This is a genomic window from Paraglaciecola sp., from assembly GCF_039942875.1.
Lineage (GTDB): Bacteria > Pseudomonadota > Gammaproteobacteria > Enterobacterales > Alteromonadaceae > Paraglaciecola.
In genome coordinates this window covers 1-56434 of sequence record NZ_JBDVBQ010000034.1, presented here as the reverse complement: position 1 = coordinate 56434, position 56434 = coordinate 1, and the positions used below count along the sequence as shown (strand labels likewise).

Genomic DNA, 56434 nt, shown 5'->3' with positions numbered 1-56434 from the left:
CTTAGTAAAGTAGATGATGAAGATGTTGCTGAATTTAGACAAACGATTCTTGATAATGCCATTTTTGATGCTGAATCTCTTATTGGAATTGAATTCGGAATAAAAGGTGCTAACCAAGATGGCACTTTGACGTTAGATTTCAGCACCTTTTATCAAAAACGTGATGATGTGCAATATAAAAACTCTATAGTTAACGGCCAGTCCTTTGTTGATTTTTATGAGAATTCTACCGATGGTAAAAACTATGGTATTGAAGCAAGCCTTCACTATATGTTGTCTGAGAGTCTAAATACCTTTGCGAATATTGGTTACTTAAAAACTGAAATCAGTAATATTACTCGTCAAGATGGGTCTAATATTGATGGACGTGATCAAGCTCATGCCCCTACTTATCACATTAATGCCGGTGTAAATTGGCAGCTTTCAGATAGTGTAAATTGGTTGATTGAATTTGATGCCAAAGACGATTTTTATTACTCGTTTAGCCATGATAATAAATCAGACAGTATATTCCTTGTACATACCAGCTTGGATTATCAGGCGGCTAAATGGCAGGTAAGTTTATATGCCCGCAATTTGTTTGACGTAGAGTACGCTAATCGCGGGTTTTATTTTCCTAACGATCCCCGTGACGAATACTTGCCCCATGTTTGGGAGCAGTTTGGTGAGCCACGTCGTGTAGGCGTAAACTTTAAGTATCAATATTAAATAGTCTTTAATAGCCGAGCTCAATGTTAGCTCGGCTTTTCTATCTGGAGTTAAGATGAAATTAGTCGCTGAGTTATCTATGTACCCTTTAAACGAACAGTATATCGCACCCATTCAAGAGTTTATTGATCGTTTAAATCGTTATGAAGACTTAAAAGTGAGTACCAGTGCAACTAGTACAATAGTCAGTGGTGAGTATTTGCCTACAATGCAATTGTTAGCTGAAGAAATGCAACGAAGTCACAAAGAGGTCGGGCAAGCTATCTTCGTTTGTAAGTTTCTAAACGGTGATAAAATGAGCGCAGAGGTGTGATTGAAAGTTTTTTAGTTCAGTTTCAGAGTACCTCTTGGCTGGAATGGATTGCAGTCATACTTGCGCTGGCCTATGTGTACTTTGCTGCTAAACAAAATATTTGGTGTTGGCCCAGTGCCTTAATAAGTACGGCTATTTATACTTGGCTTTTCTGGAGTGTATCTTTACCGTTTCATACAGTTTTGAATGCCTACTATTTGATAATGGCGGTGTATGGTTGGCGTAAATGGAATAGTAGTTATAGTGAAGCGCTTGCTGTTAAAGTTTGGCCATGGCCCTATCACCTTAGTAGTATTGTTTTACTATCCTTTACTGCATGGGCTTTAAGTTATTTTGCTAGCTCTGTATTAGATGCAGACTATTTATATTTGGACGCTTTTGTTACTGTTTTTAGTGTATTTACTACTTTTCTAGTCACCCATAAAGTCAGAGAAAACTGGTTATATTGGATCGTCATTAACGTGTTTGGTGCTTATCTGTATTTTGCCAAAGGCTTGTCTTTGACAGGGGTTTTATACCTGTTTTATGCTGGGTTTGCTATTTATGGATTCATTCAATGGCGTATTCAGCCTTCAGTAGTTGAAGATAACAAAGTCGCCACATGAAAGATTTACGAGGCAGGATGGAGCAAGAGTTGAGGGGGATATCTTTTATTCATCCTGACTTTAACCTCACTCCTTTAAATGCAGGTGCATTGAACAACAGTTATAGACTAGAAACTGCAGGCCAATGTTATTTTATTAAAACCTTTGAGTCCGATGAGGTCGCTGTTCTAGATAGGCGAGTCTTGTTTGATATTCAGAAGCAGCTTTACGGTCGTAATTTATCGGTAAGGCCAATTTACATATCGAAATGTAATTACTTTCAAATTGATAGCTGGTCAAGAAACCAAACACTAGAGGACTCAAAGTTACCACTGAATGTGATTATTTCACAGCTTGCTTCTGCTTTAGTCAGAATACACAAAACCACGATCGAAGCTCCAACCTTAGATTTGCCAAAGCAGTGGCAGCATTACATTGATTTTTTGGGCTCTAATATCTCTGAAAATGATTTATACCCATTAGATACTTATACAAAAACCTGGTATCAGGAATGTGCTAAAGGGCTAGTGTTTTGTCACAATGATTTGGCTTTGTCTCACGTTACCTGCCATGAACCGATAACAATTTTTGATTGGGAGTATTGCGCAAATTCATCTCCTTATTTTGATTTAGCATCATGTATAGCTATCAATAATCTAAATCATAACGCTGAGGAAGCTCTGTGTGTGTGTTATGCCAAACTTATGGAGCAACCAGTATCTGATGTTGTATCGCGGGTACAAGTAATGAAACCTCTAGTAGAGTTTACCAATCGGCTATGGTACTTGGCTGCAAAATTAACCGTTTAGTTTAAAATAGTGCATTAATTGTGCGGTTGATTACCAGATCATAAAGCTTGGGGTAAAATCACTTTACCTTTTACTTTGGGTCAGTATAATTCAGCCCGTCAGCAGGAGTGTAGTTCCAATTGGTAGAACAGCGGTCTCCAAAACCGATGGTTGGGGGTTCGAATCCCTCCACTCCTGCCAACTTAAACTTGTCAATATAGTGACAATCAAACCTCTATTCATGATATTGTTTTACGATGACAAGCTCTAGCCAACCATCCATAAGCCCATACCAAAATGCGATTTTAACAGAAATGGAAATCTCAAATTGGGCACTGTCTGTTTCTAATAAAACTGAAGCTCCGACTTCGAATGAACCCAAAGAGCTAGAGCCATTAACCTCTGAGCATAAGTCATCGATTTCAAAAGTAGATGCATTAGCAAAGTTAAAGCAGTTAAAAAGTAGTTCATCTCAATTAAAAGAAACAACTGCAGTTTTAACTACTTTTAGCCAAGATGAAACTTCTAGTCCTTTATTTATCGATATATTGCATGCGCTAGAAATAACAATTGATAAAGTTCAGCATATTGAATCGGGGCAACAAAGTGAATTTAGAGGTTATCCTATTGCTTTGCTTAAAGGTGAAGAGGTAAGTTTCAAAAACAAGCAATTATTAATGCCAAGTTTAAATTTATTATATAATGCAAACTTGAAGAAACACCTTTGGAATATACTCCAAGTTACTAAAGACAACTCTTAATCACTTATCACAATTCTATGGATCTAACTTTTAACTCTGTCACTCCTCATTTTAATCAAGAGTGTTTTGACTTACACCAGCAAGGTCAGTTTAGCCCTTGGTCTAAACGAATATTTGATGACTGTTTAACCCCTCCTTATTTTGCTAATTGCTTACTTATTAATGAACAATTGATTGGATATTATATTGGGATGTCTGTTTTAGATGAAGTTACCTTAATGGATATCGTTATTGACAAAGGCTTCCAGGGAAAGGGGTATGGAAAAAAGCTATTAGAGCATTTCATACATACATGTGAAGGTAAAAACGCTGTTCAATTATGGTTAGAAGTCAGAGAGTCTAATGAAGTTGCCAAACACCTTTATGAACAAAAAGGTTTTGTTCTTATAGAGCAAAGGAATAACTATTATCCAACGGCTAATGGTAAAGAGGATGCTCTTATTCTGGGGTTATATGTAGGTTAAAAAGGGGAGAGCCTCCCCCTTTTTTGTATTACTTACGAGCCGCTGTTACATTTAAGCTTTCTGCTTGCCCTTCACCTTCAATTGCCATTTTTACAAATTTTGAAGAGTTATAATTACAACCTACACACATAGCAATAAACTGATTCATGCTAGGTGCTCCAATATTTTTTTCCCAATTTTCGTACGTTTTACGAGTTTTAACTTTTGCAAGCTCTGCCATCTTTACTGTTGTAAGGCCAGCGTCTTGACGCATTGCTCTTAAATCTGCACCATTTATATACATAACTTATTTCTCCAATTTTTATGAAACTACAACAGAGTTATTTTTGAAGTCACTATCCTCTGCTTTCTTTGTCGCTTAGAAGTTTATAAAAAGAAATGTGGATTTGGTTCCACAAGGTGAAATAATTGCACTTTTTGGGGTAAGTAAATGATTCGTATAAAGAAATAGTTTTCTTGGAGTTAAAGAGTAGAAATCTCGCCTCGTTTTAAGAGGCGAAATAGAGCTTAATACAATATATATGCTTTATGCCATTAGTGGTGATGTTCTTTTAGCTGTAAGTAATTAAAGAATCAACAATTGGAGGAGTACGTTTAGAGCTTGTCATAGCTAACACTTCAACTGGTGGGGTACGCTTAGAGCTTGTCATAGCTAATATTTCAACAGGAGGAGTACGTTTAGAACTTGTCATAACTAACATTTGAGCAGGAGGAGTACGCTTAGAGCTTGTCATGGCTAACACTTCAGCAGGAGGAGTACGCTTAGAGCTTGTCATAGCTAGCATTTGAGCTGGGGGAGTACGTTTAGAACTTGTCATAGCTAACATTTGAGCGGGAGGAGTACGTTTAGAGCTTGTCATCGCCAGCATTTGAGCTGGGGGAGTACGTTTAGAGCTTGTCATAGCTAGCATTTGAGCTGGGGGAGTACGTTTAGAGCTTGTCATAGCTAGCATTTGAGCTGGGGGAGTGCGCTTAGAGCTTGTCATAGCTAACTTTTGTAATTCTTGCTCGGTACTATTTTTACTTTTTGTAGAGTACTTGTCGATAATATGAGCTTGAGTAGTAAATGTTAATCCAGTTAAAAGCAAAAATAGTAATTTGAAATTTTTCATAGTTAATCCTTGATCATCAGTATTTGAAGGGTGGGCTATTTCCCACTCAAGGATTATGTCTATTTTTTACATAGATGTAGAGAGGTAAACTATATCTTCATAATTTTCGGGAGTAAAAGTTTGTAACTCTCATTAAAAACAACCCAAATAATCAAAGTAGCGATGGTTTGCGTGAAATAAGGGTAGACTGTATATACGATTATCACCTCTGAATAATTAAAAACATGTCTAACCCAGTATTCCAATAACATGGCAACCTGAGTGAAAATGAATAAGGCACTTAACTTATAGATTGCCCAGTCTAAGTTAATTGATTCACCCCGCTGGGGGAAGTATTGCTCTACAAAGCTAACTCTAGAAAATATTAAGTAGCGAACGCCTAAACTGGATATCATTAACAAGACATACCAAGTGGTATTTGGTGATTCATAAGATGTAAGAAACCAAAAAATATTTGTGACTATCATCAGTGTGATAACTGCTAAGATTAGCCGTGCAATCTTGTCGTGGCGGCAGAAATATAAGACGGTTAGGGAGAGTATATAGACCATAACTTTAAAAGTTAAAGTGTCTTTTAAAACAAACCATAGGGTTTCATCAATGATTGCCTGAATAAATAAAATAAGTACCACTGAAACTACGTTGATATTATCTCTACATGATATTGCGGTAAATACTAATACTGCTAAAAACACTCGATCAAAAATATAGGCATTGCCAAAGGATAATATTCCAAGCGCGGCAAAAAGCCCTCCGAAGAGTGCTGTGATTATTTGGGGGAGGTAGGCGCGTATTAACATTGGCCTAGAGTAAGGGAAGTTTAGCTTAAGTTAAAGCCGAAATAATCCATAACGGTAGAGAAAAAAGATTCACGAGTTTGTTCTGAAGCTGTTTGACGACAAGTAGACCACCATTTACTGATAACACTTACGCCAATACTTTCCATAGTCTCAGGCTTTTCGTTCTCAATTGCAGACACTGTTTCTCGGCTAATGCCAATGCGACTTGCTAATTCCTCTTGAGTGAACCCTGCTTCTTTTCGCAAAGATTTAAGTTGAGCGCCGCTAAACATTTTTCTACGGGACATGTCGTTAAATTTCCTAAAAAGTGGCTTGGCAAAAAACTTACCAATGCGACTATAAAGTAAACTTTAGTATGAGTAAATTAAAAAGTTATAACAAATTAGCCACTTTATTTCGAAAGTTGGCTGAAATTATTTTTAGAAGTTATGAAAGTTACCCTTGAATCAGGACTTTTTACCTTAAGTCATATACAATGCGCGGCCAAAATCATTAGTCATTCGTTTAGCAAAGAGTATTTTCATGTCCTTTCAACAAGAAGTTGATAAACGCCGCACATTCGCGATTATCTCTCACCCAGATGCTGGTAAAACCACTATTACAGAAAAAGTTCTTTTGTTCGGTAATGCGTTACAAAAAGCAGGAACCGTAAAAGGTAAAAAATCAGGCCAGCATGCCAAGTCTGACTGGATGGAAATGGAAAAAGAGCGTGGAATTTCTGTTACCACCTCGGTAATGCAGTTTCCATATCAAGACCATCTCGTTAATTTACTTGATACACCTGGCCATGAGGATTTCTCAGAAGATACTTACCGTACCTTAACGGCAGTTGATTCATGCTTGATGGTAATTGATGCAGCGAAAGGGGTTGAAGCTCGTACTATAAAATTAATGGACGTGACTCGTTTGCGAGATACGCCAATCATTACGTTTATGAACAAACTTGATAGGGATACTCGCGACCCTATTGATTTATTAGACGAAGTAGAAAATGTACTTAATATCAAATGTTCACCTATTACTTGGCCTATCGGAATGGGGAAAGAGTTTAAAGGTGTTTATCATTTATTAAGAGATGAAACTATTCTGTATCAAACCGGAATGGGCCATACTATTCAAGATGTGCGTATTGTCAAAGGGTTAGACAACCCTGAGCTAGATGAAGCCATTGGCAGTTATGCCGAAGAACTGCGAGAAATGTTAGAGCTTGTTCAAGGTGCTTCACATGAATTTAATCATGAAGAGTTTTTAGCGGGAGAGTTAACACCTGTATTTTTTGGAACCGCAATGGGGAACTTCGGTGTAGATCACATGTTAGATGGCTTGATTGAATGGGCGCCTTTGCCACAAGGTCGCGAAACTAACGAACGTAAAGTCGAATCTAACGAAAAGAAATTTAGCGGTTTTGTATTTAAAATACAAGCCAACATGGATCCTAAGCATAGAGATAGAATAGCATTTTGTCGTATTGTGTCAGGCAAATATGAGAAAGGCATGAAAATGCACCATAGCCGCATTGGTAAAGATGTACGTATCTCAGATGCTTTGACATTTTTAGCCGGTGATAGGGAGTTACTCGAAGAAGCCTATGCGGGTGATATCATTGGTTTACATAACCATGGCTCTATTCAAATTGGTGACACCTTTACTGCGGGTGAAAAATTCCGTTTTGCAGGTATACCTAATTTCGCGCCAGAACTATTTAAACGAATCAGATTAAGAGATCCTCTTAAACAAAAGCAACTGCAAAAAGGGCTTATTCAGTTATCTGAAGAAGGTGCCGTACAAGTATTTAGGCCTCTACAAAACAATGATCTTATTGTTGGTGCAGTTGGGGTGTTGCAGTTTGATGTGGTAGTGGCACGTTTAAAAGGTGAATATAACGTTGATGCCATGTATGAACATGTAAATGTATATACCGCGCAATGGGTTACCGCACCAGATGCCAGAACTTTAGATGAGTTTAGACGTAAAGCTGAAGCTAATTTAGCCTTAGATGGTGGTGATAACTTGACTTATATCGCCCCCACCAGAGTCAACTTATCATTGGCCCAAGAAAGGTACCCCGACATTAAATTCCACACGACTAGAGAGCACTAGGCTTCAAATTTTTGAGACAAAGCGAAATATGAATTTACATACTTTTTTATTAGAAAAATTTAAAACTGCACTCAGCGTTATTGGTGCTCCAGAAGGTACAGCTGCACCATTGAGCAGAAGTACCCGTGTGGGTTTTGGTCATTATCAGTTCAATGGTGCAATGGGTCTTTCTAAGGTTTTAAAACAAAACCCAAGAGATATTGCTCAAAAAATTGTAGATGCCGTTGATTTAGAAGCAGAAGTTGAAAAACTGGAGATTGCAGGACCTGGCTTTATTAATATTCATCTAAAGCCACAGTGGTTAGCTAAGCAGTTACAAGCAGCAAATGCAGATTTGCGCTTGGGTATTGAAACAGAGCAACCTCAAAGTATCGTAGTAGATTATTCTGCCCCCAACCTTGCCAAAGAAATGCATGTTGGCCATTTACGCAGCACTATTATTGGTGATGCCGTCGCTAAAACGTTAGAGTTTTTAGGTCACAAGGTGATTCGCCAAAACCATATGGGAGATTGGGGAACGCAATTCGGCATGTTATTGGCCCACCTAAATGACAAGCTTGCTGCCAACGAAGTAGCAGAAACCGCGTTATCCGATTTAGAAGATTTTTATCGTGCGGCTAAGGTACGCTTTGATAATGAAGATGACTTCGCTGATCGAGCAAGAGACTATGTTGTTAAGCTACAAGGTGGCGATGAGCAATGTATGCAGCTGTGGCAAAACTTTATTGATGTATCTATTGCTCACAGTGAAGAAGTGTACGACAAGCTTAATGTCTCTTTGACCCGCGGTGATGTTATGGGTGAAAGTGCTTACAACGATGATCTTGCTGCAACGGTAGCAGAATTAAAGTCCACAGGTATCGTCGTTGAAGATCAAGGTGCACAAGTGGCATTTTTAGAAGAAATGGCAGACAAAGAAGGCAATCCTGCTGTTTATATTGTACAAAAATCTGGTGGGGGCTACTTGTATGCTACGACCGATTTAGCTGCTATTCGCTACCGTAATGGCAAACTAAATGCTGACCGCACACTCATATTTACCGACGCACGTCAGGCACTACATTTTAAGCAAACAGAGATAGTAGCTCGTAAAGCTGGGTTTATTAAACCCGAACAAAGTTACGAGCATTGCCCTTTCGGTATGATGTTAGGTAATGATGGTAAACCCTTCAAAACCCGCACAGGCGGCACTGTAAAGTTAGCTGAGTTATTAACCGAAGCCATTGAGCGTGCAGAAGTATTGATCAACAAGCGCGAGTCAGACTTATCTACTGATGAACGTATAATCATTGCAGATAAAGTCGGTATTGGCGCGGTTAAGTATGCAGATTTAAGTAAAAACCGTACGACTGATTATATTTTTAACTGGGATTCCATGCTTAGTTTTGAAGGCAATACGGCCCCTTACTTACAATATGCCTATACACGTGTTCAAAGTATCTTTAGAAAAGCCCATGCTGATGATATTAATCTACAAGCTGATATTGTTTTAAGTGAAAGTCAGGAACAGTTACTAGCTGTAAAATTAATGCAATACGTCGAAGCTATTAAACAGGTTTCAGTCGAAGCAACCCCGCATGTGCTATGCACTTATATTTATGAATTAGCTAGTTTGTTTATGAGTTTTTATGAGGCTTGTCCCATCCTTAAAGATGGAATAGACGAGACCACTAAAAATAGTCGTTTAATGTTAGCACAGTTAACGGCTAAAACGTTGCAGTCAGGGTTGGACCTACTAGGTATAGAAACCATGGAAAAAATGTAACCTTATTCTTTAGGTTGTTGACATAGACACTAAAAAAGCCGCTTTATGAAGCGGCTTTTTTTGTACATGTTATCAAATCACTAGCATTGAAATACTGCTACCTTAGAAGTGACACACCGTATTATTCATACTCTATTTTAACTTTGGCACATGACAAAGCTTGTGATGGAGCAAGTTTATATCTTTATTCGTAGCCAGTTTATTCTTACCTTTTCGCATTGGTGATTGGATAGAAAGCTCGTTATCAGGTGTACCTACTGTTGGCCAAGATACACAGTTAGAGATATCGAGCATTGAACTGTGTTGTAAGGAAATTAAACAAGTAATTTGTTGAGACTTTATGTGCCACTGGTACGCTCAAAAAGACAAAGTTAAAGCATTATCTGATGAACATTGATGTTGTTGTACTAATTCTAGTTTTGAACTCTGTTATTAGTGGCTAAAATCCGTTAAAATCGCGGCCCTTTTATACTGAGACTATCTCGATAATTTATGTTTGAAATAAACCCAGTTAACAACGCTATCGCCGATATTAGAGAACGCGCTTTGTCGCTTCGGGGGTACCTTTGACTATGATCAAAAGAAAGAACGCCTCGAAGAAGTTAACCGCGAATTAGAAAGCCCTGATGTTTGGAATGAGCCCGAACGCGCTCAGGCGTTAGGAAAAGAAAAAGTTACATTAGAGCTAGTCGTCGAAACCATTGATGTACTAGACCAAGGAACCGAAGATGTAGAAGGTTTAGTTGAGCTAGCTGTAGAAGCTGAAGATCAAGACACCTTTGATGAAGCAGAGTCTGAATTAGCAGAGTTAATCAAAAAGCTAGAAGTACTAGAATTCAGACGTATGTTCTCTGGTCCTAATGATGCAAACGACGGGTATATTGACATTCAATCTGGCTCAGGTGGTACCGAAGCCCAAGATTGGGCCAACATGCTACTACGTATGTATCTGCGTTGGGGTGAAGCTCATGGCTTTAAAACTGAATTAATTGAAGTGTCAGATGGGGATGTAGCGGGTATTAAAAGTGCCACAATACGCTTTAGTGGTGATTATGCCTTTGGCTGGTTACGCACAGAAACTGGCGTACATCGACTTGTTAGAAAGTCTCCCTTTGATTCAGGCAGCAGGCGTCATACTTCTTTTGCCTCTGTGTTTTCATATCCAGAAGTAGATGACGATATTGAAATTGAAATTGATCCATCTGATTTACGCATTGATACTTACCGAGCATCAGGTGCTGGTGGGCAACACGTAAACAGAACTGACTCTGCGGTACGTATCACTCACGAACCCACCAATATAGTGGTGCAGTGTCAAAACGATCGTTCTCAACACAAAAATAAAGCCCAAGCAATGAAACAGCTTAAGGCTAAGCTTTATGAGCATGAGATGCTGAAACAGAATGAAGAAAAACAAACTATGGAAGATGGCAAGTCTGACATAGGGTGGGGCAGTCAAATTCGCTCTTATGTATTAGATGACTCACGAATTAAAGATTTACGTACTGGGGTAGAAACCCGTAACACACAAGCCGTACTAGACGGTGATTTAGATAAATTTATACAAGCCAGTTTAAAATCTGGATTGTAAGACATTAGAAATTACAGAGATATCAGGAAAGTCGATGACCGAACAAACCCAAGATGAAAACAAATTGATTGCAGAGCGCCGTGCAAAACTTTCTCAAATACGAGAAAACTGCAAATCTAATGGTTTCCCTAACGACTTTCGTCGTGAATTTTACAGCGATGAACTACAAAAAGAGTTCGGCGAACACGAAAAAGCAGCCTTAGAAGAGCTAGGAAAAGTAGTCAGTATTGCAGGGCGTATTTTAGCTAAGCGCGGTCCTTTCTTGTTGTTGCAAGACATGACTGGTCGTATTCAATCTTACGCTTCTAAAGATACTCAAAAAGATATTAAAGCCCGTTTTGGTAGTTTGGACATTGGCGACATTATTGGTGTTAAAGGTGAATTACATAAATCGGGTAAAGGTGACTTATACGTCAACATGACTGATTACCAGTTATTAACTAAATCTTTACGCCCACTGCCAGAAAAGTTTCACGGCTTGGCAGATCAAGAAACCAAGTACCGTCAACGTTATGTGGATTTAATCACCAACGAACAAACTCGCGAAACCTTTATGATCCGCAGTAAAGTGGTAAGCGGTATTCGTAACTTTTTAACTGAGCGTAACTTCATGGAAGTTGAAACGCCTATGTTGCAAGTTATACCAGGTGGCGCAACAGCTAAACCTTTCACCACACATCACAACGCGTTAGACATAGATATGTACTTACGTATTGCACCAGAGCTATACCTAAAACGTTTAGTGGTTGGTGGTTTTGAGCGCGTGTTCGAAATAAACCGTAACTTCAGAAACGAAGGTTTGTCGACTCGCCATAACCCTGAGTTCACCATGTTAGAGTTTTATCAGTCTTATGCCGATTACCATGACTTGATGAACCTTACCGAAGAAATGCTACGTAAAGTGGCACAAGATGTATTAGGCACAACCATAATCAAAAACACCACTAAAGATGCCGAAGGCAATATAGTGAGTGAAGTTGACTATGACTTTGGTCAGCCGTTCACACGTTTAACGATGAACGAAGCGGTACTTAAGTATTGGCCAGAAGCAAACGCAGAAGCCATAAACGACCCTGAAAATCATTTACCTGAGCTAAAAGCAATGGCGAAGCAGTTGCACATTAAAGAGCCTGAAGTAGACGGAATTTGGGGAGCAGGTAAATATTTGTGCGAGATTTTCGAAGCTACAGCTGAAGAAAAACTCGACCAACCTACCTTTATTACTGCGTATCCATGGGAAGTCTCCCCATTAGCTCGTCGTAACGATGACAATGCGTTTATCACTGACCGCTTTGAGTTCTTTGTTGGTGGCCGTGAATTAGCCAATGGTTTCTCAGAGCTTAATGATGCAGAAGACCAAGCTGCGCGCTTCCGTAAACAAGTTGAAGAAAAAGATGCAGGTGACGATGAAGCCATGCACTTCGATGAAGATTACATACGTGCTCTAGAGTATGGTTTACCGCCTACAGCAGGTGAAGGGATTGGTATAGACCGTTTAGTAATGTTGTTTACCGACAGCCCAACCATTAAAGATGTGATTTTGTTCCCGCACATGAAGCCTGAAGTTCCAGCTGAGTAGCTGTTTATATGGTTTCGTATTAACGAGATGAGGACGCTTAGGCGTCCTTTTTTTATGCTGACCGCACGGAAAGAATATTCGCTGGGTATGCGCTTCGCCTACAGGGCAAGTTTCGCGTTAGGGTATTCCGATATATACATTCAGAGATTAAGGTTTCACTAGACTCTAAATTGTGAGGATATGTTGAATTAATTGACTTTAAATATAGAGATTATATTGAAGATGTCATGATTGAATTATTTGATATCTAGTACCTATTTACAGTTCATGAAGAATTACTTTGGCAACTATTATCTATCACAATACAAAGTGTGTTTTTGCCAGGTAGCGTATAAAAAATTCATAAGGCTAGGCTTGTTACACGATGTTGAGCCGCTTTAAAAATCGTATACTCAGGTCTTAGGTATAACGAGTTTATATGGAGATTTATATTCATCTAATCACTGTGCTGCTATCAATTCTTCGTATCGCTATCATCTTTTTATTCAAAAGGGGGAGCTGACTTGGTTACATTTGTTTTCTATTTTAATCATTATGTGAATTCGTGCCTAAGTGTTGGCTTTTCGTAAAGGTAATAGTAAACGCCATTCTCGATTTAGGAGTGGTGCATATATAGGGACGGTTTTTTCTGTATACATTGCTTACTCAACGCTTAGTTGGTTTCTAAGCCGAGTCCCGTTTTTAGAAAATTTCAATTGGAATGAGTCTGCTGAGCATTTATAGATTGGACCCTGTTACTTTTTCATGTCTTCCTACGTCATCGTTTTTGTTCTTCCAACTAGCTCCTCATGTAAAAATTACATTTTGTGTGAAACCTTGTCTCGATTGGGTTTGTTTAGTTTTTTAGACTTTTTCTTGAATGGGTGTGCTTTTGATTGATTTATACTCAAAAGCAAGGGGGTTAGTGTGTATTTTGATTGATAAATGTTCGAATGCGTTTTGGGCATAGGCTTTGCTCTTGGTTATGTGAATAAAACGCTGCTAACGCGGCTTTATTTCACTTTAATTTTCTAAGAGGTAATTTAAATGAAACACAAAACTAAAATTCTATCTAGTCTTACAGCCATTGCTTTTGCGGCGTCTTTTAACTCTTTTGCTCAAAGCAATTCAAATGAGGATCTTAACGACAGTGGATTTTATTTAGGTGGTAATTATGGTTATCTAAGAGTTGAAGGAGACGATGACTTTGATGACGATAAGGATGTCTTTGAAGGAATAGTTGGGTATCGCTTCAATCAATATATTGCTTTAGAAGGTAGCTACATTAATTTTGGTGACTATGGCACTGATATAGCCCGCGCAGACGTTGATGGTTACACCGCCGCCATAAAAGGTACTCTGCCAATTAACGATACATTTGCGTTGTTTGTTAAGGCTGGTCAATTATGGTCTGAAACCGACTACAACGCGCTAGAATACTCTAGAACAGTTAACGACGAGAGTGTGTTCGTAGGAGGTGGTGTTGCAGTTAATATTACTTCTAACTTTGTTTTAAATGCAACGTATAGTGTTTATGACACCAGTTTAGAGTTTGATGATGTAGATGATGAAAACTTTGATACGGATTTTAAGCAGGCTAGTGTCGGTTTTGAATATCGTTTCTAATTAAAACGAATATTAATTCATCAGCTCGGCCGCTGATGACTTAGCTCCTTGGCATCGTTTTATTACATCAATTCCTTAAGTTTTTTTCCCCCGTTTTTTTGTTGAGCTAATAGCAGCTCGGCAGTGGCTATAGCGTCATTCAAAGCGTTATGGGCAAAGTGATTAGGTAAGTTATGTTTATGTCGCAGAGCTGACAGTCTTAACTCTTGTGGATCGTAAGCTATGTCTCTTTGATCAAGTTTACGTTTGGCTAACGCTAGGGTGTCTATCACCATGAAGGGCGGAGCTACACCGTACAATTCTATACAAGCTTGCTTCAAAAATTGTTTTTCAATTTGTGCAAAATGTACCAACATAACCCTACCAGCTAGTGCCTTTAGCAAAGTCTCGACCACCATTTGTAATGATTTACCTGCGGATTTTTGTTGATCTGTAATTTGATGGATAATCACATTCTCAGCAGCAAGATTTTGCTTGGTATTAATGATTTGATGGTAACTACTGCCTAGCTTTATTTTCTGTTTGTCTATGCTCACAAACCCAACACTGAGTAGTTTATCACTCAGGGCGTTTAAGCCTGTGGTTTCAAAATCAACAGATAATATAGGTAGCTCTGAAAAGGGAGTATTTTCATTAGGAAAGGGCACAGATAAAAAGTCATGAAGGGCGCCAGTAGGTACTTTCTTTAAAAGACGTTTTCTACGGGCTTCGTACCCAAATAAACTATTAAGAAACATACGTGCCTCTATATAACCGCGGACTGTCGATAGTCTTGCATCGATTTGATAACTTTAAATGCATCTTTTAAATGTTCTCTTTCAAGCTTTGAAATGGTTTTAGGATCGATGTAGTTGTTAACAGGAAGTTTCTTACATAAAAGTTTACCTTGATGCTCAAGACGTACAGAGGTTAAAAACTCGTAGGCATCGATTAGATTTTCAGCAGCTGATTTAGTTAAAGATTTGGTACCAGAACATTGCTGTAAACGTTCTATGGTATTTACAGCTGCTATCCCTTCACTTAAAGCGTAAATACGGGCTAGGTCAACAATTGGCGCAATGCCGCTGTGCTTTAAATCGAGAGTTGAATTATGCTTGCCATCTTGAATCAGTACAAAGCCTCTGAAAAAACCAAGAGGGGGCTTGGACCTTAAGGCATTTGCCGACAAGTGAGCAATAAATAGTGTACTAACTTTAGTTTTTTGTAGCATCTTTTGGCGAACCGTTTCGAGCAAAGTGACATCTCCATGAATGGTACTTAAGTCAAAAAATACACTGCTATTTAATAAGGCTTTAGGGCTTGGAGTGCCTACCCATTTGTCAAAATATTGTTGCCATACCTTTTGAGGTTGCCGCCATGTATCATTCGTCGCCATGATGTCACCGGGGCAATACACAAAGCCGCATTCCGCTAATCCATCACTTACAAAACTGGCCAGCGCCTTAAACCAAGCATCATCTTTTGGTTGCAAGGTGTCTGATATTATTAGCGCGTTGTCTTGGTCTGAGTGGGCGAGCTGTTCTTGCCTTGCTTGTGAGCCTGCTGCTAACCAAGCATAGGGTACTGGTGCAGGCCCTAATTTTTGTTCAGCCATTTCAATTAGGCGTATGGTAAATGCCATAGTAATTGCGCTAATGTTTTTACCTATGTGGTCAGCATTAGAGCCAAGCTTGGTAAGTTTAATTTGTAATTTATTTAATAGTTTACTGGTGGTCACTAGCTCTGCGATAGACTGTGCTTTGTGAATAATACTGGTGATGTTGACGGCGTTATGTTCTTCGTTGTTGACTAAATCAGTGACGCTTACCATACCAATCAGCTTACCAAGCTTGGTGACGGGTAGGTGGTGGATATGTTTGCTGGTCATAGCAATTAATGCGTCGTAGGCATTGCGTTGTATATCTATGGTAGCAATGTCTTTTGTCATGATATCGCTAACGGGGTTGGTAGTGGGTAAACCAACTGCCACGCAGCGCCTTCTAATATCTTTGTCGGTAATGATGCCCAATTTAATGTCAGTAACTTGTCCATAGCTGTCCTTTTCATCCACTACCACTAAGCAAGAAAAGCCTAAGTCAGTCATCTTTATGGCCGCGTCTTGAATAGATACATTGGGGGATACAGTGGCAATAGAGTGATGGTAAAAATCTGCAACTGACGTGTTGCTAATGGAAGATGCTAAAATAGCGTCTTCATTGAGCTTGGTTTTCTTGTTATGGAGGCGTTGTTCTGAGGTATGCTCTAAAAACGCTATCGTTTCGGGTATGTCTACCAATAGTGCTTTAAGTGGAGCGTAATCTAGGCTGTAAATTAGGCTGTCTTCATCGGTAATAAGGGATATGTCTTTAGCTAAGCTTTGGTTTTTTTGACAATAAACCGCACAAATATCCCCTTCAGCATATTTTTCTATGAGTTCATTGTTTATGCCTTCACACCGCAGCGCTCCTTTACGCAATATGTACAATTGAGGGTGTGCAATATCATCGGGCGTTAAATGCTCATTCTCACGCACATAGCTGACGCTAATCTCTTTTACTAGCTTATCTAAAAGGTTTTCAGCCAATAAATCAAAGGGAGGTATATTCCCTATAAAAGCGCTAACTTCTGCTAATTCATTATTCATATTTATACATCTATGAAGTTTTGTACCGCTAATCTGGCGGGCCTGAACCATTAAGTCAACGGATAAATAGGGGTATAAGACCAAGGTGGTATATCTGATAAAAACAAAGCTTGCTAGTGTTGAAGATAGTTAAAGTTGTATATGAATTGTTATTATTTTAACAAGTCGATTACTTAATGCCTTGGCGACATTTCTATATTTAAACTTTTACTCAAAAAATATCGTTATTACAAAAATAGCAAGTGTAATAAATAAAACGGCATCAGTGCTAGGAGAATAAAGTGGAAAAGAAGACAACATATTGGCAGGAAAACCTGCGCTTGATAACAATATGTCTAGTCATTTGGTTTATCGTATCATTTGGCTTTGGCTTGTTATTAGTAGAACCACTCAACGAATTTCGTCTCGGTGGTTATAAACTTGGATTCTGGTTTGCACAACAGGGTTCTATTTACGTTTTTGTTGGTTTGATATTTTGGTATGGCTACAAAATGAACAAGCTGGACAAAAAATACCAAGCTGAGGATGAATCATAATGGATGAATTAAAACTATATACTTACATTGCAGTATTTGGTTCTTTTAGTATTTATTTTGCTATTGCTTGGTGGGCTCGTGCTGCTTCTACAAGTGATTTTTACGTAGCGGGTGGTGGTGTTACTCCCATGCAAAACGGCATGGCTATTGGTGCCGACTGGATGAGCGCTGCTTCTTTTATCTCTATGGCCGGTTTAATTGCCTTTCTAGGATACGGTGGTTCGGTATTCTTAATGGGATGGACTGGGGGGTATGTACTACTGGCTATGCTGCTTGCTCCTTATATGCGTAAGCATGGTAAGTTTACAGTGCCTGAATTTATATCCGATCGCTATTACTCAAAAACAGCCCGTATTGTTGCTGTGGTCTGTTTAATTTTAGCGTCATTAACCTATATTATTGGTCAAATGAAAGGGGTGGGGGTTGCATTCTCACGTTTCCTAGAGGTTGACTACGGTTTAGGTCTAGGTATAGGTATGGCCGTAGTATGGTTTTATGCTGTATTAGGCGGTATGAAAGGGATAACCTACACCCAAATAGCTCAATACTGTGTATTGATTTTTGCTTATACTATTCCTGCTATCTTTATCTCTTTTCAACTTACAGGTAATCCCATCCCGCAACTTGGTTTAGGCTCTACGTTAGCTGATGGTAGCGGCGTTTATTTATTAGACAAACTAGACTTAGTTGTAACGGAATTAGGCTTTAAGGAATACACCACAAGCAACATGAATGGTTCCTTGGATATGTTCGCTTACACTATGTCGTTAATGATAGGTACAGCGGGTTTACCACATGTAATCATGCGTTTCTTTACGGTTCCTACAGCACAGGCTGCGCGTTCTTCTGCGGGTTACGCTTTGGTATTTATCGCTTTACTTTATACAGTTGCTCCTGCTGTAGGGGCCATGGCTCGTCTTAATTTGATGAACACAATAGAGCCAACTGCTGGTCAGCACTTAGAATATGAAAAGCGTCCTCAGTGGTTTAAAGACTGGGAAAACACCGGCTTATTAGAGTTTGAAGATAAAAACGGTGATGGCAAAATTCAATACTCTGCAGATGCAACCACTAATGAAATGGTTAAAGTTGATAACGACATTATGGTACTAGCTAACCCTGCGATAGCTAACCTACCAAACTGGGTGATTGCTCTAGTAGCTGCCGGTGGTTTAGCTGCGGCACTGTCAACGGCTGCTGGTTTGTTATTAGCTATATCATCTTCCATATCCCATGATTTAATGAAGGGGGTTCTGACACCAGATTTATCAGAGAAAAACGAGTTAATGGCAGGGCGGATAGTGATGACACTTGCTATTTTAGTCTCGGGTTACTTAGGGCTGCATCCGCCCGGATTTGCGGCAGGGACAGTAGCGCTCGCCTTTGGTTTGGCTGCATCATCAATATTCCCCGCGTTAATGATGGGTATCTTCTCTAGGAAAATGAGTGGGACTGCTGCGGTAGCAGGAATGTGTTCGGGTATAGGTATAACTATGCTGTATGTATTCCAACATAAAGGCGTTATGTTTGTCCCTGGTACCTCGTTTTTAGGTGATATGGCACCAAATTGGTTCTTTGGTATTTCGCCAAATGCATTTGGGGTAGTGGGCGCAATCGTTAACTTTGCGGTTGCTTTTATCGTGTTGAAGTTTACTGGGCCAGCTCCTGCAGAAATTCAAGATTTAGTCGAAAACATGCGTAGCCCAGGTGGCGCCGGTGCAATCAGTGACCATTAGATAAGTTAACTTGTTACTACGATTTAATACGTTTTTCTGAAACTAAAAGGCTAAAGATACTTTCTTTAGCCTTTATTTTTATGAACCTTTATATTGAAATTCAGTTAGCATGACCCATGTATCGAAGTGAAAAAATTTTTTATTGGATATACAATTTTAAATAGTTTTAAGGGTAAATAAAAACGATGAACAAACATACAAAAATTGCCTTTATGGTGGCACCTATCCTTGCTGTAATTGGCTATATCGCCGCCGATTATTATGTAGAGGATCAAGCTCAAGAAGACAAAGTGGTGCAGCTAAGCCCTGTTGGTGATTGTGATGTAATCAATCAAACCTGTGTTTTAAAATCAGGCGATTTTGAAGTGAATGTTTTTGATAAAGATAACCTAACCACTGTTAACTCAACCTTTCCTTTGGACAGTGCCACACTGTTTTTAGTAGATGAAAACAATCAACCTACAGCGTATCCATTAGGCATGATTCAAAGCCCTTATTATTGGCATACAGAAACTAATTTGCGTGGCTTAGTCGCTAGTGCAGGGCAAAGTTATAAATTGAGGTTGGTATTAAATATTAAAGGTGGCAGTTATATTGCGGAACTTTATACCCACACTAAATAGTAAGGTGTGAATATAAAAATCAGAGTTAAGGTTAACTCTGATTTTCAAGTGTTAAGCATTCAGAAATTAAGCTGAACGTTCAGTAATTTCTAATAAGTGGTAACCAAATTGGGTTTTAATTGGGCCATGAACCACATTCAATTCGTCGTTAAATACAACCTTATCAAATTCAGGCACCATTTGGCCTTGGCTGAAACTACCTAACGCGCCCCCTTGAGCACCAGAAGGGCATGAAGATTGGCTAGCAAGATCTTCGAATTTTGCACCATCGGCTATTTCTTGTTTCAACGCTAAGCATTTCTCTTCTGTCTCTACCAAAATATGACGGGCACTAGCTGTAGGCATAGGAATTTTCCTTTCATTAGATTAAAAATTTATGTTGGTGTGTACTGTTAATTATTGCGCTGGGCATTCTAGGTTAAATGGATGATTCTCTCAATAGCCGCTGGGGGCTAGTACGAAGTTTAGACTATTTATTTGGTGTACCTAAGTACTGCGCGACAGGTATTAGTTTCGCATACTTAAGCATGCACTTCGCATATTAAGTACTTTAGATAAATTTGTTGGATTTCATGCTTTACTTTGGGCAATTAAGGTTTGTTTATAAGCTATCGGTTTAGTTAATAATCAATTCTAGATTGAAGAACACTGAATTCATACAACTATGTAAATAGGTTGCACTTAGGTGTAAGTATTTCAATTTTTTATATGTTTTTTGCAAAAATTGAATATAAGAAATAGTAAAGTGTATTTAAAACAATAGCTTAAGTTTTTTCGTGCCTGGGTATGAGGATTGCAAACTTACCTGTGAAATTTAACTCTTGAGTGAATGGTTTTCTCAAGTAAAAATGACAGGAGTAAACATGAGTTCTTTAAAAGTAGCAAAATTTACAGCCCCAAGTGTTAGTAATGGTTCTTCTCAACAAGCGATAGCTGCACTAGACGATAGGATGGTGGCTTTAATCGACCTACAACTTACCCTTAAACACATTCATTGGAATGTAGTTGGTCCTAACTTTATTAGTGTACATGAAATGCTAGATCCCCAGGTTGAAAGTGTTAGAGAAATGACAGACACCTTAGCTGAGCGAATTGCCACCTTGGGCGGTATACCTGTTGGCACGCCTAAGTCGATTGTTGATAGGCGTTCGTGGGATGAATACTCATTAGGAAAGGTTCTGATAAGTGAGCATTTATCTGCCCTTGATCATGTATATACAGGCATTAACAAAGACCACCGTAAAGCAATTGATAATCTTGCTGAAATTGACCCTGTATCAGAAGATATTATCACTAGCCAGCTAGCTGCATTAGAGCAGTTTCAATGGTTTATTAGGGCGCACCTTGAGTCGGCCAGTGGTGAGCTTAAACATTCATAGCTTGAGTCTGTAAACCTCTACTAATAGGTTACTGCATTAGACAGTAACCTTGTTATTGCTATTGCAGTATCGCAGGGTATTGGGGACCGCCTTGCCACTTAATGTGTAAACTGTAGAATTAATCAAGCAGCGAATTTAGCAGGCTATTGATGATAAAAGTTCTACCTAGTTATTTATAGAAATTTTCTATTGTTGACAGTATACCTGAGCTATCTAGTTGCAGTTCAGCATACATTTCTTGTTGCGTACCTTGCATGATGAACTCATCTGGCAGGCCTAGTTGTAATAGCTTACAGCTGAGTTGAGTTGCCATTAGGTACTCTGCCACAGCACTACCAGCGCCACCAATAATTGCACCATCTTCTAAGGTGACAAATAGATCGTGGTTAGCAGCTAATTCATCGATTATTTTGGTATCTAAAGGTTTAACAAAGCGCATATCAATTACAGTGGCGTTAATTTCTTCAGCCGCCTGTTGAGCTTGTTCTAGTAGAACACCAAAATTGAGAATCGCGATTTTTTCGCCTTGTCTAATAGTGCGACTTATACCTATTGTTAGCTCGGTCATGTTTGTCTCGGGGGTAACCCCTGTCGCTGAGCCTCTAGGATAACGTACTGAAGCAGGCTTTTGTAATTTATGCCCTGTGTATAACATTTGTCGACATTCGTTCTCATCTGCAGGTGTCATGATCACCATGTTTGGAATACAGCGTAAAAATGGAATGTCGAATGCACCTTGATGAGTCGGGCCATCTGCCCCTACTATGCCTGCTCTATCTATGGCAAACAGTACAGGTAAATTTTGTAAGGCTACATCGTGAATAAGTTGGTCGTAAGCACGTTGCAAAAAGGTTGAGTAAATGGCAACCACTGCGTTTAAGCCTTCTTTGGCAAGCCCTGCAGCAAAAGTAACTGAGTGTTGTTCGGCGATAGCCACATCAAAGTATTGTGCTGGAAATTTCTGTGAAAATGTCACCATACCAGAACCTTCACGCATCGCAGGAGTCACTGCCATTAACTTAGGGTCTTGGGCTGCCATATCACACAACCAATCACCAAATACTGCTGAAAAAGTTGGGTCACTTGGAGGCGCTTTGGGCAAACCTTGGGCTTCTGGGTTAAACTTAGGCACTGCATGAAACTTGATCGGGTCTTGTTCCGCAAGTTCGTAGCCTTTGCCTTTTTTGGTAACTACATGAAGGATTTGGGGGCCTTTTATGCCACGCATATTTTTAAGGGTGTCTACTACGCCATTTACATCGTGGCCATCAATGGGGCCTATATATTTAAAGCCAAGCTCTTCAAAAATGGTGCCGGGTACTACCATACCCTTAATGTGCTCTTCTGCGCGGCTAGCAAATTCTTTGATTGGGGGAACGTTACTAAGTAGCTTTTTACTACCATCGCGAATTGAGTTGAATACGTTTCCTGTTAAAAGTCTGGCAAGGTGGCTATTAAGTGCTCCTACGTTTTCTGATATTGACATTTCGTTGTCATTTAAAATCACAACTAGATCTTTGTTTATATCGCCACCATGATTTAAGGCTTCAAATGCCATGCCTGCTGTCATCGCTCCATCGCCAATAACCGCCACTACTTTACGACCTAGAGCTTCTTTTTCGGCAGCGACTGCCATGCCTAATGCAGCGCTAATAGAGGTTGATGAATGACCTACAGCAAAGGTATCGTACTCACTTTCTGGGGGCCAAGGAAAGGGATGTAAACCATCTTTTTTGCGGATGGTTTGCATGCGCTCACGGCGGCCAGTGAGGATTTTATGAGGATAAGCTTGATGGCCTACATCCCACAATAAACGGTCAAAAGGAGTGTTGTACACGTAGTGTAAAGCCACGGTTAATTCAACCGTGCCAAGTCCAGAGGCAAAATGCCCGCTACTTTTACTTACACTTGAAAGCAAATATTCTCGCAACTCTTTAGATAGTTGTTTTAGTTTTTCTTTGGGTAAGTCTCTTAATTGCTCGGGAGTGTTAGCTTCGGCAAGAATAGGGTAGTGGGCAATATCTAATGTCATTAAATGTGTATCAACTCATTAATAGGCGCGATGAATAACAAAATTGGTAAATTCGGCCAGGATCTGGGTATTGTAAGGCAAAGTGTGCAAAGCTTGAAGTGCTTGTTTATGTAGATCGTCCAGATAACTTTGCGCTTGCTCTAAACCCAGCATCGCAGGATAGGTACTTTTATTTTGCTCTTGGTCTGAACCTTGTGGTTTTCCAAGCACTTCTGAATCACCAATGACATCTAAAATATCATCTTGTACCTGAAAGGCTAGTCCAATAATTTGCGCATATTTTAGTAGGGTTTCACGACTATCTTGGCTTACATTTTTGGCTAAGACTATGGCCATTTCTACACAAGCAGATAACAAGGCTCCTGTCTTTTTATTGTGAAGGGCTTCTAACTGAGCTTGGCTAATACGTTTATCTGTTGCCGCTAAGTCCATAGCTTGACCACCGCACATGCCTAAATAGCCAGAGGCTTTACTTAAAATATTTACTAGTTGAATGCGTTTGGCGTCATTGGTTGGGCTCAATGGGTGTTGGCATAAAATTTCAAATGCTAAGGTCTGTAAAGCATCTCCCGCTAAGATTGCAGTGGCTTCATCAAATTGAATATGGCAAGTTGCATGGCCACGGCGTAAGTCATCGTCGTCCATGGCAGGTAAGTCATCGTGTATTAATGAATATGCGTGCACTGCTTCTACTGCAGTAGCTGGGCAATCTAGGTCTGTTTCTGATACACCTAACATTTTGCCCGTGGCGTGTAATAAAAAAGGACGCATCTTTTTGCCGCCAATTAATAGCGCGTACTCCATTGCCTGTTTAAGTTTTTCGGCATGATTTGGCAGGGCTTGTATATTTTGACTTAAGGCACTGTTGGTTCTATCGCAAACCGTTGTTCTGTATGTATCTAAACTCATTTGGTGAACTTAATTGCCTTCTTCGAATACATCAAGATTTTGCTGACCATTTTGGGTAGTAAGTAATTGTACTTTTTGTTCAGCATCTTTTAACTTTTGTTGGCTGTGTCTGGCTAATTCAATGCCACGTTCAAAATTTTTTAACGCATCTTCTAGTGGTAAGTCACCTTGTTCCATTTGACTAACAAGGCTTTCTAATTCTTTCATGGATTGCTCAAAAGTAAGAGAGTCTGCTTTTTTACGAGTGGTCATAGTATTCTTTATATCAATGGTGGTGAATGCTGGGAGCCACGCACCATACCTGAGCTCAAAAATAGGGTCAAATACTTTTAGAAATACCCATTATAAGTGACTTATATAAGATAATGATTTTAATCCATCATTTATACTTGATGCCAGCTACAGAAAAAAAGAAGATAGTCGATATTATAGATTAACAACTGAGTCATTTGGTTAATTTTTAAAGTTGTATGTCGTTATAACAGGCATTAATCTTAACTAAATATTCAGACACGTTTTTACCATTGTTTTGGAGCATAGTGTGGATTTAGCAACCATAATCGGGATTCTTGGCGCCATAGGTTTTGTTGTCATGGCAATGATCCAAGGTGGCGATATTGCCATGTTTATCAATGTACCTTCTATCTTGATTGTATTTTGCGGTAGTTTATTTGTGGTCTTGTCTCAATATACATTAGGGCAGTTCTTTGGCGCGGGCAAGGTTGCCGGTAAAGCTTTTATGTTCAAAATTGACTCCCCTGAATCGCAGATTGAAAAAATAGTGGAGATGGCAGATGCAGCACGTAAAGGCGGGTTTTTAGCATTAGAAGAAGCTGAGATAGACAATCCATTTATGCAAAAAGGTGTAGATATGCTTGTAGATGGCCATGATGTTGATGTGGTACGAGCTACCTTGGGTAAAGACATCGCTATGAGTGCCGAACGCCATGAGTTTGGTGCCACTATGTTTAAAGGCTTAGGTGATGTTGCTCCTGCTATGGGGATGATTGGAACCTTAGTCGGTTTAGTGGCTATGTTATCTAACATGGATGACCCTAAATCAATTGGCCCAGCAATGGCAGTGGCATTACTTACAACTTTATACGGTGCAATGTTGGCTAACCTCCTTTGTTTGCCTATTTCTGTTAAATTAGGAAATCGCTCGGAAGAAGAAAAATTAAATCAAAGCTTAGTACTGGATGGCATTATTGGTATTGCCGATGGTCAAAACCCTAGGGTGATTGAAGGCATTTTGAAAAATTATTTAGCCGCCAGTAAACGTGGCTCATCAGAAGACGCTGAGTAAAAAATGGAAGATGAATGCCCTAAATGTCCTCCAGAAGGACTACCTGCCTGGATGGGAACTTTTGCTGACTTAATGTCACTCTTGATGTGTTTCTTTGTACTACTGTTATCTTTCTCTGAGATGGATGTACTGAAGTTTAAACAAATAGCAGGGTCAATGAAGTTCGCATTTGGGGTACAGAATAAAATTGAAGTCAAAGATATCCCTAAAGGCACCAGCGTGATTGCCATGGAATTTCGTCCCGGCAGACCTGAACCGACTCCCATTGACACCATTCAGCAACAAACTACTGATATGACTCAAGAAATGTTGGAATTTCAAGATGGTAATGAGGATTCAGCTGGCGGGCGCCAAAAACAAAGGGGCGAACAAAAAGGTGGCGCGGCGCAGCAAACTGCTTCAGAACAAAGCACTTCTAGCCAAGCTGCCAGTGACCAAGAAGTTGCTGAACGTATGCGTAAAGTGGCTCAAAAACTAGAAAAGGAAATTGTTGATGGTGCCATTGAAGTTGAATCCTTGGGCCAGCAAATTACGATTAGGATCAGAGAAAATGGCTCTTTCTCTGCTGGATCGGCGTTTCTACAACCTCAATTTGTACCAATTTTGCGTAAAATAGGTGTGTTGTTAGCAGATATGCCAGGAGATGTTGAAGTATCAGGTCATAGCGATAGCCAGCAAATTTCAAATGAGCTATATCGTTCCAATTGGGATCTTTCATCTCAGCGAGCGGTCGCAGTAGCAGAAGAGTTAAGACGTGCCCAAGGATTCGATGAAAGTCGAATGTCTGTAGTAGGGAAAGCAGATACTGCGCCGTTAGCAGAAATTGATGATGCCGAAAGCCGCAGAAATAATCGTCGTGTTGAAATATCAATCAATCAAGGTAAGCCTAAAATTTCTGAACCTATATCCGTTTTAGAATAGCTTCTAACACTAGTTAAGTGACATACAAGGACGTATTTAAGGTAAGTCACTTTGAATTTCACTTAGTTAATTCCTGATACCTGGATACTAATAATTTCCGGTTCTGATTTTTAATAAAGAGTGCTTTAAAGGTAAATGAAATATAAAACAGAACTAAGTGTCACTTCTCCCTGTGTTAGGAATTGCTGTTTGGATAAGCAGGATATGTGTGTGGGGTGTTACAGGTTAATAGATGAAATATTGATTTGGGGCCAAGCTGATGATCACCGAAAAACTCAAATTTTAAAGTTGTGCGAGCAACGAAAAGCTCTAAAACCTTAGTACAAACACTAAGCTACTAGTTTGATCTGTTGTTGACTCTAGTGCTAATAAGCAATTGATATTACAATGCGCCGCTTTCTTGGCCTCTAACCTACAGTATCTTTATTAATGCAAATTACTTTAGCCCCGATGGAAGGGGTCGTTGACCATCTTATGCGTGACATGCTGACCCAAGTGGGAGGCTTTGATTTATGTGTTACAGAGTTTGTAAGAGTGGTGGAACTGCTTTTGCCTAGAAAGGTGTTTTATCGGCTCTGTCCTGAATTAAGAAATGGTGGCCTTACCCCAAGTGGTGTGCCGGTAAAAGTGCAGTTGTTGGGTCAACACCCTAATTGGCTAGCAGAAAATGCCGTGCGGGCAATTGAGCTGGGCTCCCACGGGGTGGATCTTAACTTTGGTTGCCCTGCTAAAACAGTCAATAAAAGTAAAGGTGGGGCAGTGCTGTTAAAAGAGCCTGAAACCCTTTATCAAATCGTTGCTGCCGTCCGCAAAGCTGTTCCTGCAGATCAAGTGGTTACCGCTAAAATGCGCTTAGGATTTGAAGATAGCTCGCTGGCTATTGAGAATGCTCAGGCAATTGCTAGCGCAGGTGCCGACTCTTTAGTCGTTCATGCTCGAACTAAAGTGGATGGCTACAAGCCTCCAGCCTATTGGGATTGGATTGCCAAGATAAAACAACAAGTAGATATTCCTCTTGTCGCTAATGGTGAAATTTGGAAAGGCCAAGATGCACTAGCTTGTCAACAACAGTCAGACTGCGAAAATATTATGTTGGGCCGAGGAGCTTTGGCTATGCCCAATTTGGCGCAAGTGATTAAAAACAAACAAGCACCTATGGCTTGGGAGCAGGTACGTGAGTTGTTGATTCACTATTCAGGTTATGAAATTTATGGTGATAAAGGCAGGTATTATCCTAACCGCGTAAAACAATGGTTAGGATATTTAAGACGTCAATATACCCAAGCCGATACTTTGTTTATGGAAATCCGTGGTTTGCAACATTCCGAAGATATTTTGAAACATATTAACAGGTAAGTGGCTTTGGCTAGTAAGAATTAGTTAAATTCAGGAAACAAAAAACGAGCCTAGTGACTCGTTTTTTAGTTTGACGGAATGGGTATTAATTAAACTGTAGTATTTATAATGCTACCAACACGTTCACTACTTTGAGGAGCTGAACTTCCTGTTGATTGTGCAACACTTACGTCGGCTCTTTCTTGCTGCTCAGCTCTAACAACTTGCTGTTGTGAGCCCGTTTGTGTGGGAATGTTTTGTGAGACTGATCCTGCCCCTGCTGATCCTACGTCCATTATTTACTCCTCTTATTACCTATCAATACTTTGTAATACCAGTGTAGTGGTTTGATTGCTTTTCCGCTAGGGGAAGATTAATACTTCTAAGGTTTGTTGCATACCTTTTGCTATTATCACCTGAGCTTCTGCAGTAGGGTGAATTCCATCTCTTTGCATCAAGTTTTCGTTTAATGCGATTTCTTCTAAGAAAAAAGGCAAGAGTGGAATATTGTTTTCACTGGCTAATTGAGTATAGCTACTTGTAAATGACTCAGTGTAACGGCGCCCATAATTGGTTGGTATTTGCATTTGTTGTAGAAAAACTTTACTGCCGTTTTTTTGGCTTAAATCAATAATACTTTGTAAGTTATCACGCATTTTTGGGATGGGGTGCCCTTGTAATCCATCGTTTCCACCCAATTCAATAAATACGTGTGTTGGCTGGTGGGTATTTAGTAAACGAGGTAGCCTTGCTAGCGCTCCGTCTGTGGTTTCGCCACTAATGGCAGCGTTTATAATGGTAATAGGTTTGTTTTGCCACGCATCTTGTAACAAACTAACCCAACCTTGTTCTTGCTTTAGCCCATAAGCTGCACTTAGGCTATCCCCAAGAATAAGTAACTTGGATTCTTTCGCCATTAACTGATCCGAAATCAGTAGTAAGGGTATAAGGATCACTAATGTATAAATTTTATTTCGCAACGAATTGGTATTAAGAAAAGCCACTATGACTCCTAAAGTAATGATTAAGACAAATAAAATAAGTAAAACAGTTAATACGTCTCAGGGTGAATTACAGATCCTCAAGCCTATTAGTTTCGAAGTCAAGGCCGGTGAGTCAGTTGCCATTGTCGGTGCGTCAGGCTCCGGAAAATCTACACTGCTAAGTTTATTAGCTGGGTTAGATGAGGTCAGTGAAGGCCAAATTGCACTTGATGGTGAAGCCATGGAAGTGATGGATGAGGAGCAGCGTGCGCAACTTAGGGGCGCTAAAGTGGGATTTATTTTCCAAAGCTTTATGTTAGTTCAAAGCTTAACCGCTATCGAAAATATTATGTTACCCGCTGAAATAGCAGGCCATTCTGATGCCAGAAAAAGAGCTGAGAAAATTCTCGCACTCGTTGGGTTAGAACATCGAGCGACCCACTACCCCAATCAATTATCTGGAGGCGAACAACAACGTGTTGCTATTGCTAGAGCGTTTATAAGCGAGCCAAAAATATTATTTGCAGATGAACCTACGGGTAACTTAGATGCAGCCAATAGTGATAAAATAGAAAAGCTTTTATTTGAGCTTAACCACAACTCTAACACCACACTTGTATTAGTAACTCACGACCAAGGGTTGGCAGACCAATGCCAACGGCAACTGCATATGCAAGCGGGTGAATTAACCGAAGTGTTTTCTGAGTCAGACTCTGAAAAGGTGGGTTAATGAATAACCAAGCATTTAGTTTAGCCTGGCGTTTATTTCGTCATGAAACCAAGCGTGGTGAGTTAACTATTATACTCTTGGCAATTATATTGTCGGTGGCTTCTGTTTTATCCCTTTCACTTTTTAGTGAGCGCTTAGAAACCGCACTTACAGAGAAAAGTGCTGAGTTCATTGCTGCAGATAGAGTATTGGAGTCTGACAAACCTATAGATTTAGGTTGGATAGAAAAAGCCAAAGAAATGGGTTTAAACACGGCACATCAAACCTATGCCCGTTCTATGGTGTTTGCAAATGAGCAAATGGACCTAGTTTCTTTACGTGCAGCAGATACAGGTTACCCTTTGAAAGGCACGGTTAAAACCGCAGATGAGCCCTTTGTAACGGGTAAAGCGACCAATAGCTTGCCAAACGAAAGCGAAGCCTGGATTGAGTCGCAATTGTTTCAAACCTTAGGGATTGACCTAGGTGATTCTATTGAAGTGGGTGACCAAGTTTTTACCGTGACTAAGGTTTTAACTGAAGTGCCGGATGCCGGCTTTAGCGTATTTGGCGGCGACCCTAAAGTGCTAATTAGGAAAGCAGATTTAGCGGCTACAAATGTTGAAGGCCCAGGTAGCCGTATTGATTACAGTTATTTTTTTACTGGTGATAGAGCTGACTTAGAAAAATTTTATGATTGGTTAGAACCTCAATTAGATAGAGAGATACACGATTGGGACTCGATCGAAGATGATGAGTCGGCAATTGGCCGCTCTGTTGGTAGAGCAGGACAATATTTTCTTCTAGCGAGCTTGTTAGCCATAGTGTTAGCTGCGGTATCAATTGCTGTTGCTGCACAGCGTTACAGCCAGAGGCATTATGACCCTGTTGCGATTATGAAAACATTAGGGGCGCCAAAATCTATGGTGCAGCAAATTTATCTGTTGCAAATAGTCTTTATTACGACCTTAGGAATATTCATCGGTGTCGCTTTAGGTTATGCCATTCAGCAAGTTGTGGTGATGGCTGTCGCTGATAGAGTCGATGTATCCATAGATGCGTGGCATTGGAAACCGTTAATTATTGCTATTTTTACAGGCACGACTTGCGCTATTTTGTTCTCTTTATATCCTTTGCTGAAGTTGTTTTCCGTATCACCTCTGCGCGTTTTACGCCGAGATTTAGGGGCAAGTTTACGTTCTCGTATGTTGCAATTTCTGGCCTCTGGCGGTGCTATATTTTTGTTGATGTGGGCCTATAGTCAAAACCTTAAAATTAGTGCGATTTTGTTTGTATCTGGTATCACTTTAGTAACAACTTTAATGTTTGTGACCTTTGGGTTAATTAGAGTGGGGCGGAAGTTTGCTCAAGGCAAAATGGGACCTTGGCAGTTGGCTTGGGCCAGAATTAGTCGCCGTGCAATGGATAACAGTGTGCAGCTAATTAGTTTTGCGGTAACCATAATGTTGCTGCTGGTGGTACTAGTGATGCGCAATGATATGGTGCAGCAATGGCAAAATCAGCTACCTGAAGGTACGCCTAATTATTTCTTAGTAAATATTAGTCATAGTCAACAACCCAATCTACAAGCTCATTTCTTAAAGCAGGACGTAAATATTGAGAAGTTTTATCCTGTAGTAAGGGGGCGTTTTGTTGCTGTTAATGATGAAAAAGTGAGAACGGCAGTATCAAAGGAAGACCCTGATGAAAGAGATAGCGGGCGTAACGGATTGGGACGAGAAGCCAATCTAACTTGGAGTACAGAGTTACAAAAAGGTACTGAAATCATTGCAGGTACCTGGTTTGAGGAAGGACTGACGCTTACTGAAGCAGAGCGACCCTATGAAGTATCTATTGAAAAAGGTATTGCCGAACGCTTAAGACTTGAGTTGGGTGATATGCTGACGTTTAATATTGGTAGTGAAATTGTTAACGTAAAAGTCACTAGTATTAGAGATGTAAACTGGCAATCTATGCAGCCCAATTTTTTCTTTGTGATAGAGCCTAGAGCTTTACAGAATTTCATCCCTACTTATATTTCTAGCTTTAATCTACCGAGTGATAGAAAGGCAGATATTACTTCGTTAATGAAGCCTTTTGCTAACGTCACTTTGATTGATGTTGATGCCAGAATTAATCAGTTGCGTAATATTGTGGATCAGGTGTCTGTGGCGGTAGAGTTTATTTTGGTGTTAGTGCTTGCTGCTGGGGCGTTAGTGTTAATTGCCCAGGTACAAGCAAGTATGGATGAGCGACAAGAAGAGCTGGCTATTTTACGTACTCTAGGAGCTAAAGGTTGGCTAATACGCTCAAGTGTGGTCTATGAATTTATAATTATAGGCGTGGTGGCAGGAGCTATGGCCGCTGCATCGAATGAATTTAGTTTATATTTATTACAAACTCAGGTGTTTCAAATGCCTGCAGGAATGCATTGGAAATACTGGGGAATTGCTCCGGTTGCAGGTGCTATTGTTGTAGGCTGTCTAGGAGCAATTGGTTGCTGGCGTTTGTTATCCTTGAATACTAGTCACTTGTTACGGAAAATGGTTTAACTCCTGCTTTTAAAGCAGAGCTTTATTTAAGGCTCTGCTTTAGGTGACTTCCGTAGACAATCGAATACTCCCGATAACTCAGGATACACAAATTTATATCCACTATCTAAGAGCCTAGTTGGCGCAACTCTTTGGCCATAAATAACTAGGTCGGCCATTTCTCCCATTAGAACTCTTAACACAAACTCAGGGACTCTGAACAAGCAAGGGCGGTTTAACGACTCTGCAAGTTTTTGGCTAAACTCTTGATTGGTGACTGGGTTGGGAGCTGTAAAGTTGTATACCCCCCGACAGCCCTTGTTTTCGATTAGGTGTAAAATACCTTGTAGCATATCCTCTAGGTGGATCCATGACATATATTGTGACCCCCTGGAAATTGGGCCTCCTAGCCCTAATTTAAAGGGTAATAACATCTTTGGTAATGCCCCCCCTCGTTTACTAAGAACTATCCCTGTTCTTAATATGCACACTCTGGTTTGATCTGATTCTGCTTGCTTCGCTAAAAATTCCCAACGCTCACATAATGTATGACTAAATTCATCATTTGCTACAGTATAATCTTCATCGATAGTTCTATCATGTTGATTACCGTAATAACCAATAGCAGAGCCACTAATGAGTATACTAGGTGGATTGTCGCTAGCTTTGATTAAGTTGACAACTTTTTCGGTAAGGTCCCAGCGGCTTTTTTCAATAATACGCTTTTGTTCAGCGGTCCATTTCTTGGCAACAATAGACTCACCGGCTAGATTGATGACCACGTCATAATCGTTTAAGTTTTCTAGGTGGGATAGGGTCGATAAAAAATGAATTTTGTGACCTAATATTTGTTCAGCTTTAGCCACATTACGGGTATAAACTGCTATGTTACTAGGTCTCAAAATTGGCACTAAATTAGAGCCAATTAACCCAGAACCGCCTGTCATTAATATATTCATTTAAGTTTCATGGGAGCGTCTCCACCTCAATTTTTATTGCATGATAAACATAAGGATACTGAATCAGAAAAGCGTAAGGCATGGGGTTTATCAACTTCTACTTCAGCATAGTTCACCCAAGCATGTTCTGCAGCAATTACTAACACATCGGCAGTTAATTTTTCGAGTAGAGAAAATCGGTTGTTTTCAACTAGGTTGATAATACGCTTGGTAATTACTTTATAATTGAGGGCATCGTCCATTTTATCTGAGTCAGTTGCCTGGTCAGCGTTATAGTGGATTTTAATGTTAATTACTACATCTTGCATATTGGTAATTTCGTCGTCGTTAATTCCAATATATGTACGTAGTCGTAGGTTTTTAATTCTTATTATTGCTGGGTTTAACTTCATTGTTTTCCTACTGTTTACTTATTTTCTTTTAGATCTTAACTACAAAATACCACATAGATCTGCTAGTTTGCTCTCAAGGTATTCATCTAGACTCAATTTATGCAAATCAATTCACAAAGACCCGTTAAAATATTATTAGTATTAGCTAGCATAGTTGTTATTTTAGCCGGCATTAAAGCTGCTAGTGCGATTGTTGTACCATTTTTATTATCTGTTTTTATCGCTATGGCTTGTAGTCCAATAATTACTTGGGCTAATCAATATAAATTACCCAGAGCGCTTGCTGTTGTCATAGTTATACTGTTAATTGTTGTTTTTGGATTAGTTCTGGCTGGTTTGGTTGGACAGTCAATGAATGAGTTTAGTCAAAATGTGCCTAAATACCGAGAACAATTAGTTCAGGAGTTTGGTTGGATCATCGGTCAGTTAGATAGAGTCAACATTTCTATCAATAAAGACGCGTTAATGTCTTATCTAGACCCTGGGGCTGCAATGAACATGGCAACTAACCTGTTGTCGAGTTTAGGTGGTGTACTAACCAATTTTTTACTTATCTTGCTGATAGTTGTGTTTATGCTTTTTGAAGCTGAGTCTTTCCCGAAAAAAATTCATATAGCTTTGTCAGACCCTGATATGAAGATGCAGCAAATAGATAAGTTCTTAGTATCGGTAAAGAACTACTTAGCCATTAAAACGCTTGTGAGTTTAGGTACGGGCTTAATTATTGGTTTGTGGTTGTATTTCTTGGGAGTTGATCACTTTTTGTTGTGGGCTGTCTTAGCTTTCTTATTAAATTATGTGCCTAATATTGGATCTATTATTGCGGCTGTTCCTGCTGTGCTCTTGGCGTTAGTCCAGTTGGGGCCAACTACGGCTGGTTTAACTGCAGTTGGTTTCTTAGCCACTAATATGGTGATGGGAAATGCTGTTGAGCCAAAATATATGGGCCGTGGCTTAGGCCTTTCTACCTTAGTCGTGTTTCTATCTTTGATATTCTGGGGCTGGTTGTTAGGAACAGTTGGTATGTTGTTGTCGGTACCATTAACTATGATCGTAAAAATAGCCTTAGAGTCGAACCCTGACACCCATTGGTTTGCATTATTACTAGCCAGTGAAGAAGTTACCCCTAAAACCGATGAATAATAGGGGAGAGGTATTCTGAAGGGGAACGCCTGTCAGCTATAATTGGCGAGTCGTATACTGACACCGCCAATGGCCGAGCCAACTAATGCCTTATGTTTTATCACTAAACATGGTTTTCATTTGATTGGCAAAGGCGACAAATTTCTCTTTGATGGTTCGTCTAATCTTTATATCTAGGCCTCCAAATAAGACTATGCCTTCAATGGTAATAGTTGGAGCCTGACGCGATGCAATTGATGGCGCTTTGTTGTCTACACCACCAAAAATGCAAAAGGCTTTAGATATCACGTTAACGTTTTCGGGTACATAAATCGTATCGCCTCCAAACAGACAGACTACTTTGATAGTGACATGCTGAGTGCTAAATATGGCGTCTGTGAAATCAATGTCCGAACCTCCAAATACTGTCAATACTCTGACCTCACTGGGTACCGCCCATTGACCACTGCGATTCGAACCTCCAAACACGTTAACAATAGTATCTGTATCATCGCTATTGCTAGCTGCATAATTTATATTAAATTGGCGTTCTTTTTGTGATTTGAATTCTGGGTCAGTGTTCAACTCTAAATCAGCAACTAGGTCAGCGATTTCTTGATGGTTGTGACTGGCCATGGCGGCATCTAATCTGCGTTCAAATGCTTCGCTCGAAATCACACCGTGGCTGTAATTATAAATAAGCCTGTCTATGGTTTCTTCTCGAATACTTTCAATAGGCCTGTCTTCTAATTTTACCGCCATGCTTATTCCTTATATTTTAGAATAGTAAATAATCTTAATAGCAGATATTATGCCAAACAAAAAAAGTAATAAAATCAGTTTCTTACTGAAGAAGGGAAATAATTAAGTTGATAAATTAATCATTTTTTAGTGAGTTTCACACTTTAATGGGGAAGATAAATATTAGTTTAGCGCCACCCAATTCACCTTTATCTATCTCAAGTCGACCTTGATAGGCAGCGACTAGATCCGCGACTACAGCCATGCCTATACCTTGTCCTTCTTTGTAGCTATCTAAACGAGTACCTCTTTCTAATAATTTCTCTCGTTTATTTTGAGGTATACCTGGGCCATCATCTTCAACTTCAAAGGTTAATACATTTTTACTCGAAAAAGCTGATAACTTGACTTGGCTCTTGGCTGCTTTGCAGGCATTGTCCAGCACATTGCCGAGTATCTCCATTAAATCTGTCACATCGCCATGAAAGCCAATCTCCTCAGGCTGAATGATTTGGGTTAATAAAAGTTGTTTATCAGCATAGACCTTGTTCATAGCATTAAATAGTTTATCTACAACAGGTTTGATTGGAGTGGCTTGCTCAAATGAGCTGGTGCTGCCAGCCACCGCTCGTTTTAACTGCCTTTGTATTTGTAGGTTAATTTGATTAATTGGCTCATTGGCTTGCGGTGGAAGTCCTTGTGTTCCTGATAACACCGCCAATGGGGTTTTAAGGCTATGGGCTAAATCACTTAAACTATTTTTGTATCGGCTACGTTGCTGTTGTTCAGTGTCTAATAAGTTGTTAATACTACTTTTTAATTTTTCTAATTCAGGGGGGTAAGTTTGATCAATGCGCTTTAATTGCCCACTCTCTGCTTGGCGTATTTGTTTGTTTAAACGGCTGATAGGGAGTAAGGCTGCATTTAAACTCACTAATAATAATATAAGTAAAAGCAGGGCTATAAGCCCTAGCCAGTTCCATAAAGTGGTCGCAAACTTTTCTTTTTCTACGTTGAAGGTTTGCTTATCTTGTAGAATATAAAAGCTTATGGGTTGGTATCCCTGAGAGGTTTCAAATTCTGCGGTATAGGCGTACAGGAAGTAACTTCTCTGCATTGTAAAGTCTTCAATAAAAGACTCTGATCCTATTTGAGGGGAAGAAAACTTCGGTTCTAGTTGCCAGTTTAAGGTCGATAAAGACTGCCAAAGAATGTCGCTTTTAAACTGAATAAAAGCATACAAGCCTGAGCCTGGGATATTGAATTCATCGTTGTATAGTTGCTCTGGCATGACCGCGTGAGTACCACTGTCATCCATCTCAAATTCTGAAATCAATGTTAAGCTTTGGACCCTAAGTTGTTCCAGCATAGATTGGCTTAAGCTGCTATTAAATGCTTTTTCAAGGGTTACTGCGGTTAAAGGAATAAAGATTAACAGTGCCAAAAGTGCGGCAGCAAAGCTCCTTAGTCTTAAAGAAAGGCTACGCATTAAAACGGCAGGTGTTAAAGTTCACGGCTTACTCTATAACCTCTCCCCCTGAGGGTTTCAATCGGGTTGACACTGCCGTCTGGGTCAATTTTTTTGCGAAGTCTACCTACAAAAACTTCAATGACATTACTGTCAAGGTCAAAGTCTTGATCGTAAATATGCTCGGTGAGTTCTGTTTTCGAAATTATTTTTTGGGGGTTTAATAACAGGTATTCGAGAACTTTGAATTCGTACGCCGTTAGCTCAACATACTCACCATTTACAGTGACTTCTTCGCTAAGAGTATCTAAGGTAATCGGTCCTTTTTCTATAATTGGATGGGCTTTACCAGCTGCGCGGCGAATCAAGGCATTGATACGGGCCAATAGCTCTTCATCATGAAAAGGTTTAGTTAGATAGTCGTCGGCGCCTGCATCTAGGCCTTCGACTTTCTCCTGCCACCTATCTCTAGCTGTTAGGATTAAAATAGGGCAAGACACGTCATTCTTTCGGGCACTCTGAATAACCTCAAAGCCATCTACCACGGGTAATCCTATGTCAATTATCGCTAGATCATAGGCGTGTTCTTGCAGTAAAAACAAAGCTTTAGCGCCATCATCTGCTAAGTCGACGCTATAACCATTATTTCGCAATAATACATCTAGTTGAGTTAGTAAACGACTATCATCTTCAACAATTAAAATGCGCATGTTTGTGTTGATATCCCTAATTATTGGCTTTTTTCTTACTAGTTTTTCCGGATTTTTTATTGATATCTACAGAAACAACTCGGCCTGATTTTTGGAGGACTTTTACTCGGTATTTATTTTTACTTTGAGCTACCTTAAGGACACGTCCACTGACGCGCTTCTGCGCTTTTTGCGCAGCCTCTGACTTACTTTTTGCTGAGTCATCGCCAGCAAATGCTGGTTGGCCACTTGATATGAAAAGGGCAAAACAACTAGCTAGTAAAATAGAGCAGGTTTTTAACTTCAAAATTTCACACTCGAACAATGTTAATAAAATTAGTTTACCTTAATCATGAATCGACGTAAAAGCTATTACTATTGTCGAGACTTGATTAAGGTATAGTGGGCTTGTCATTTAAGTTAGTCGCCATAGGGAGTAATTACTAACGATGACGCTTGTTATGTGTCACTTTTTTATAGACCTTAGTATGGTGACTATCGGTCACTTTATCTATCTGATGTCCTAAGGCGCTACCAATAATTGCGCCTGCAATGGTGCCTACAACCTTATTCTGATGGGTACTCGTGTTATGTCCAATCAGGCCACCTACGACGCCACCTATGATTACTCCTGTATTTGGCTTTTTATGAGACACTTTTATCGTTTTAGCTTGAACATATTTCGGTTGCTTCACAACTTGATATTTATGAGTCGGTACAGTTTTAACAACCTTAACTGTGTGGTGGTTCTTAGCTTGGGCTAAAGGCGAAAGGGCCAACAATAATAAAGTACTTGTTAATAAAGTTTTCATGTCATTACTCCGTTTTGAAAGTGATGACAATATTAATATCGCGGGCCTGAATTTTAGCTGAACTGATTTTGAACCTTAACTATTTATTACCTAATTCTTTGTATAAAGCCTTAGCAGCGTCCTCATTTTCGAAGTTTTGCTTTTTGCTAAAAAGTGCTTCTAGCTCTGATTTTGCTTCATCCACTAAACCTAATTTATCTAAGCTGACTGCAATGTAATAGTGTAAAACTAAATTTTGCTGATCCCGAGAATAGGCTCTCCTGAGTAACTCTAAACCTTCTTTTGGCTGGTTTTGTTGGGTAAGTAACCAACCATAAATCGTTAAGGTGTTAGGATTTTTGTTATCTAATGTATAGGATCTTAAAGCATACTCCATGCTTTTTTGTAGATCTGTTTCCATGTATATATTTGCTAGTCTATTTAAAATCCCTTGAGACTCTTTTAAGTCAGGGTGTTGTAACAACCGTTCATACTGTGACGCTGCTAATTCATAACTTTCTTGATAGTAGTAATACTGAGCTAGTAAGTTACGAGGAAAAAAACGATTTGGGTATTTATCGACAATTTGATCTATTTTATTCTTAAACGGTGCAGCGTCTATTCCTTTTAGCGTCAACGCGTAGAGTTTTGCTAACGCCAATTCATAGTTTTCGTCCAGCTCAATACTTCTTAAATAGTGTTTATTCGCCTTGATTAAATCACCTTGCTGTTCAGCTAACCTACCTTGTAAAAAGAATACTTGAGCTTGCAGTGGATATTTTTCTAATAGATTTGATAGGTGTTCTGCTGCGGTAACTGTTTGATTTTCATTAAGTAAAAACTCAGCCAATTGTAGTGCTAATCGCAAACTATTAGGCTGTAATATTTGAGCTTTAATGAGGGACTGCGTCGCAGCGTCTACGTCGCCCGCTAGTAATTGTAATTTATGCAATGCAATCATCAGTGCTGCATCATTGTTTCCAAGCCGTTGCAGCTCTTGCATGGTGCGTTGGCTATTTACTTTGTCATTTTGGGCTATATATATCTGTGCTTTTTGAATCACATATTTGGGATTTTCTTGATCACTGCTACTTAGTCGGTTTAGTTGCAGTAATGCACTTCTATATTCTTGTTGTGAGACATATATAGAGGTAAGGCCTTCAAGTGCTGCAACATTTGATTTGTCATTCAATAGGACTTTTCGATAATTTTGAAGTGCATCATTTATTTGATTTTGCTTCACTTGCATTTCAGCAAGTAACAATAGTGCTGCAGGATAATTGGGCTTTTTACCTAATATATAGGTTATTAATTTTTGAGCTTTATCTAACTGACCGAGCAAGTACCAGGTTGATGCTAGGTTATAGCGAGCCGAAGTAAACTCAGGACTAATGGATAGGGCTTTATTAAAGTAGTCTTGAGATCCTTGAATTTGATTGAGTTTTATTAAAATAGCACCTTTTATATTTAAGGAAACAGGGTCTTCTGGGTTCAAAGCTAATAATTGGGTAATACTGGTATTGGCGTTGTCAAAAAGTCCTGCCTGTAAATTTAAGATGCTATGCACTAGTAGCACGGCTTGGTTATTTGGAGCTTTCGCTAATAACTGTTCAAGACTCTGTAGTCCTTGTTGTGTCTTACCTCTCGCTATTAGTAACTTTGTTTGTAATAACTGCACCTGAATATTATCTGCGTAGTTCTTATTGAGTGTTTCTATTAATGACAATGCTTTAAAATTTTTGTCATTATTGATATACAAATCCCCTAACATGATTAGCGTGTCAGGTAGAGCATCAAACATGCTGATATTTTCTTCCAATAACTCCATCGCTTTTTTTTCTTTATTTATCGCAATGTAGCTTTTAGCTAAGTAAATGATTGGAGATAAATCGTTTTTATCAAATTGTCTTAATGCAGTGAAATCACGAATAGCAAACTCATAATTTTTTTGCCTAAACTCAATTAACGCCCTAAGAAATAACAGAGACTGATCTTCTATAACTAATTCGTTTGGATAATTTTTTATTTTTGCTGATAATTCGTTAAACTTTTTTTCAGCAGCAGGGGCTAGATCTGTTCCTTGTTGTAACCAACTGTTCACTAAAATAGCAAATGGATCATTGGGGTCAGCAGTTAATATAGTATTGACGGTTTTCTTAGCTGCTTCTTGGTTGCTTGATGCAAGGTAAACGTCTGCAAGGTGTCTCAATATGTAAGGGTCATTTGGGTTTAGTTCAAAAGCTTTTTCTAAGTAGGTAAGGGCATCTGTTAGGTTATTCTGTTGTCTCGATACTAAGCCTTTTAATTGCCATGTAATAGCGTTACTTGGATCTATGTTACCAGCTTGGGATAAGTACTCTTGTGCCTCCGTATAATTTTTTAAGGTTAAAGCAATATTGGCTAAACCATTAAGTTGTTCTGACTTATCTTTAGAAATACTTCCTAAATTTTTATAACTCGTAGTGGCACATTCATAATTTTTTGCCTGCATACAAGCGTTTGCTCTTAGTCGTAACCAGTCTTTTAATTGCGTATCTGGAAATGAATTAAAGCCTGAATAGTCGATAACTTGCTGATATTCTTTTAACTTTATTAAGGTGAGGCCCCAAGACGTTGCAAATAAACTAACGTCTGCACCTTGGTTTATAGCTTCTGAAAACTCTACCTCTGCAGTTCGGTATTGACCTTGTTTAGTCAACAACTGTCCCATTAATACTTTAGATGGAAGGTTTTCAGGACTTTCATGGAGTGCATTTTTAAGGTGGATCATTGATTCATCGAAACGCTCAGCTTTGTATGCTGATAAAGCATTTTCATAGTGTAACTGAGAGTCGGCTAGTGCTAGGGGAGAAACCAATAAACAGAATGCTAATGTCCATCCTCGTTTCCATATATGAGGAAGAGTACCTCTCAATATCTTGTGCATTTAATTGACCTTTAAAAATGAAAAAAGACGGATAAATCCGTCTTTTTAATCATATCAGCTTAGTCAATCTAACTGAAATCAAACATTACTTTTTGAACTTACGACGGGTAATAAATAAGATCCCTAATCCTATAAGTGCAAGACCAGCTGGAGCTGGGACTTCAGTAGAAGGTGTTGTACTGGTGTCTGGTGTATACGCAAACAGAGAGTTATGAAGTTCAACATTACCACTATATGACTTGGCCGCCAATGCCCCTTCCAAATGCCCTGTTGAGCTTGATACATCAGCATAGGGAGCGAGTATAGAGCCAACCCAACCATCACTTTGGAAACTAATTGATGTGGCAGTATTAAAATTCCATAAAACTAAAGAGGCTAGTGAATCACCTTGAAGGCCAGCTCCTTTATTACCAATTTTAGTTGTAATTACTATATCTCCTACACCGATGACATTAATTACCACTGGAACATCGGGTAACTGTGCAAGGTCAAGTTCTCCACCATTACTTAAGTCACTAGCATTGATGTTAATAACATTTAAGCCAGAGGTTTCATTTGCTGTGATTAACTTGTTGTTTTGATCAGAGCCGTCAAAGCTGCCATTTGTTTCTAAACCTGCAAAATAATTACTATCACTTATGACTTGGTCATAGATGCTATTAAATTCAGATGCGAGTGTAGTTTGCGAAACGTTAGTCGCACTGCCACCACCATTGAGGTTAAAGCCATTAGATGCGGAGCCTCCATAAACAGCATTATGTCCGTTTTGAATGGTTAATTTAGGACTAATATTGCCGACTACGGTTACGGCATCAACATTTGGTTCAGGAGATAAGGCAGCCCCAAATACAATTGTATTTCCATTTATATCCCCGCCAATAAATGCACTGCCTTCAACTTCAGCATTTGTTTGCAGGTCATTTTGAAGAATTAAATTGTATGAACCTACATGAGCTTGAGTGTTTACAGTTGCATTGACTTGACTAGAAAATAGACCTAGAAAAGTTAACGCGGTAAATAGAATTTTAAACTTCATAAAATATACCTTGAGAAATCGATAACAACATTTTGCTTTCGTAAAGCATTAATTGTGCCACGTATTTAAGTTGTTGTTTTGTAATTGCTTTTAATTGTTTGTTTATTCTTTTTACATTGCAGTGTAAAAATATTTGACAAATCAATGCAAGTTAACAGACTAAATATTGTACTTTTGTTAAATTATTAGACAAGTGTGGTTGAGGTTATAGTTTTATCTGCCGGTATTAATTTTGATACAAGAGTTGGCGTATGCTTAATAATCTACTTTACGCCTAAGAGCTTTAGTCTTTCCAGATTTTACTTTACTGTCCACACGTTTTCTTTGAGAGCTACGAGTGGGTTTGGTAGCTCGGCGGGCTTTTTGCAATTTACCTGCATCTATTAATATTTCGGTTAATCTATCTAATGCATCCTGTTTGTTCATTTCTTGGGTGCGATGATTTTGTGCTTTGATGATTAAAATACCATCCTGGGTGATACGTTTGTCTTTAACTGATAAAAGCTTTTGTTTTACGTATTCAGGAATAGGCGCCTGTTTGATATTAAATCTTAAGTGGATCGCACTAGACACTTTATTAACATTTTGCCCCCCAGCACCCTGTGCCCGCATGGCGCTTAAATCGATGGCAGCTGATAAATGCTCAAGGTTAGGAATGTACATAGTTAGGCTCCAGGGAAGGCAAGCATTTCACCTAAGCCTAAAGTGAATAACCATAAACCATAAGCTGAGTGTTCTAAGGTGATTAATAATAAAGAACGGCTTTTTTGATAGGTCAATGCGAATAATACTCCACCAATAAATGTCAGTAAAAATACCAGTCCATTTAGGAATATTACATGAGCAAAACAAAATAATGATGCATTAAAACCGATTAATAGGCGCTGATTCACAATCAAGCCACTGTAGCGTTTGTAAAAGAATACCCTATATACAAACTCTTGTGGGTAAACTGAACAAACAGCATAAAAAATACAGATCCCAAACCATAGGGAAGGGTTGCCAGTTACCACAGAAAATAAAGACTCAGGCATAGTTATGGCGACTAAAATTAATGAAATAATGACGAATATTAAAAAACGTAACCACATCATCCATGAGCCTGGGTAATGGCCAAAGTACAACAAATGTCGGCGCTTCAATAATCCCATGTTTTTACTTTGGTAGACACAATAACAAACGCCACTGAGTACTAGGCAGAGTTTTAACCAAGGGGATATTGGTAATAATAATGAGGCTGGTAAACATATAAACAACCAGCCTAGTTCTAGCCACAGTAATTTTGATGACTTTTTACTTTCGTTAATCATATTACTGATTAAGTATTAAAAGGTTTATGGCAATACCACTTTATAAGGTTTAACTACGACTTTGCTATATACACCTGCAAGCGCATAAGGATCGCTATCGGCCCATGTCTTAGCCTCTTCTAGGCTTGGAAAATCAATAATGACCACTGAGCCTGTAAAACCTGCTTCACCGGGATCTTCGCTATCTATCGCTGGGCAAGGGCCGGCAACTAGCACTCTGCCTTGATCAGCCACAACTTGAATGCGCTCTAGGTGTGCTGCTCGTGTTTTCTTGCGAAGAGGTAAACTGTTTTCTACATCTTCAGAATAAATGACATACCACATGTTTTATATCCTTTGTAAATTGCCCTTAACGATAACCAAGGTTTTACGTTAAGGGCTTCATTTGATTACTACTGTTTACTTATGGGTTGCGGCTTTCATGTTTGAGACAAACTCTTTGAGCTTTTCTAGCATAACATCAGGCTTGTCTAAGTTTTCTGCAACAATATTTACCGTTGCCGAGCCAGAAATAGCGCCGGCCGCACCAGATTTAATGGCATCTGCCACTTGCTCAGGAGTTGAAATACCAAAGCCAAGTAAAGGTGGTGCTACCTTGTATTGAGCTAGCTTATTAATTAACTCACTGGCCGGAATGCTAACGGCGGTTTCGGCACCTGTTACACCTGCACGGCCAAGCAAGTAGGTATAACCTTGTGACTTATCGCCAATCTCGGCTAGGGTTTCATCGCTGGCATTAGGTGGCGCGATTAAGATTTGTTTAATACCGGTTTGTTCGGCTACTGCAATAAAACGGTCAGCTTCACGTAAAGGTACATCGGCAATTAAGATTGAATCTATCCCTGCTGCAGCGGCATCTTGATAGAACTGTTCGATACCGCGTTTTAGCACTAGGTTGCTGTATAAAAGCAAACCAATGGGGATTTCTTTATTGGTTTCGCGTACTTTTTTTATCACCTCAAAACATTCAGTGGTTTTGATTTTGTGACTCAAGGCGCGGATAGCTGCATTTTGAATAGTTGGGCCATCGGCAATAGGATCTGAGTAGGGGAAACCTAGCTCTAGAGCGTCTGCTCCACTTTCGATGAGGGCATTGATTATATCAACCGAGGTATCTGCATCAGGGTCGCCAACCATAACAAATGGAACAAAACCGCCTTGGTTTTTGTCATCTAGCTTTTTAAACATATCGCTGTAGCGATCGATAGCATTACTCATTATCTGCTCCTCCAGTAAAAGCATCGCCCAAAATACTGTGAACATGGGCTAAATCTTTGTCACCTCTACCAGATAAATTAACCACAATTATGGTGTCGTCTTCGGCTTCATCAGCCATATTCAAGCCGTGGGCTAGAGCATGGGATGACTCAAGTGCTGGGATGATCCCTTCTTTGCGTGACAAGATTTGAAATGCATTTAAGGCCTCTTCGTCTGTTACAGAGACATATTCAGCGCGGCCAATATCAGATAAATAAGCATGTTGTGGACCAACGGCTGGGTAGTCTAACCCCGCAGATACAGAGTAAGACTCTTCAATTTGGCCGTCTTCGTCTTGCATAATATAGCTATAGGCTCCATGTAAAATACCGGTTGTACCTTTACCTAATGCCGCACCGTGCTCTTTGGTATGCACACCTTTACCTGCTGGCTCTACGCCAACTAGTTTTACACTTGGTTCGTCGATAAAATCTGCGAACATGCCAATGGCATTTGAGCCGCCGCCTACACATGCCACCACAGCATCTGGCAGACGCCCTTCTTTTTCTAATATTTGCGCACGGGTTTCTTCACCAATCATGCGGTGGAATTCACGAACTATAGTGGGGAATGGATGAGGGCCTGCTGCCGTACCTAGCAGGTAGTGTGCTTTGTCATAACTTGCAGACCAATCACGCATCGCTTCGTTTACGGCATCTTTAAGAGTGCCAGAACCCGCAGTGACGGGAATAACTTCAGCGCCCATTAATCGCATTCTAAATACGTTCGGGGCTTGACGCTCAACATCTTTAGCACCCATATAAATACGGGCTTTTAATCCCATTAACGCACAAGCCAATGCTGTGGCTACACCATGCTGTCCCGCACCTGTTTCGGCAATAACTTCAGTTTTACCCATACGTTTGGTAAGTAATGCTTGTCCTAAAACCTGATTGGTTTTGTGGGCTCCACCATGTAATAAGTCTTCACGCTTGAGGTAAAGTTTTACTTTAGGATTACTGACTAAATTACGGGTTAAGGTCATGGCTGTAGGGCGGCCAGCGTAATCTTTTAATAGGCCCATAAACTCAGCCTGAAACTCAGGATCGTTTTGAGCGTCAATAAAAGCTTGTTCAAGCTGGTCTAATGCAGGAATAAGTAACTCGGGCACATACATGCCGCCGTATTCCCCAAATTTACTATCTAAATGATTCATTTATTACTCACTTTAAATTTTATAGTTTTTGAGACTTTCGCTTTGGCTACCGTCACAAATTGCACTTAATATTTTCTTAATTCACTAAACGCTTGGTCAATTTTTGTTTGCGCTTTAATACCCGGAGTAGTTTCTACTCCTGAGTTTAAATCAAGCATGGCAAGTCCATAATTAGCTGCTTGTTTTATATTGTCTGGATTGATACCACCGGCTAAAACAATTTTAGACTTGTCGGTGATCCCATCTAACAATTGCCAACTAAATGTTTGGCCTGTGCCCCCGGATTGCTCTCCCACTTGGCAATCTAATAAGAATAAGTCGACATTTTTTTCATTCATGTCAGGCAGGCTGTCTTTGACCCCTTTAGCTAACCATATTTGACAACTTGGGGGTAATAGAACACCTAGTTGGTCAATATACTTTTGGTCTTCTTGACCATGTAACTGCACGGCAGCCAAGTTAAATTCCTTAGAGTACCGTACGACTTTTTCGATAGGCGCATTCACAAACACTCCTACGTAGTTAAATGGCACAGCATAGGTAATTTGTCTGGCTTGCTCTAAGGTTACGTAGCGCTTAGATTTTTCAGCAAATATTAAACCGGCATAGCTCGCGGGACTGTCCTTAACCATTTTTGCGCCAGACAAACTGGTGGTACCGCACACTTTTACTGTTCCGTAGATCAATTGTTTGGTGGCAAGCTTAACGTCATCTTCTGCCATTAATGAACTGCCCACTAAGAAGCCATCAGCAATAGGGGCAAGTCTTAATACATCTTGATGAGTGTAAATACCAGACTCGGAAATGATCACATGGTCATGACTGGCATGTTCTTTAATAAGCGGGACTAAGCGTTCTGTGGTAGCTAAATCGGTACTTAAATCACGTAAGTCGCGATTATTAATACCGATGATCTTGGCTTTTAGCTGGCACGCTCTTAGTACTTCTTCTTCGTTACTGACTTCTGTTAACACGTCTAGTTGGTAACGCTCAGCTAGGGTAGACAAGGTGGCGTAATCTTCATTACTTAATACAGATAGCATCAGTAATACGGCATCTGCATTATGATAACGGGCCAAGTAAATTTGATAAGACTCAATGAAAAAATCTTTATTGATAACAGGTTGAGTGACATTGGCGCGCACATACTCTAAGTATTCAAATTTACCCTGAAAATATTTTTCATCGGTCAATACCGATATACATGCGGCATAGGGGCTGTAAGCCTGAATAATTTCATCCAGGTTAAAGTTTTCACGTATTAACCCTTTAGATGGAGACGCTTTTTTACATTCTAAAACAAAGCCCGCATTAGGCTGTGCTAGGGCATCATAAAAACTTCTATCGGATGGAGTTAAGTTATCAATAAAGGTTTCTAGCGGTAAGTCTAGTTTACGTTGCGTGATTTCTTGTTGTTTGTCTAAAACAATTTTTTCTAATACGTTAGCCATCTGACTTAATTATCCCCTTATGAATGTTGGCTGATATCAGCAGATTGATTAATGGTGGCTAAAGGTAATTTTTGTGCCATGGCCGCTATTGCCATTTCTGCACCTAGTGCATACGTGTCAGCTTTGCCACATAATTTAAGTAGTGCACCGGTATTCATGGCGACAGCTGCTTGGTGTGCAGGTTGACCATTTCCTACCAGCACATCTTCGATTAGGGCTTTATTTTCTTCAGGCTCTCCACCTTTAATGGCCTCAAGTGGATAGTTTTCAAGACCAAAGTCTGCTGGCGAAACAGAATATTCAGTAAGTACTTCGCCATTTACCTCTACCACTTGAGTTTCTCCGTGTAAAGCAAATTCATCTAAGCCGCTGCCATGCACAACAAGTGCTTTTTGATAACCCAAAAGTTGTAAGGTTTGTGCAAACGGCTTTAAAAGTTCAGGGGCATATACCCCAATGATGATATGACTGGGACGGGCAGGGTTAACCAAAGGCCCTAACAAATTAAAAAGGGTACGTGTTTTAAGGGTGGTTCGAACTGGCATCGCATGACGAATACCTGAGTGATAATTAGGAGCAAACAAAAAACACAAGTTTGAATCATCAAGGCACTTACGAGCGATATCCGCTGACATGGGAAGTGCTAAGCCGAAGGCATTAAATAGGTCTGCTGAGCCAGATTTGCTCGATACACTGCGGTTACCATGTTTTGCCACACGTACACCACAACTTGCAGCAACAATAGCTGAAGCAGATGAAATATTAATGGTGTTGTGGCCATCACCGCCTGTGCCTACAATATCTGCAAAGTCATAATCAGGACGGGGGAAAGCAGCAGCATTAGCTATTAAAGCATTGGCTGCACCAGCAATTTCACTAGGTTTTTCACCTTTTATTTTTAACGCAGTTAGCAAAGAAGATAAAACAATATCGTCTACTTGGCCTGTGACTACCTCAGAAAATACTTGGGTAACGTCATCTTGTTTTAAGTCTTGGCCTTGGTATAGCTGTTCAAGAATAGTGTGGATCATCTGCTTTAAACCTTATCCTGAGTTAAAAATTGTATACTTTGCATCAGTAATTGACTGCCATGGGAGGTCAGAATAGATTCTGGATGAAACTGAAACCCCAGCATCTTATCTTGTAAGTGCGCCACCGCCATAGGGATCTCTTTATAATTAGCTAATAAAGTCAGTTCTTCTGGCATTTCACTGGCCATCAATGAGTGATATCGGGCAACAGGCAGAGGTTGTGGCATATCAGCGAACATTTTATCACCGCAGTGCTCTATGAAAGAAGACTTACCGTGCATGACTTTACTAGCACGAATAATTTTACCACCATAGGCTTCAACAATGGCTTGGTGCCCTAGGCAAATACCCAGTACAGGGAATTTACCTTTAACTAAATTGAGTAAGGTTAACATTGAACCTGCTTGAGTAGGGTTACCAGGCCCAGGAGAGAGCATTAACATGACTTGTTTTGTGTGGCCTTGAGAGTCTTTCTCTGTGGCCTTTTGCTGCATCTTTTGTAAGATTAATTCAGCAGGGACTGAGTTGCGATATACAATTAATTCTAGGCCTAGGGTTCTAAGTTCATCTACAAGGTTGTATGTAAATGAATCAAAGTTATCTAACAAGAACACGCAGGTTTTTTGGTTCACAGTAGCTGTATTCATTACGCATCTCCTTGAGTTTGTGAGCTTGAGATAATGGCGCTAATCACGGCTTGTGCTTTACCACGGGTTTCGTCTGCTTCAGATTGTGGGTCTGAATCGAATACCACTCCCGCTCCTGCTTGAATGTATGCGGTGTCATTTTTAACAAAGGCAGAACGAATAACGATGCAGGTATCCATATCTCCATTGTTGTTTAGATACCCAACAGCCCCGCCGTAACTGCCGCGACGCTCTTGCTCAACTTCTCGAATAAGCGTCGCCGCACTGACTTTAGGCGCGCCTACCAAAGTGCCCATGTTCATGCATGCTTGATAAGCATTTAAAGCGTCTAAATCTTCACGTAGTTGGCCCACCACTCTAGATACCAGATGCATAACGTGTGAATAGCGGTCAACTTTAAGTAGGTCGGTAACATAGCGAGTGCCAGGCTTTGATACTTTAGCCACGTCATTTCGGGCTAAATCTACCAACATGATATGTTCGGCTCGTTCTTTTTGATCTTCTTGCAGGTTTAGTTCTAAGCGACAATCTAAGTCTAAATCTAGACTACCGTCGGCCCGTTTTCCCCTTGGGCGAGTACCCGCTATAGGGTAAATTTCGACTTGATTAGTTTGCTTGGTATATTTTAATGCTGACTCGGGGGATGCCCCAAAAATACTAAAGTCGTCATCCTGTAAAAAAAACATATAGGGGCTAGGGTTTTGTTTTTTAAGCTCACGATAGGCATCGTGTGGGTGCGGACAAGGTAAACTAAAGGTACGAGAAGGTACGACTTGAAATATATCCCCGGCCAAAATGTCTTCTTTCAAACGCACCACATCTTGCTTGTATTCTTCGTCAGATTTATTAACCGTTAAGCTGCTGGCGTCTATAGGATTTTTAACCACGTCTGCAAGGGGCTTGATAGTGCTGAGCTTATGTTTAATCTGCTCTAAACGCTGACTAATCGTAAAAAAGTTATTACCAATGTTTTTACCACTGAAAACACTGCCAATAATATCGGTTTGTTTAGTTTGATGGTCTATTACCACTAAGCTTTCGGCAAGATAAAACACGAAATCAGGACAGGTATTAGCGCTGCCTTTTACATCGGGTAATTTTTCAAAGCTAGCGAGTAAGTCGTAAGCTAGCGCGCCTCCTAAGAATACCGCATTAGGATGATTACGAATGGCAGTAATCTTATTGGTGATTAACCTAAGTACGTCAAATACTGCAGGGGCTTTTAGGCGACTGTCTTCATCTAACTCAGACTCTGCTTCTGGAAAGGTTAACGTCACCACTCCCGCGCCAGGGTCATAGTGATGGTTCACACCCACTGGGCAGTATTCATCAAACATGGGTAAAACAGCGCGGCCGTTATCTGTTAATGCTCGGCAAGTTACTACCGAGCCATTGCACTCAAGTTTTACTGCGGCATCGACTAACAGTAAACTTTTAAGATTGTCTTTACTGTTAATTTCGGCTGATTCAAGCAGAAGGTTATTCGTTTTTCCTTGGCACAAATACTGATACGCATGGAGAGGGTCAGCAATATAATCTGCTTGAATGACTAGGGTTTCTACTTTACCTGTCTGCTCTGTTAACTGGGCTAAACTCATTTTTTTATTCTCAATTGATATTTTTCTTGGCGAGCAGATGTAAAAAAGCCCGCATATTATACGGGCTTTCTTGGAAATTTATTTGCAAAAATACAAACACTCACAGCCCGTTAGTTCAGGTTGTGCCACCACCAAATGATTTGTGCTTGAATATTTTTCATTTATATCAGTTCTCTTACTGTTAAGTCTGCTAATCAAAGTCGAATCAGTGTAATATAACAATCTCTCGACGGGCTATAGAAGAAAACAAAAAGGCTTCTGTGTCAACACCCTAATTATTCTTTAATATAAAAAAGTTAATCACTACATGAAAATCGACCTGCATAGCCACACTCATTATTCTGATGGGAAACTCTCTCCAGAAGAGCTCATTACCCGAGCTCACACCATGCAGGTGAACGTTTTAGCGATTACCGATCACGACACCGTTGACGGCATTAACCAAGCTATTAATTTTCAAACTCAGCAAAAAAGAGATATGCAAATATTACCCGGTGTAGAGATTTCTACCTCTTGGCATAATTTTGATATTCATATATTGGGGTTAAATGTTGACCACACCGACTCACAATTTTTAGAGCGTTTAGACCTCCAAAGCCAAGAGCGGGATAGACGGGCTCAAAAAATGTCAGACAAACTGGCAAAAGTGGGCATAGATAATGTTTTGCAAGATGCTAAAACATTAGCTGGAGTAGGGCAGCTTACTCGGGCTCACTTTGCTAGGGTATTAGTTGAACGTAATGTGGTTAAAGATTTTGACACCGTATTTAAAAAGTATTTAGGTAAGGGTAAAAAAGCCCATGTAAAACCCCAGTGGATAAGCATTCAAGAAGCTATTCAATGGATACATGACGCAGGGGGAAAAGCCGTATTAGCTCATCCTGGTCACTACGACATGACAAGCAAATGGTTAAGGCGCTTAGTGGAAGAGTTCACACAAGGTGGCGGTGATGGCATGGAAGTGACTCATTCTCATCTTTCTCGAGATAAAAAAGCGTTGTTAACTAGTCTTGCCGAAGAGCATAATTTACAAGCTTCAAGTGGTTCAGATTTTCATTATCCGAATCGTTGGACTGAATTAGGTAAAAACCTTTCGCTTCCTGAGCACCTTGTGCCAATATGGCACGATTGGGCGTTAAATAAACAAAAGACGGCCAGTTAATTAGGTCGTTTATCAACTAAGCAATACTGCTGTGATAGTAGAATAGGAGTTACCCATGAGTCAGTTTTTTTATATACATCCAGATAACCCTCAAGCACGTCTGATCAAGCAATCTTGTGAACTAATACACCAAGGCGCTGTGGTGGTGTACCCCACAGATTCTGGGTATTCAATTGGATGCCATATGAATGATAAGGCTGCCCTAGAGCAAATTTGTCGTATTCGTCAAATCGGTAAAGATCATAACTTCACGCTTATGTGCAGAGATATGTCAGAGCTCTCGGAATATGCCCGAGTCGATAATACTGCATTTAGAATGATCAAAAACAATACCCCAGGACCTTACACCTTTATTCTTAAAGCGACTAAAGAGGTGCCTAAACGGTTACAAAACCCTAAACGTCGAACTATAGGTATTCGGGTTCCCGATAATAAAATCGCCCTCGCTTTATTAGAAGAATTGGGTGAGCCCATGATGTCTACCACTTTAATTTTGCCTGATAGATTAGTTGCAGAATCAAACCCAGATGACATTCGAGACGAGCTTGAAAAACAAGTGGGGCTGATAATCCATGGTGGATTTTTAGGAGAGCAACCCACCACTGTGATTGATTTATCTGAAGACGAAACCACTATTATCCGTGAAGGTAGTGGTGACCTTGCGCCGTTCATTTAAGACGATTTTTATTTTATGTCTGCTGATAACTCTTCATTTTCAAACCCTGATGGTGCAAACGATCCTGTTCAACAGCCTTTGCCCCTTGCGTTTATTAATGGCGAAGCATTAATCGAAAAACCGGAAGATTTATATATTCCGCCAGACGCCCTTGAGCTGATTTTAGAAGCCTTTGAAGGACCGCTAGATTTGCTGTTGTACTTAATTCGCAAACAAAAATTCGACATAGTGAACTTGCCTGTATACCAAGTTACTCAGCAATACATGGAATATGTAGAGTTAATGAAAGACTTAAAGCTTGAGTTGGCAGCTGAATATTTATTGATGGCTGCGATTTTAGCCGAGGTTAAATCACGAATACTGTTACCGAAAAGGCCTGATGCAGAAGACGACGAAGACGACCCCAGAGCCGAGTTAATCCGCCGCTTAAAAGAATACGAAAAAATAAAAGTGGCTGCGCAAGAGTTAGATAATATTCCTCGCCAAGACCGTGACTTATTTAAAGCCAGCGCAAAGGCGGCAGAATCTATTGAGGCAGTTAAAATACTGCCAAAGGTAAGCTTGCAAGAATTGGTGTTGGGGTTTCAATCTGCCATGCAACGGGCCGAGGCTTTTGAACATCATCAAATTGAAAAAGAAACCCTATCTACCCGTGAACGTATGAGCTTTATTTTAGAAAAAATATCCTCAGACCATTACACAGGGTTTGATGAGTTATTTTACGCTAACGAAGGCAAAGCCGGTGTGGTGGTGACATTTTTGGCTATATTAGAACTAGCGAAAGAAAGTTTAATTGACTTAGTACAGGCAGAGCCTTACGCCAATATACATGTAAAAATCAGTAGTGGTACTGGGCAAATACAAGAAGGTGAACATGGCTAAAATATCCCGAGTACAACTTAAACAACTGGTTGAATCGGCCATTTTTGTAGCTGAGCAACCTTTGTCGCAAGAGCGTATACAACAAACTGTGCTAGAAGGTTTAGCCGTTAGTAAAACTATGCTTAAAGATGTGTTAGCCGAACTCAAGCTTGATTACCAAGCCAGAGGTATTCAGCTGGTGGAAGTTGCCTCGGGCTATCGTTTTCAATCGATGGATAGTCTAAGCCCTTGGTTAAGTAAGCTTTGGCAAGAGCAAGCACCGCGATATTCAAGAGCCAGCCTAGAAACTCTGTCGTTAATCGCTTATCGCCAGCCAATTACTCGAGGCGAAATTGAAGATGTTCGCGGCGTATCGGTTAGTAGCCATATTATGAAAACCTTAAGTGAACGAGGTTGGATTAAAGTGGTAGGTCGAAAGGAAGTTCCCGGTAGGCCATCTCTATATGCCACCACTAAAGAGTTTCTAGATTATTTTTCACTTAAAAGTTTGAGTGATTTACCCAGTAGTGACGAATTTATCGCTTCACCAGAAAGCGAAGAACAGCGTAAACAACTCTTAACCATGACCGAAGCGTCTAATATTGAAGAGTTGTCATCAATAACATCTGAAGACCCTGCAAGCGATTTGCCGGATGGCTCAGAACAACCAGAGCAATTACATTAATGAGTGATAAATTACAAAAAGTCCTAGCCAATGCTGGCTTAGGTTCGCGCCGCGAAATGGAGCGTTGGATTGAAGCAGGGCGAGCATCAGTAAACGGCAAGTTAGCCACCTTGGGTGACAGAGTAGAGCCTACTGACAAAATTAGAGTTGACGGTAACCCAGTCAATACAGTGAATGACTCGCCAATATGCCGAGTGCTCATGTACAACAAACCAGAAGGGGAGTTGTGTAGCCGTAAAGATCCTGAAGGCAGAGCCACAGTATTTGACCGCCTGCCCAATATTAAAAACGGCCGTTGGATAGCGGTTGGCCGTTTAGATATCAACACCAGTGGCTTGTTATTGTTTACCAATGACGGTGAGCTAGCTAACCGCCTAATGCACCCTAAACATGAAGTTGAGCGCGAATATTCAGTAAGAGTGTTTGGTGAAGTGGAAGACATGATGCTTAAACGTCTCACCGATGGTGTAAAACTAGAAGATGGTGAAGCTAAATTCACTCAAATAGTGAAAAAGCCCAGCGACGAAGAAAGCCAAAATAGCTGGTATAACGTGAGCTTATCAGAAGGGCGTAATCGTGAAGTTCGTAGACTTTGGGAGTCTCAAGGTTTGCAGGTTAGCCGTCTTATTCGGGTGCGTTATGGTGAGCTCGAGCTTAAAAAACGCTTACCTCAAGGTGGATGGGTCGAATTGCCTTTACCTGATTTGAATACCTTGCGTAAAAGTGTGCAGCTACCAGAAGAAAAAGAAACCTTGATTAAAGTCGAGGCTGATAACAAGCTTGACCATGTTAAGTTAAGCCGTATGCGTAGGTCCGTTAAAAAGCATCGTGTTAGGCAGGCTAATAAGAAACGTAGTTAGTTGTTTGTGTGCACATGCTTATGGCTTAAGCATGTGCTGCGCGCACTGGGCATAAGCTGCGCTTACTCAGGCATGCACTTCGTGCACTAATATTATTCACTACGTTCACCTATGCGCTTAGCTTATTTTTATTCACTTCGTTCACGGCATCCATGCCTTTTTTCAAACGAAATCCATTTCGTCCAACTTACTTTTCTTCAACAGCTAAGAAAAGTAAGCAAAAGAAGCCGTGCTCCATTCAAATTCCTGAACCATAAAATAATAGGCTTAAATGTCGAGTCGGCAATAAGCCGCTCCCAGCTATAAAAGATTGCCTTGTCCGAGCGTCCTTGCTCGGCCACTCGACAAGCTAATTATTCTATGGAGAATTTGTAGTCGCGAAGAATCAAAAGCATGGCTTCGCCACTGTAAGAAGCTTGAGGGTTATAAACTAATAAACTAATAAACTAATAAACTAATAAGTTAATTAGGGAGGTTTTTTTCTTCTAGTTTATATGTTTACTTCTACATTTTTTGTGAATAATCCGTATAACAGCAAGATCTAGGAAATATTCCGTATTTCCCCATATGTTGAATTAGTCAAAGGTCAGAAAGGTAACCTGTACAAAGGGTTATGGGCTATGGTAGAAATGGGTATGTAGAAAGGCGGAAAGATTCCGTGTTTAAACACGGAATTTTTCCATCTATTAATATTGTTAGGCATTAAGTTACTTATGAGGAAAGTCGTATCTATTATCTCAGTTTTGTTTGGACTTTACTTTTGTTGGTCAGCAATATCGATTGATATAGGTAAATCTAATCATATGGGGTCAAGAATAAGTTTGTCTGAAGGTTCTCTTAATCATGAGCTGAAAAAAACCGAACAGTATTTGCCAGAAGAATCTCAAAAGAGATTGATACGTGATATAGATATTGTTATTACTGAGGGTAAATTAGGCTTCAATTTATTGATGGAAACAGTATTTCTACTAATTGCTTCAGGGGGAATTTTGATAGTTTCCGGAATTATCTTATATCCAAGAAAGGCTTCGCAGCAATAATGCCTAACAAAAACCTCAATCAGAAAATCACTCGCTGGCCTTCGGCCAAAGCGCGTCGTGTTTTCTGTTTAGCTTAAGCGTTAGGTGAATATGCGTTTAACTCAACCTTCTGATGCAAATTTTATTGAACTCATGTCTTGGTTTTCGACCGAGGAAGAATTAAGTATTTGGTCTGGACCTGGTTTTAGATATCCATTTGATTTAAGTTCTTTTAAGAGCGACTTAAAACTTGATTCACTAAAGTCATTCTCTCTGGTTTCTGTTGAAGGAAATTTATTGGCATTTGGGCAATATTATCTAAGACTTGATAAGTGTCATCTTGGTCGATTAATTGTTAACCCTAATTTTCGCGGGCAAGGTATCGCTTCCCACTTAATACAAAAGTTGGGTGTTCTGGGTAAAACAGAGTTAAAAACTGATTCATGCTCACTATTTGTATTAGGGCACAATAAAAGTGCAATTCAAGCTTATACCAAACTCGGTTTTTCTATGGCTGATTATCCTGATGAAATACCATTAGAAGATTGCCTGTATATGGTGAAAGTATAAATTCACCTAACAAGGCGTTCAAACGGACAAAAAACAGTTGGTTGTTTTCACTCCGTTCAACATTTTAACCAACAATTTTTTGCCGCTTAACGTGGCGTTGAGGCTGTAGAAAAACCCTAAAATAGTTTGTTTTTTGTTCGCATTTTACTTTCCACAGATCACTGTTTGTGATCAAATAGGTATTATCAATTAGGCAAAGGAGCCTTGGTGATGCCACGTTTTATCCCTCTTAAT

General features: G+C 39.8%; 58 protein-coding genes and 1 tRNA gene. 30 read left to right on the top strand and 29 right to left on the bottom strand.

Translation table 11 applies throughout. The features are described from left to right. From ABJE44_RS11865 to rimI, 7 genes are all read left to right on the top strand, one after another. Positions 1–708: outer membrane beta-barrel protein (locus tag ABJE44_RS11865; protein WP_348120775.1), on the top strand; the 708-nt coding region annotated here is incomplete at its 5' end. 55 nt (positions 709–763) lie between these two features. Continuing rightward, entirely contained in the window at positions 764–1021 is a 258-nt protein-coding gene (locus ABJE44_RS11860) for a hypothetical protein (protein WP_348111543.1), read from the top strand. Beyond that, on the top strand, positions 1021–1626 hold the full coding sequence (gene pnuC, locus ABJE44_RS11855; protein WP_348111957.1) for a nicotinamide riboside transporter PnuC: 606 nt from the start codon (positions 1021–1023) through the stop codon (positions 1624–1626). The genes ABJE44_RS11860 and pnuC overlap by 1 nt, the downstream gene beginning before the upstream one ends. Beyond that, positions 1623–2414 carry a phosphotransferase gene (locus tag ABJE44_RS11850; RefSeq protein ID WP_348111542.1) on the top strand — a complete coding sequence of 264 codons (792 nt, stop codon included), beginning with the start codon at positions 1623–1625 and terminating at the stop codon, positions 2412–2414. The genes pnuC and ABJE44_RS11850 overlap by 4 nt, the downstream gene beginning before the upstream one ends. Before the next feature lie 103 nt (positions 2415–2517). Then, a tRNA-Trp gene (locus ABJE44_RS11845) sits at positions 2518–2594 on the top strand. 113 nt (positions 2595–2707) lie between these two features. Next, a complete protein-coding gene (locus ABJE44_RS11840) occupies positions 2708–3154 on the top strand; it encodes a DNA polymerase III subunit psi (protein ID WP_348111541.1) in 447 nt (148 codons plus the stop codon). Between the two features lie 17 nt (positions 3155–3171). After that, positions 3172–3618, top strand: a complete 447-nt coding sequence (gene rimI, locus ABJE44_RS11835) for a ribosomal protein S18-alanine N-acetyltransferase (RefSeq protein ID WP_348111540.1) — start codon at positions 3172–3174, stop codon at positions 3616–3618. 28 nt (positions 3619–3646) lie between these two features. Here the strand turns inward: rimI and ABJE44_RS11830 are convergent, their stop codons facing one another. The 3 genes from ABJE44_RS11830 to ABJE44_RS11820 form a co-directional block, all read right to left on the bottom strand. After that, positions 3647–3901, bottom strand: a complete 255-nt coding sequence (locus ABJE44_RS11830) for a helix-turn-helix transcriptional regulator (RefSeq protein WP_348111539.1) — start codon at positions 3899–3901, stop codon at positions 3647–3649. A 268-nt stretch (positions 3902–4169) separates the two neighbouring features. Beyond that, positions 4170–4730, bottom strand: coding sequence for a hypothetical protein (locus ABJE44_RS11825; RefSeq protein WP_348111538.1), 561 nt, complete (start codon positions 4728–4730; stop codon positions 4170–4172). Positions 4731–5550: 820 nt separating this feature from the next. Further along, complete coding sequence (locus ABJE44_RS11820; protein ID WP_133469311.1) at positions 5551–5817, bottom strand: helix-turn-helix transcriptional regulator; 267 nt, start codon at positions 5815–5817, stop codon at positions 5551–5553. Between the two features lie 235 nt (positions 5818–6052). Here ABJE44_RS11820 and prfC point away from each other — a divergent pair, with 235 nt between their 5' ends. The 5 genes from prfC to ABJE44_RS11795 all read left to right on the top strand — a co-directional run bounded on the left by prfC (position 6053) and on the right by ABJE44_RS11795 (position 14170). Then, the gene (gene prfC, locus ABJE44_RS11815) at positions 6053–7630 is read left to right on the top strand and encodes a peptide chain release factor 3 (protein WP_348111536.1); all 1578 of its coding nucleotides are present in this window, start codon (positions 6053–6055) and stop codon (positions 7628–7630) included. A gap of 28 nt (positions 7631–7658) precedes the next feature. Next, a complete protein-coding gene (argS, locus tag ABJE44_RS11810; RefSeq protein ID WP_348111535.1) occupies positions 7659–9395 on the top strand; it encodes an arginine--tRNA ligase in 1737 nt (578 codons plus the stop codon). A 492-nt stretch (positions 9396–9887) separates the two neighbouring features. Next, positions 9888–10986, top strand: a protein-coding gene (prfB, locus tag ABJE44_RS11805) for a peptide chain release factor 2 (RefSeq protein ID WP_348111534.1) whose coding sequence is annotated in 2 segments (ribosomal slippage) — positions 9888–9962 and positions 9964–10986 — 1098 coding nt in all. Because the reading frame shifts where the segments join, the coding sequence is not laid out codon by codon here. A 34-nt stretch (positions 10987–11020) separates the two neighbouring features. Then, on the top strand, positions 11021–12565 hold the full coding sequence (gene lysS / locus ABJE44_RS11800) for a lysine--tRNA ligase (RefSeq protein ID WP_348111533.1): 1545 nt from the start codon (positions 11021–11023) through the stop codon (positions 12563–12565). Between the two features lie 1026 nt (positions 12566–13591). Next, positions 13592–14170: a porin family protein gene (locus ABJE44_RS11795; protein ID WP_348111532.1), complete on the top strand. Its 579-nt coding sequence runs from the start codon at positions 13592–13594 to the stop codon at positions 14168–14170. Between the two features lie 62 nt (positions 14171–14232). Here the strand turns inward: ABJE44_RS11795 and ABJE44_RS11790 are convergent, their stop codons facing one another. Both ABJE44_RS11790 and ABJE44_RS11785 read right to left on the bottom strand, forming a co-directional pair. Then, complete coding sequence (locus ABJE44_RS11790) at positions 14233–14907, bottom strand: exonuclease domain-containing protein (protein WP_348111531.1); 675 nt, start codon at positions 14905–14907, stop codon at positions 14233–14235. 8 nt (positions 14908–14915) lie between these two features. Further along, a complete protein-coding gene (locus ABJE44_RS11785; RefSeq protein WP_348111530.1) occupies positions 14916–16793 on the bottom strand; it encodes a putative nucleotidyltransferase substrate binding domain-containing protein in 1878 nt (625 codons plus the stop codon). Between the two features lie 281 nt (positions 16794–17074). On the opposite strand from ABJE44_RS11785, the gene ABJE44_RS11780 reads away from it, so the two are divergent. The 3 genes from ABJE44_RS11780 (at position 17075) to ABJE44_RS11770 (ending at position 19688) form a co-directional block, all read left to right on the top strand. Then, complete coding sequence (locus ABJE44_RS11780) at positions 17075–17329, top strand: DUF4212 domain-containing protein (RefSeq protein WP_133469323.1); 255 nt, start codon at positions 17075–17077, stop codon at positions 17327–17329. Then, positions 17329–19065, top strand: coding sequence for a sodium:solute symporter family protein (locus ABJE44_RS11775; RefSeq protein WP_348111529.1), 1737 nt, complete (start codon positions 17329–17331; stop codon positions 19063–19065). The genes ABJE44_RS11780 and ABJE44_RS11775 overlap by 1 nt, the downstream gene beginning before the upstream one ends. A 185-nt stretch (positions 19066–19250) precedes the next feature. Continuing rightward, positions 19251–19688 carry a hypothetical protein gene (locus ABJE44_RS11770; RefSeq protein ID WP_348111528.1) on the top strand — a complete coding sequence of 146 codons (438 nt, stop codon included), beginning with the start codon at positions 19251–19253 and terminating at the stop codon, positions 19686–19688. Positions 19689–19754: 66 nt separating this feature from the next. Here ABJE44_RS11770 and ABJE44_RS11765 read toward each other — a convergent pair whose 3' ends face one another. After that, the gene (locus ABJE44_RS11765; protein ID WP_348111527.1) at positions 19755–20033 is read right to left on the bottom strand and encodes a peptidylprolyl isomerase; all 279 of its coding nucleotides are present in this window, start codon (positions 20031–20033) and stop codon (positions 19755–19757) included. Between the two features lie 503 nt (positions 20034–20536). Between ABJE44_RS11765 and dps the strand changes: the two genes are divergently transcribed. Continuing rightward, the gene (gene dps / locus ABJE44_RS11760) at positions 20537–21067 is read left to right on the top strand and encodes a DNA starvation/stationary phase protection protein Dps (protein ID WP_348111956.1); all 531 of its coding nucleotides are present in this window, start codon (positions 20537–20539) and stop codon (positions 21065–21067) included. A 169-nt stretch (positions 21068–21236) separates the two neighbouring features. Here the strand turns inward: dps and dxs are convergent, their stop codons facing one another. Genes dxs through xseB form a run of 3 tightly spaced genes read right to left on the bottom strand, consistent with a single transcriptional unit; the run spans position 21237 to position 24260 of the window. Next, positions 21237–23099, bottom strand: a complete 1863-nt coding sequence (dxs, locus tag ABJE44_RS11755; protein WP_348111526.1) for a 1-deoxy-D-xylulose-5-phosphate synthase — start codon at positions 23097–23099, stop codon at positions 21237–21239. 18 nt (positions 23100–23117) lie between these two features. After that, positions 23118–24008 (bottom strand): (2E,6E)-farnesyl diphosphate synthase, encoded by an 891-nt coding sequence (ispA, locus tag ABJE44_RS11750; protein ID WP_348111525.1) that lies wholly within the window; start codon positions 24006–24008, stop codon positions 23118–23120. A gap of 9 nt (positions 24009–24017) precedes the next feature. After that, positions 24018–24260, bottom strand: a complete 243-nt coding sequence (gene xseB, locus ABJE44_RS11745) for an exodeoxyribonuclease VII small subunit (protein ID WP_348111524.1) — start codon at positions 24258–24260, stop codon at positions 24018–24020. A 289-nt stretch (positions 24261–24549) separates the two neighbouring features. Between xseB and pomA the strand changes: the two genes are divergently transcribed. The 4 genes from pomA to dusC all read left to right on the top strand — a co-directional run bounded on the left by pomA (position 24550) and on the right by dusC (position 27591). After that, the gene (gene pomA / locus ABJE44_RS11740; protein ID WP_133469331.1) at positions 24550–25314 is read left to right on the top strand and encodes a flagellar motor protein PomA; all 765 of its coding nucleotides are present in this window, start codon (positions 24550–24552) and stop codon (positions 25312–25314) included. 3 nt (positions 25315–25317) lie between these two features. Next, positions 25318–26235 carry a flagellar motor protein MotB gene (locus ABJE44_RS11735; RefSeq protein WP_348111523.1) on the top strand — a complete coding sequence of 306 codons (918 nt, stop codon included), beginning with the start codon at positions 25318–25320 and terminating at the stop codon, positions 26233–26235. 135 nt (positions 26236–26370) lie between these two features. Next, positions 26371–26556, top strand: coding sequence for a DUF1289 domain-containing protein (locus ABJE44_RS11730; protein ID WP_348111522.1), 186 nt, complete (start codon positions 26371–26373; stop codon positions 26554–26556). A 108-nt stretch (positions 26557–26664) separates the two neighbouring features. After that, positions 26665–27591 (top strand): tRNA dihydrouridine(16) synthase DusC, encoded by a 927-nt coding sequence (gene dusC, locus ABJE44_RS11725; RefSeq protein ID WP_348111521.1) that lies wholly within the window; start codon positions 26665–26667, stop codon positions 27589–27591. Positions 27592–27680: 89 nt separating this feature from the next. On the opposite strand, the gene ABJE44_RS11720 is transcribed toward dusC, so the two are convergent. Together ABJE44_RS11720 and ABJE44_RS11715 are read right to left on the bottom strand one after the other, a co-directional pair. Further along, the gene (locus ABJE44_RS11720; RefSeq protein ID WP_348111520.1) at positions 27681–27866 is read right to left on the bottom strand and encodes a hypothetical protein; all 186 of its coding nucleotides are present in this window, start codon (positions 27864–27866) and stop codon (positions 27681–27683) included. A gap of 66 nt (positions 27867–27932) precedes the next feature. Continuing rightward, positions 27933–28574, bottom strand: a complete 642-nt coding sequence (locus tag ABJE44_RS11715) for an arylesterase (protein WP_348111519.1) — start codon at positions 28572–28574, stop codon at positions 27933–27935. 16 nt (positions 28575–28590) lie between these two features. Between ABJE44_RS11715 and ABJE44_RS11710 the strand changes: the two genes are divergently transcribed. Both ABJE44_RS11710 and ABJE44_RS11705 read left to right on the top strand, forming a co-directional pair. Beyond that, on the top strand, positions 28591–29283 hold the full coding sequence (locus ABJE44_RS11710; protein ID WP_348111955.1) for an ABC transporter ATP-binding protein: 693 nt from the start codon (positions 28591–28593) through the stop codon (positions 29281–29283). Then, complete coding sequence (locus ABJE44_RS11705; protein WP_348111517.1) at positions 29283–31814, top strand: FtsX-like permease family protein; 2532 nt, start codon at positions 29283–29285, stop codon at positions 31812–31814. Before ABJE44_RS11710 ends, ABJE44_RS11705 begins: the two co-directional genes overlap by 1 nt. A 26-nt stretch (positions 31815–31840) precedes the next feature. Here the strand turns inward: ABJE44_RS11705 and ABJE44_RS11700 are convergent, their stop codons facing one another. Together ABJE44_RS11700 and folX are read right to left on the bottom strand one after the other, a co-directional pair. Then, positions 31841–32752 (bottom strand): TIGR01777 family oxidoreductase, encoded by a 912-nt coding sequence (locus ABJE44_RS11700; protein ID WP_348111516.1) that lies wholly within the window; start codon positions 32750–32752, stop codon positions 31841–31843. Positions 32753–32778: 26 nt separating this feature from the next. Continuing rightward, a complete protein-coding gene (gene folX, locus ABJE44_RS11695; protein ID WP_348111515.1) occupies positions 32779–33144 on the bottom strand; it encodes a dihydroneopterin triphosphate 2'-epimerase in 366 nt (121 codons plus the stop codon). A 99-nt stretch (positions 33145–33243) separates the two neighbouring features. Between folX and ABJE44_RS11690 the strand changes: the two genes are divergently transcribed. Beyond that, positions 33244–34287, top strand: coding sequence for an AI-2E family transporter (locus ABJE44_RS11690; RefSeq protein WP_348111514.1), 1044 nt, complete (start codon positions 33244–33246; stop codon positions 34285–34287). A gap of 90 nt (positions 34288–34377) precedes the next feature. Here the strand turns inward: ABJE44_RS11690 and ABJE44_RS11685 are convergent, their stop codons facing one another. The 16 genes from ABJE44_RS11685 to ABJE44_RS11610 all read right to left on the bottom strand — a co-directional run bounded on the left by ABJE44_RS11685 (position 34378) and on the right by ABJE44_RS11610 (position 50367). Continuing rightward, positions 34378–35028 carry a LiaF domain-containing protein gene (locus tag ABJE44_RS11685; RefSeq protein WP_348111513.1) on the bottom strand — a complete coding sequence of 217 codons (651 nt, stop codon included), beginning with the start codon at positions 35026–35028 and terminating at the stop codon, positions 34378–34380. A gap of 136 nt (positions 35029–35164) precedes the next feature. Then, entirely contained in the window at positions 35165–36496 is a 1332-nt protein-coding gene (locus ABJE44_RS11680; protein ID WP_348111512.1) for an ATP-binding protein, read from the bottom strand. A 14-nt stretch (positions 36497–36510) separates the two neighbouring features. Then, complete coding sequence (locus ABJE44_RS11675) at positions 36511–37185, bottom strand: response regulator transcription factor (RefSeq protein WP_348111511.1); 675 nt, start codon at positions 37183–37185, stop codon at positions 36511–36513. A 16-nt stretch (positions 37186–37201) separates the two neighbouring features. Further along, positions 37202–37420, bottom strand: a complete 219-nt coding sequence (locus ABJE44_RS11670; protein ID WP_348111954.1) for a peptidase — start codon at positions 37418–37420, stop codon at positions 37202–37204. 187 nt (positions 37421–37607) lie between these two features. Continuing rightward, a complete protein-coding gene (locus tag ABJE44_RS11665) occupies positions 37608–37976 on the bottom strand; it encodes a glycine zipper 2TM domain-containing protein (RefSeq protein WP_348111510.1) in 369 nt (122 codons plus the stop codon). 79 nt (positions 37977–38055) lie between these two features. Then, a complete protein-coding gene (prsT, locus tag ABJE44_RS11660; RefSeq protein WP_348111509.1) occupies positions 38056–40881 on the bottom strand; it encodes an XrtA/PEP-CTERM system TPR-repeat protein PrsT in 2826 nt (941 codons plus the stop codon). An 85-nt stretch (positions 40882–40966) separates the two neighbouring features. Then, positions 40967–41917 carry a choice-of-anchor A family protein gene (locus ABJE44_RS11655; RefSeq protein ID WP_348111508.1) on the bottom strand — a complete coding sequence of 317 codons (951 nt, stop codon included), beginning with the start codon at positions 41915–41917 and terminating at the stop codon, positions 40967–40969. A gap of 255 nt (positions 41918–42172) precedes the next feature. Beyond that, entirely contained in the window at positions 42173–42580 is a 408-nt protein-coding gene (gene arfB / locus ABJE44_RS11650) for an alternative ribosome rescue aminoacyl-tRNA hydrolase ArfB (RefSeq protein WP_348111507.1), read from the bottom strand. A 2-nt stretch (positions 42581–42582) separates the two neighbouring features. Beyond that, a complete protein-coding gene (locus tag ABJE44_RS11645; RefSeq protein WP_348111506.1) occupies positions 42583–43227 on the bottom strand; it encodes a CPBP family glutamic-type intramembrane protease in 645 nt (214 codons plus the stop codon). A gap of 24 nt (positions 43228–43251) precedes the next feature. After that, on the bottom strand, positions 43252–43551 hold the full coding sequence (locus ABJE44_RS11640) for a YciI family protein (protein ID WP_348111505.1): 300 nt from the start codon (positions 43549–43551) through the stop codon (positions 43252–43254). Between the two features lie 75 nt (positions 43552–43626). After that, entirely contained in the window at positions 43627–44445 is an 819-nt protein-coding gene (trpA, locus tag ABJE44_RS11635) for a tryptophan synthase subunit alpha (RefSeq protein ID WP_348111504.1), read from the bottom strand. Continuing rightward, the gene (trpB, locus tag ABJE44_RS11630) at positions 44438–45640 is read right to left on the bottom strand and encodes a tryptophan synthase subunit beta (protein WP_348111503.1); all 1203 of its coding nucleotides are present in this window, start codon (positions 45638–45640) and stop codon (positions 44438–44440) included. The genes trpA and trpB overlap by 8 nt, the downstream gene beginning before the upstream one ends. 65 nt (positions 45641–45705) lie before the next feature. Then, entirely contained in the window at positions 45706–47091 is a 1386-nt protein-coding gene (trpCF, locus tag ABJE44_RS11625) for a bifunctional indole-3-glycerol-phosphate synthase TrpC/phosphoribosylanthranilate isomerase TrpF (RefSeq protein WP_348111502.1), read from the bottom strand. A gap of 17 nt (positions 47092–47108) precedes the next feature. Beyond that, entirely contained in the window at positions 47109–48122 is a 1014-nt protein-coding gene (trpD, locus tag ABJE44_RS11620; protein ID WP_348111501.1) for an anthranilate phosphoribosyltransferase, read from the bottom strand. Between the two features lie 5 nt (positions 48123–48127). Continuing rightward, positions 48128–48769: an aminodeoxychorismate/anthranilate synthase component II gene (locus ABJE44_RS11615; protein WP_348111500.1), complete on the bottom strand. Its 642-nt coding sequence runs from the start codon at positions 48767–48769 to the stop codon at positions 48128–48130. Next, the gene (locus ABJE44_RS11610; RefSeq protein ID WP_348111499.1) at positions 48769–50367 is read right to left on the bottom strand and encodes an anthranilate synthase component 1; all 1599 of its coding nucleotides are present in this window, start codon (positions 50365–50367) and stop codon (positions 48769–48771) included. Before ABJE44_RS11610 ends, ABJE44_RS11615 begins: the two co-directional genes overlap by 1 nt. Before the next feature lie 307 nt (positions 50368–50674). Here ABJE44_RS11610 and ABJE44_RS11605 point away from each other — a divergent pair, with 307 nt between their 5' ends. The 7 genes from ABJE44_RS11605 (at position 50675) to ABJE44_RS11575 (ending at position 56200) form a co-directional block, all read left to right on the top strand. After that, positions 50675–51529 (top strand): PHP domain-containing protein, encoded by an 855-nt coding sequence (locus ABJE44_RS11605; protein WP_348111498.1) that lies wholly within the window; start codon positions 50675–50677, stop codon positions 51527–51529. Between the two features lie 55 nt (positions 51530–51584). Further along, a complete protein-coding gene (locus tag ABJE44_RS11600; RefSeq protein WP_133469357.1) occupies positions 51585–52205 on the top strand; it encodes an L-threonylcarbamoyladenylate synthase in 621 nt (206 codons plus the stop codon). A gap of 15 nt (positions 52206–52220) precedes the next feature. Then, positions 52221–53087: a ScpA family protein gene (locus tag ABJE44_RS11595; RefSeq protein ID WP_348111497.1), complete on the top strand. Its 867-nt coding sequence runs from the start codon at positions 52221–52223 to the stop codon at positions 53085–53087. Next, the gene (gene scpB / locus ABJE44_RS11590; protein WP_348111496.1) at positions 53080–53751 is read left to right on the top strand and encodes an SMC-Scp complex subunit ScpB; all 672 of its coding nucleotides are present in this window, start codon (positions 53080–53082) and stop codon (positions 53749–53751) included. Before ABJE44_RS11595 ends, scpB begins: the two co-directional genes overlap by 8 nt. After that, entirely contained in the window at positions 53751–54611 is an 861-nt protein-coding gene (gene rluB, locus ABJE44_RS11585; protein ID WP_348111495.1) for a 23S rRNA pseudouridine(2605) synthase RluB, read from the top strand. Before scpB ends, rluB begins: the two co-directional genes overlap by 1 nt. An 803-nt stretch (positions 54612–55414) precedes the next feature. Then, positions 55415–55651: a hypothetical protein gene (locus ABJE44_RS11580; protein WP_348111494.1), complete on the top strand. Its 237-nt coding sequence runs from the start codon at positions 55415–55417 to the stop codon at positions 55649–55651. 90 nt (positions 55652–55741) lie between these two features. Beyond that, complete coding sequence (locus ABJE44_RS11575) at positions 55742–56200, top strand: GNAT family N-acetyltransferase (protein WP_348111493.1); 459 nt, start codon at positions 55742–55744, stop codon at positions 56198–56200. Positions 56201–56434 lie beyond the last annotated feature (234 nt).

Excerpts from the sequence above, each read along its gene's own strand:
- ABJE44_RS11860 (WP_348111543.1), top strand. The coding sequence starts at position 764 with ATGAAATTAGTCGCTGAGTTATCTATGTACCCTTTAAACGAACAGTAT.
- ABJE44_RS11850 (WP_348111542.1), top strand. The coding sequence starts at position 1,623 with ATGAAAGATTTACGAGGCAGGATGGAGCAAGAGTTGAGGGGGATATCT.
- ABJE44_RS11840 (WP_348111541.1), top strand. The coding sequence starts at position 2,708 with ATGGAAATCTCAAATTGGGCACTGTCTGTTTCTAATAAAACTGAAGCT.
- rimI (WP_348111540.1), top strand. The coding sequence starts at position 3,172 with ATGGATCTAACTTTTAACTCTGTCACTCCTCATTTTAATCAAGAGTGT.
- ABJE44_RS11830 (WP_348111539.1), bottom strand. The coding sequence starts at position 3,901 with ATGTATATAAATGGTGCAGATTTAAGAGCAATGCGTCAAGACGCTGGC.
- ABJE44_RS11825 (WP_348111538.1), bottom strand. The coding sequence starts at position 4,730 with ATGAAAAATTTCAAATTACTATTTTTGCTTTTAACTGGATTAACATTT.
- ABJE44_RS11820 (WP_133469311.1), bottom strand. The coding sequence starts at position 5,817 with ATGTCCCGTAGAAAAATGTTTAGCGGCGCTCAACTTAAATCTTTGCGA.
- prfC (WP_348111536.1), top strand. The coding sequence starts at position 6,053 with ATGTCCTTTCAACAAGAAGTTGATAAACGCCGCACATTCGCGATTATC.
- argS (WP_348111535.1), top strand. The coding sequence starts at position 7,659 with ATGAATTTACATACTTTTTTATTAGAAAAATTTAAAACTGCACTCAGC.
- lysS (WP_348111533.1), top strand. The coding sequence starts at position 11,021 with ATGACCGAACAAACCCAAGATGAAAACAAATTGATTGCAGAGCGCCGT.
- ABJE44_RS11795 (WP_348111532.1), top strand. The coding sequence starts at position 13,592 with ATGAAACACAAAACTAAAATTCTATCTAGTCTTACAGCCATTGCTTTT.
- ABJE44_RS11790 (WP_348111531.1), bottom strand. The coding sequence starts at position 14,907 with ATGTTTCTTAATAGTTTATTTGGGTACGAAGCCCGTAGAAAACGTCTT.
- ABJE44_RS11785 (WP_348111530.1), bottom strand. The coding sequence starts at position 16,793 with ATGAATAATGAATTAGCAGAAGTTAGCGCTTTTATAGGGAATATACCT.
- ABJE44_RS11775 (WP_348111529.1), top strand. The coding sequence starts at position 17,329 with ATGGATGAATTAAAACTATATACTTACATTGCAGTATTTGGTTCTTTT.
- ABJE44_RS11770 (WP_348111528.1), top strand. The coding sequence starts at position 19,251 with ATGAACAAACATACAAAAATTGCCTTTATGGTGGCACCTATCCTTGCT.
- ABJE44_RS11765 (WP_348111527.1), bottom strand. The coding sequence starts at position 20,033 with ATGCCTACAGCTAGTGCCCGTCATATTTTGGTAGAGACAGAAGAGAAA.
- dps (WP_348111956.1), top strand. The coding sequence starts at position 20,537 with ATGACAGGAGTAAACATGAGTTCTTTAAAAGTAGCAAAATTTACAGCC.
- dxs (WP_348111526.1), bottom strand. The coding sequence starts at position 23,099 with ATGACATTAGATATTGCCCACTACCCTATTCTTGCCGAAGCTAACACT.
- ispA (WP_348111525.1), bottom strand. The coding sequence starts at position 24,008 with ATGAGTTTAGATACATACAGAACAACGGTTTGCGATAGAACCAACAGT.
- xseB (WP_348111524.1), bottom strand. The coding sequence starts at position 24,260 with ATGACCACTCGTAAAAAAGCAGACTCTCTTACTTTTGAGCAATCCATG.
- ABJE44_RS11735 (WP_348111523.1), top strand. The coding sequence starts at position 25,318 with ATGGAAGATGAATGCCCTAAATGTCCTCCAGAAGGACTACCTGCCTGG.
- ABJE44_RS11730 (WP_348111522.1), top strand. The coding sequence starts at position 26,371 with ATGAAATATAAAACAGAACTAAGTGTCACTTCTCCCTGTGTTAGGAAT.
- dusC (WP_348111521.1), top strand. The coding sequence starts at position 26,665 with ATGCAAATTACTTTAGCCCCGATGGAAGGGGTCGTTGACCATCTTATG.
- ABJE44_RS11720 (WP_348111520.1), bottom strand. The coding sequence starts at position 27,866 with ATGGACGTAGGATCAGCAGGGGCAGGATCAGTCTCACAAAACATTCCC.
- ABJE44_RS11710 (WP_348111955.1), top strand. The coding sequence starts at position 28,591 with ATGATTAAGACAAATAAAATAAGTAAAACAGTTAATACGTCTCAGGGT.
- ABJE44_RS11705 (WP_348111517.1), top strand. The coding sequence starts at position 29,283 with ATGAATAACCAAGCATTTAGTTTAGCCTGGCGTTTATTTCGTCATGAA.
- ABJE44_RS11700 (WP_348111516.1), bottom strand. The coding sequence starts at position 32,752 with ATGAATATATTAATGACAGGCGGTTCTGGGTTAATTGGCTCTAATTTA.
- folX (WP_348111515.1), bottom strand. The coding sequence starts at position 33,144 with ATGAAGTTAAACCCAGCAATAATAAGAATTAAAAACCTACGACTACGT.
- ABJE44_RS11690 (WP_348111514.1), top strand. The coding sequence starts at position 33,244 with ATGCAAATCAATTCACAAAGACCCGTTAAAATATTATTAGTATTAGCT.
- ABJE44_RS11685 (WP_348111513.1), bottom strand. The coding sequence starts at position 35,028 with ATGGCGGTAAAATTAGAAGACAGGCCTATTGAAAGTATTCGAGAAGAA.
- ABJE44_RS11680 (WP_348111512.1), bottom strand. The coding sequence starts at position 36,496 with ATGCGTAGCCTTTCTTTAAGACTAAGGAGCTTTGCTGCCGCACTTTTG.
- ABJE44_RS11675 (WP_348111511.1), bottom strand. The coding sequence starts at position 37,185 with ATGCGCATTTTAATTGTTGAAGATGATAGTCGTTTACTAACTCAACTA.
- ABJE44_RS11665 (WP_348111510.1), bottom strand. The coding sequence starts at position 37,976 with ATGAAAACTTTATTAACAAGTACTTTATTATTGTTGGCCCTTTCGCCT.
- prsT (WP_348111509.1), bottom strand. The coding sequence starts at position 40,881 with ATGCACAAGATATTGAGAGGTACTCTTCCTCATATATGGAAACGAGGA.
- ABJE44_RS11655 (WP_348111508.1), bottom strand. The coding sequence starts at position 41,917 with ATGAAGTTTAAAATTCTATTTACCGCGTTAACTTTTCTAGGTCTATTT.
- arfB (WP_348111507.1), bottom strand. The coding sequence starts at position 42,580 with ATGTACATTCCTAACCTTGAGCATTTATCAGCTGCCATCGATTTAAGC.
- ABJE44_RS11645 (WP_348111506.1), bottom strand. The coding sequence starts at position 43,227 with ATGATTAACGAAAGTAAAAAGTCATCAAAATTACTGTGGCTAGAACTA.
- ABJE44_RS11640 (WP_348111505.1), bottom strand. The coding sequence starts at position 43,551 with ATGTGGTATGTCATTTATTCTGAAGATGTAGAAAACAGTTTACCTCTT.
- trpA (WP_348111504.1), bottom strand. The coding sequence starts at position 44,445 with ATGAGTAATGCTATCGATCGCTACAGCGATATGTTTAAAAAGCTAGAT.
- trpB (WP_348111503.1), bottom strand. The coding sequence starts at position 45,640 with ATGAATCATTTAGATAGTAAATTTGGGGAATACGGCGGCATGTATGTG.
- trpCF (WP_348111502.1), bottom strand. The coding sequence starts at position 47,091 with ATGGCTAACGTATTAGAAAAAATTGTTTTAGACAAACAACAAGAAATC.
- trpD (WP_348111501.1), bottom strand. The coding sequence starts at position 48,122 with ATGATCCACACTATTCTTGAACAGCTATACCAAGGCCAAGACTTAAAA.
- ABJE44_RS11615 (WP_348111500.1), bottom strand. The coding sequence starts at position 48,769 with ATGAATACAGCTACTGTGAACCAAAAAACCTGCGTGTTCTTGTTAGAT.
- ABJE44_RS11610 (WP_348111499.1), bottom strand. The coding sequence starts at position 50,367 with ATGAGTTTAGCCCAGTTAACAGAGCAGACAGGTAAAGTAGAAACCCTA.
- ABJE44_RS11605 (WP_348111498.1), top strand. The coding sequence starts at position 50,675 with ATGAAAATCGACCTGCATAGCCACACTCATTATTCTGATGGGAAACTC.
- ABJE44_RS11600 (WP_133469357.1), top strand. The coding sequence starts at position 51,585 with ATGAGTCAGTTTTTTTATATACATCCAGATAACCCTCAAGCACGTCTG.
- ABJE44_RS11595 (WP_348111497.1), top strand. The coding sequence starts at position 52,221 with ATGTCTGCTGATAACTCTTCATTTTCAAACCCTGATGGTGCAAACGAT.
- scpB (WP_348111496.1), top strand. The coding sequence starts at position 53,080 with ATGGCTAAAATATCCCGAGTACAACTTAAACAACTGGTTGAATCGGCC.
- rluB (WP_348111495.1), top strand. The coding sequence starts at position 53,751 with ATGAGTGATAAATTACAAAAAGTCCTAGCCAATGCTGGCTTAGGTTCG.
- ABJE44_RS11580 (WP_348111494.1), top strand. The coding sequence starts at position 55,415 with ATGGGGTCAAGAATAAGTTTGTCTGAAGGTTCTCTTAATCATGAGCTG.
- ABJE44_RS11575 (WP_348111493.1), top strand. The coding sequence starts at position 55,742 with ATGCGTTTAACTCAACCTTCTGATGCAAATTTTATTGAACTCATGTCT.